This window comes from Rathayibacter sp. AY1D2 (assembly GCF_002932695.1).
Taxonomy (GTDB): Bacteria; Actinomycetota; Actinomycetes; order Actinomycetales; family Microbacteriaceae; genus Rathayibacter.
Map to the genome: position 1 here is coordinate 1 of NZ_PSVX01000033.1, position 44,691 is coordinate 44,691.

Sequence of the window (44,691 nt, forward strand, 5' to 3'; positions counted from 1 at the left end):
GGGAGCCGCCGAAGGCTTCACGGCAAAGAAGCGTGAGCCCAACGGGCGAACATCAGCGGCCGGCACCGCCGGCCGAACCTCTGGGCGGCGCTCCGTCGCTGCTGCGCGAGTGCAGCTCGCGCCCCGGAACGGGATACCGGGGAGCGTGAGGGGTTACCCCTCATGGGGCGGCAACGCCGACCCTCCCCCACCGTCGACCGCGACATGCTGACTTGTAAACATGCCTACAAGTCAGCACGTGCTGTGGGGACTCGAACGTCCGTCACCACAGTTGCCGAGCCGTGGGTTCGAACAGCGCCGCCGCCACCGCGCAGGTCCCCCGGAAGATAGCGGCGCCGACGCGCAGTAGCTCGTGGGTCATCCGATCCCGCGTCTGCCGGCTGCTCCCAATCACGGGGTCACCGCGGATGGCGAGTGACGGCCTGGGAGGGCCGGACGGCCCGGTAGGCATGTAGGGAAGTTGACTTGATTACATGCTTACTTGTCATCAGCTTTGTGTCCCTCGTACTGGGCGAGGAGGAGTTGAAAGGCTTCCGCAGCGAGCACCTGTACGGGGACGCCCTGCTCGGCCGCCAGGATCTTCACCGCTCGGATCGAGTCCTGGGGGAGTCGGACGGAGAACACGGCGAGCTGGGTCGGCGGCACGAAGGTGCCTTCGCCCGCCTGGGCTCTCTTCGGTCGAGCTGCGCGGCCCGCGGCCGCAAAGCGGTTCTCGCTCACTTGACGATTCCCTTCAACTCCGCGAGCACGTTTCGGTACTGGCCAGGATCGGTGATCGGCAGGCCGTACGCCATCGCGAGAGCCTGCGCCTGCGGGATCTCGCTCGTCAGGACGGGGACGCCGAACGGTTCGAGCGCGTCGCGGATCTGCCCAGCGGCGACCGTGCGCTTGACCACTCGGGTGAGGAGGGTGAAGGCCGGCGCGTCCGTGAGGGCTTGAACCTGCTCGATGAGGTTGACCGTCTCCGCGTACTGGGAGAAGTCGCCGCTGGTGGGTTGGATCGGGATCAGGATCAGGTCAGCGGCTCGAGCTGCTGACGTCGTGATACCCAGGTCGCCCGGGGGAGTGTCGATGAGCACGTTCTGGTGGCTGCTGCTCAACCAGGGCTGCTTGTGGATCGTGTTGCGAGGCAGCCCGGTCGCGTCCCAACCGAGGGTGTTGGCCCAGTCGAGCGCGCTGCCCTGCGGGTCGCCGTCGACAATGAGCACGCTCTCCCCGGTCTCGCGAAGCGCTGCTGCGAGATGGATGACGGTCGAGGTCTTGCCCGACCCGCCTTTCAGGTTCACTACCGCTGTAATCATGATGACAAGACTACCAGTCTGCATGCTGACATGTAAACATGCTGACGTGCTGACTTGGGGGATGCGCGGTTACTGGGGCCGTCGCTCGACGGCGGACGCCCAGACCCACAGTCGGCGGCTGGCGTCGCGGTCCTGCCACTCGACCATGACGGCTCGGGCGGTCCAGGCGATAGCGAAGCCCTCAACGCGAACGGGGGTGCCGGGGTAGCGGACCCAAGCCCAGACGGGCAGGGGAGTGGCGGCCCAGGTGGGCCGCTGCCGGGTCTTGTCTAGCTCGTCGTCGGTCAGGCCGATGGGGTGGCCGCGGCCGGCTGTCTCTTCGATGCGTCGATCGATCTGTGCGCCGACGTGGCGCTCGTAGCGTCGGTTCGTTCCCACGCCGCCAGTAGAACATATGTTCGAACGCGTGCGGTCGACGTCATGCGGCGGTCGAGGACCACCAGAGCGAGCCGGGGGCGAGCATGCCGGTGCGTCCCCAGTGCAGCGCCTCGCGGTGATCGCCGCGGCCGGCGGCGTCGCGGGGGTAGAGCGGCCAGACGCGCTCGCCAGCGGTGCTGTCCTCGAACAGGGGACGGCTCGACACGTGTCGGCGTCGCGGGCGTTGCCTGGGGGAGGAGGAGCGGTGCGCGAGCTCGGCTTGCCACCAGGCCCACACTTCGCGCTCGACGTCGTAGCGGTGCGCTCGATCCGTCAACGCTCCGTCGACCCCGATCGCACGAGCGGCGGCGGTTCGGCGGTCACGCTTGGCCTGGGTCCAGCCGTTGGTGTGCTTGACGATGAGCCGGTGTGTGCGCAGGCGGGAGAGGGCGGTGGCGGCGGTGCGGGTGGTCACTCCCAGCAGGGTGGCTGCGGCGTCGAGAGCGAGGGTCCCTTCTCGGCGCAAGAGCGCGTACGCCTTGCCTGCCAGGTGTCCGAGGCCGGCGCGAGTGAAGAGGTCGTGCCGAGTGTCCGTGAGGTCCGCCTCGAGCGTGGTGAGCAGCATGGCTCGTTCGGTGAAAAGCGGCCCGGGGGGGCGGGGGTTATTAGTGGTTGTGACCGGACTTTGCAGGGAGCCTGTGGAAAAGTGCTCGGACAGTCGCCATTCGCTGGCGTTGGATCCGTCCGCGCGGACGACGAGCTGCACGTAGCCGTCCTCGCGCAGCGTCCGCAGGGCGCTTGCCGCGGTGGTGCGGCCCAGGCCGGCCAGGAGGGCCAGGTCGCGGATGGACGCGGCCACGGTGCGCTTGCCGGTGTGCAAGGTGAGGTAGGCCAGGGCGGTGAGGATCGTCTTCTCCGACGTCGCCCGCTCGGTCCTGCCCCACCGGCCCGGGCTCACCCGGAACCGGTCGAGGAGGGCGCTGACGGCGCCGACGAGGCTGTCCAGCTCCGCTAGGTCGCCCGGTTCGCGCTCGGGCGGGAGAACGGCGTGCAGCGCCGCGTACTGGCGGGCCCTCTCCCACTGCCGCGCCAGGCGCTCCGCAGCCTCGTCGCGGGCGCGGGGCCGGCGGTGGCCGCGCCCGGTGTTCTTGGTCCGGTAGTGCTCCATCCCGGGAGCGGTCCGGGCGGCGTGCTCGACGTCGGTGTCAGACCAGCCGGCGTGCGCAGCGGAGAGCAGGCACATGAACGCGGTCCACGAGGGATTCGCGCCGCCGCCGGGCGTGGCCATGTGCGCGGCGCCGGCAGCGCTGAGCGTCCGGTGCGTTTGGTGTGCGGTGGCGGTGGGTACTGGGGGAGTGGCGTCGACGCGCAGCGGCGGCCGGGACTCTTCCAGCGCGACCGTGACGGCATCGATGGCGGCCGCGGTGACGTTCGTATCCAGCAGCTCCTCCGCGCGGCCTCGGAGGACGGTCGAGAAGCTGCCGTCGCGGTGCGGGGAGAGCGGCGGACGGGCGGCGCCGGTGCGCGGGTTGCGGAGCATCCCGTGATCGAGGGTGCGGAAGTTTGCTCGAGCGGCGATCGCCAATCGGGCCACCTGCTCGGCTGGGGCGGCTTCCGCGAGAGCGACCCACAGGTGGCGGCCTCCGGTGCCGGAGGACTGACAGACGATGTGAGCGACCTGGTGGGCGTCGAGGACAGCGGAAAGCGCGTCGCAGTCGTCCGCGGCCTGCTCCATGAGCTCGGCGTCGACGCCGTGGGAGTCTTTGCCGTCGAAGTCGAAGCACAGCAGCCGGAACGCTCCAGCGTCATCGGTGAGGTAGATCGCCCACGGCGCGGCCGGCGCGACGGGGGAGACGGGGAACGCGGCCGGATAGGCGTTCTCGTCCAGGCGCCCGTAGGCGTCCGGGCGCATCGTGCGCACCGCGGCACGGGGGCTCAGCCGGCGCGTCAGCGTCCACGGCGCCGAGAAGAGGTCAACTTCGGCGTTTTGGGCGTGCGCAGACACAGCAATGTGGCTTACGATGAGGTCACTTCTCCTCCCTCGGGTGGGGATGACGAAGGCCCGGCCTGAGAAACCGGTACTTCTGGAACTGCTTCACACCTGTTAGCCCTGGTAAGCGAGGGTGTGAAGCGAGAGCTTCTAGGCCCGTCGCGTGAGCGGCGGGCCTAATGCGTTAAGTCGTGGTGATCGGCAACTCCTCGTTCGGCTCGGTCTCGGAGGTCCACCACACCGGCAGCCCTCGAGAATCGACCTCGATGCTCTCTACCAGGCGTTCGAAGAACACAGCCGACGACACATTGGCGTGACGCGCGAGCTGATCGAAACGGTCCTTCGCCGCGCGCTCGACCTTCCAGCCGGTCGCTACGGCGTCATTGAGCGAGCCGCGAGGTCGCCTGGGAGTAGCCATGCCTGAAAACATACCGCTGTCGCTAGCGATCGCGAGACGCGCTGCCCGGTGTGTCGCCGTCACAGGTCGAGCGAGCGTCGCGCGGCGACCACGAACGACGCGATCGAGTTGGGGTCGACGCGGAGATCTTCGCCCAGATGGATCAGGAGCCCCAACCGGTCGAGCGCTTCGACTTTGAGGCGCACCGCGGACGGCCGCAGGCGAGTAGCGCGCGCCAGCAGCTCCGGCGATGCCGCCGTGTCCGCGAGGAAGCTCAGCACACGGGTCATGTCCGGCTCGACAAGCGTCTGAATAGCTCCAAGCGCATCAGTGCCGTTCCCGGGGCCAAAGGCTTTAGTGCTCATCATCGATGCGCCCCCAAATCTGTCAACGAATATCCGTGCGGGTACTGGGCCGACCCCGTTACGCCTTGAACAAATCGCGGACTTGCGGGACGAGGGGCGCGCGCCGTGAGGCGATTCCGCACGCTCATTGCAGCAGCGGAAAGCGCCGAGACAAAGGCGTTGGTTCGAGGAAGTCCCAGCGCCTGACTCACACGCTTATCGCCAATCCATGTGCTGAGGATCAGCCGCGCGAAGGGGCGGACAGGCGTCGGCATAGTTGAGCGGATGACTCCGACTGTCCAGTCGGTCAACTCTTGCCCCTCACGCGACCAGGCAATCCGATCCTCCTCATAGGAGCGATAGAAGGAGTTTGCGGCATCTACGTCCTCTGGAACATTACTGAGCCCCATTGCGCGGCCAAGATTCGCGTAGAAGTCGATTGTTGCAACTTGCTCCGCCGACGTCAGCTCACGCCACCCATGCTTCTCTATCCACCGCATCGGTACTATTGCAAGACTGAAGAGAACATAGAGGAAATCTTCGCTGGGCGCTTTCACGTGGCGATGAGCCGAGACAAGTAGGTCGATCATTTCGAGCGCGCGATCTGACTGAAGTTCTCCGTCGATGAGTTCGTAGAGAATGAGCGCAGTGTCTACTGAGCGTTTTCTGGGTTCCGACTTGATAGCACCTGAACGGTGAAGCGTCCGAGCGATCGACGGGACAGCGAAGGACCGGTAGTAACTGAGCATCAGACCGATCTGCGCGTCGCGAGGCAGATCGAACATCACGAGCTGACGGTAGGTGTCGGCCCATGCCTCCCGCGGCGCAGCCGCGAGCGCACGGAGCCGTGCGGCGTGCGACGCGTGCATGAAACCACCCCCCGTCTGGCCGCTAACGACCAGTGTTGTACGTGTTCAATGAACCATAATGTGTCCGTGTGGTCAAAACCGGTACGCGCCCTCGTGTCGAGGGTGATGCTCGCTGCGAAGCTTCCGCGACCCCTGACCGCGGAGAGCCTGCTCGCCTACATGGAGGACCTTTGCGGAAGAGACATCGTGTTTCGTGACACGCCTCCCGCTCTCCTGCACGGGGGAGTGGTGAGCTACTGGCAGCGGACAAGTAGCAATAAGAACGTCATGTACATTCCCCACGACACGACGCGTCTACACCGCAAGCACAACCTGCAACATGAATACGGACACGTGCTGATGTGGTTCTTCCTCGATCAACAGGGGGTAACGATTGGAGTCGATCGGGAGGATCTAGCGGAGGCCATCGCAGACGCCCTCGCGAAAATTCAAGCGGCTGACGCGCTGGACCAGTCGATGCAACGCAACATAGGTTTCGGCGGAACGCTATGGTGATGATTCTCGAGTGGGTCATCGTTGCAGCAAGCGCTCTTCCAGTCATCGCCCTAATTGCGACACGAAATGCCTTCAAATATCCTTTGTTGACGATAGGGTGCGTGGGCTTTGCGATACTCCTTGCCCTAAAGAACACGCTTCTCTACACAGTCATCGATCAGGCTGTAGGCGGCCACAACCGGGCCGTTCTGCTAATGCACATGGCTGGACTCGTCGCAACCATCATCTTCGATGACATAATTATTCGTTCCGCCACTTCAACAAAAATCCGGACGCGCTTGCGGTTCACCGTCTACTTGCTTGGTCTGACGGGCGCGTGCCTACAGGTGGCGGTCTTTATGGCCAGCAGCTGGCCTATTACCGATGTCGAGCTTATCTACTATGACCGCGAAACGTCGGCGCTCGCGTTCAAATCGGTGCTTTGGCTTTCTCTCATCACGACAGCAAGTATGGGGCTTGTTGCCTGCCGTAGGAACATCCGTGTTCACTTCGGTTTTCATCGACGGCTGCCTATCTACTTGATCGCCATCGGTTGTTTCGGAGTGCTGCTAGTGACTCTGCTCGTTGCTAGGGGCTGGGTAGATTCGGTCCACATCTCCAAAGGGATGGATCTGGCCCTGTCGCTGGCGGGCGGGGCTTTCCTCGCGGCCGGCTTCAGCTACGCACCGATTACTGACCGGTGGCGGGCTCGTCAGCAGCACCAGCGCGAGCGATACCATCTGGTCAGACTGAGGCCGATCTGGACGGACCTCATGACGCAAATTCCGGCGGCGCGACGCCGGAACGGTGGCCGTGATGATGATGATTACAGCGAGCTGTATGGCTACCTCTCCGAGTGCGAGGACGCCCTATTACTTCATGCGAATCTCTCTGGCGACCAGTACAGAGTGTTAGAAGAAGCCCGCGCCTACGTGCACGAACGACAGGGAGTACCTCATGACTGATTCCGAGTCAGGAGCGGGCACCCCAACGAGCCCCGGTGGGATCACCGTCTCGAAGGAGGAGCTGGCGCAGCGTCTGCGACTCGCAACCGACCGGTACGAAACCATGCACGGGCGTCAGCCGTCCTGGGCCGTGGTGGAGGAACACGTCAAGGCCGCGGGGGTCGACCTCTCTCGCACCAAATGGCACTACATGCTGTCCGGCTCTCACGTCCTCGCAAAGGACATTAGCGTGTTCGAGGCGCTGGGCGATCTGTTTGACGTCCCCTCCACCTTTTTCTATCGGGCCGAAGAAAATGTGCCGCCGCAGCTTCAAGAGGCTATGCCGGCCGTCCTCGACCTTCGGAGAAATCGAGTCCGAAGAGAAATGCGCTCTATCGGGGAGATTTCACCCGAAGCAGAGGCGGCAATGGAACGCATCCTTGCGGAGCTTGAAGCGGAATAAATGTGCTAGGGCGTGTGACTGCTTTTGATCCACGATGTGAAGCCGTCGAGTACTTCATCGAATCGCTCGGTGTCTATCGAGTACATGACCGATACCCCGCGACGTCCACCGGGTGGAAGATGAGTACTCACGCGGACGATACCGGCACTTTCGAGCGTTGAGAGACAGCGCGAGAGCGATGCGTCGGTCATATCGACGGAACGTTTTAAATCTCCGAAGTACATTCCGGTTTCGCCCCACAATGCGCGGATGACTTCGCCGTTTTTCTTCGCCAGAACGGCTTGAGTCAACAGAACCTCCGGTGGCAAGGCAGGCACATCGGGGGTGCCGGGCTCGGAGGTCATCACAACATCATGGCGTATGGGGTCCCCGCCGAGACATCTTCGGGTATCGATGCGCAAGTAAGACTGCACCGGCTGAGTTCCGGATGTCAACTCATGCAATCATGACCCCAAAAAGTGATATCTTCGAGGTGTGGGGGTGGCTGTCGCTCCTGCTCATCTCGCAGGGGGCACAACTTGAGTGCAGTTCACCAGCGGACCGTAAGCGAGCGGTGCGCACGCGCATGGCTGCTTGGGGTGTCCGTTTCGATCGCAGGACTCCTCTCGGCCTGCTCACCACCCGCTGCCCCTCCGACTGCTGAGAACTCGCAAGCTCAGACGCCGGCCGTCTCGACCAGTTCTGATGCCGCCGAGGGTTCGCCGGCGCCGGCCGCATCAGCGACCGAGGCGGCGCCGGTCGACGCCGAGCCGGCTCCGGCTCCGAGTGTCGAGGCCGACACTCTTGCGACCGCCACGGCCGCTGTCACGGCGTTCTGCCGGCCCTCCCTGGATTACGACACGTGGATCGCTGAGCTGTACCCGTTCCTCAGCCAGCAAGCGGCGGTCGCCTACGAAACGGTCGACCCTGCCAACGTGCCCTGCACGACCGTCATTGGTGCCGCGTCGGTCCGGGACGGGGACGGCGCCTTCACGATGCGGATCCGGGTTCCCACGGATGCGGGGGAGTACTCCGTGTACGTCCACCGCACCGTCGAGACCGGTCCGTGGGCTGTCGAGCAGATCACCCCCTTGGCGTCGGAGTAGCCCGGTGGCGAAGGGGGGAATGGGGGTTCTCGCGGCGGTCCTGGCACCGCTTCTCGCGATTGCACTGCTGTTGTGGCTGCTGTTCTTCGGCGCCGCTGAGGATGCGGCCGCAGCATGCCTGCCTGGCGGCGGACCGGTGAACGTGTCCGCGATCCCCGCGGACGCGAAGGTCGGGGCCTACGGGCACGACCAGCTCGTGAACGCTGCGCTGATCGTCAACGCGGGCGCCGCGAAGGGCCTCGGCGCCGATGGGCAGACGCTCGGCGTGCAGACGGCGATCGGGGAGTCCTCCCTGGTGAACATCAACTACGGGGACGGAGCGATCAACCCGGACGGTTCGGTCGCTGACTCGATCGGCCTGTTCCAGCAGCAGTCGAGCTGGGGCACCGTCGAGCAGCGCATGGACCCGACGACCTCGGCGGGCTTCTTCTACGACCGCCTCGTGGCTGTCGAGGGCTGGCAGGCGATGGAGCCGTCCATCGCGATCAACAGGGTGCAGCGCAACGCCGACCCGAACCACTACACGAAGTACCGCGCCGACGCCGTGGCGATCATGACCTACCTCATCGGCCTCGGCAGCAGCACGACCGCGACGACGACGGTGGCACCGGTGAGTGCCCCGTCGACGCCGATCGGCACCGCGCCCGCCTCACCGGCGCCGGTCGGTGGATGCGTCGCCGTGTCCGGCGATGCGCAGGCTCTCGCAGCGAACCTCGTCGTGGCCATGGACGCTGGCAACCTGACCCTTCTCGAGGACCGCTACGCGCAGCAGATCCGCGACATGGCTGCGGGCACCCCCAAGGAGAACTGCGCGATCGATGTCCGCATTCTCCAGATCATCACGATCGCCCTGAACACGTTCGGGAAGATCGGCGTCTCCGACCTCAACCGCCAGTGCACCGGGAGCCTGCTCGGCGCAGGCACCGGTTCCTCCCACTGGATGAACGGCGGCGGGAACGCCGTGGATTTTTACAGCTTCGCCGGCACCGCCACAACCGGCTGCGACCCCAACGCCCTCCAGCTCCTCGACGTCCTCGACCCTCAGGTGCCCCAGGGCTCTCGAGCCGGCCAGATCCAGTGCCGCTCGACCACGTATCAGCACATCACCCAGTTCGGTGACACCCCGAACCACCTGCACTTCGACGTCGCCTACGCCGACGGCCCGCTCACCACCGGATAACCGGACCCTTTCGACGTCGCACCCGCGGCGCCGATCACCCCGCACCACCCAACACAGAAAACGGAGCACACCATGTCTGCCCTGCTCGCAGCAACCACCGACATCCTCACCACCGCGGGCGCGCTCGGCGCGGTCGTGCCGGACCCGGGTCCCGGCGGCATGCCGCCCGGGTTCGAGGCCTTCACCACGGTCATGGGCTGGGCCAAGTGGGTCGGCCTCGGCGTCGCCGTCGTCGGCCTGATCATCCTCGGCGTCACCATGACCGTCTCCGCCCGCCGCGGCGAAGGCGGCGAAATCGGCGGCTGGCTCGGCCGCCTGCTCATCGGCGTGATCATCATCTCCGCCGCCTTCACCGTCGTCGGCTTCCTGATGGGCGCGTAGCGTCCCGGGAAACCACCACGACACCACCAACAGGAAGGCAAGGGACGTCATGAACGACTCCGAACCGCGCAACCCGTTCACCACGAAGGGCTTCATCATCGGAGCAACCGTCGTCGGAGTACTCGCCCTCTCAGGCATCGTGCTCGGCGTGACGTCCCTGGACGCCGGGGGAGGCGGAACCACTACCGCCGACCCCGGCGTCTCCACCCCCAACCCCAGCTCCACCCTCTCGGCGGAGGCCGAAAGCGTTTGTGGGCTCCCCGGCTACGAGGAGACCGGAACGCTTACCGCCGCCCCGACAACTGAGTGGACCATCGTCGGCACGATGGCCGCTCCTGAGTCAGCGGTCGTCGGTCCCGGAATTACCGGCACCGATGGGGTGCGCTCCTGTTACGCCCACACGCCTGAGGGAGCCCTGTTCGCGATTGCCAACGTCTGGGCAATGGGAACTGACGCCCGCCTGTCCTCGTTGGTGACCGCACAGCTCACGGTGCCAGGTGCCGGGCGAGACGCAGCATTGGCCAAAGACACAACCCAGAGCAACACGGGTTTGAGCGCGCAGATCGCCGGGTTCAAGCTGCTGTCCTATTCGGGTACAGATGCGACAGTCGACACTGCTTTCCAGGTAAGCAACGGCTCTCTCCTCAGCTTCGCCTACGCGTTGAAGTGGGTAGAAGGCGACTGGAAGATCGTCCTCACCGATGAAGGCGATCCCACCTTTCGCCCTGTCGCCCTGCAAAGCCTGGGCGGTTATGTGACGTGGAGTGGCGTCTCGTGACCCCCGCACCTACTGGCGAGCCTTGCAGCCCCGCGGACGTCTTCTGCTGGACCGGCGCAGCTATCGGCAACGTCGTCTCGAAGGCGTCGAACGACGCCCTGCAGCAGTTCGTCAACAACATACTGGAGGGCTACGGCAAGGCCATCGCCTCGCTCGGCACCGTCTGGATGAACGTGCCCTCCCCGGTCACGGTCGTGGACCAGGGCGGCGGCGTCAACGGCGGCGGCACACCGCCGCTACCGGAGGCGTTCGAGACGATCCTCGGCTACGTGACGTGGGTCTCCGCGGGCCTGGCCGTCATGTCCCTGATCGTCGCTGGCGTGATGATGGCGAGCCGTCGCCGGCACGGCGACGGCGAAGCTCACATGGGCCGCATCGGCGTCATCCTCCTGGCCGTACTGCTGCTGTCCTCGGCGTCGGCGCTCGTGACCGGGTTCCTGCCGCTGGCGATGCACCTGAACGAGTCCTCCTCGGTCGTCGGCTGGGTGCAGGGGCAGTTGCAGTGGTACACCGGGGGCCTCGCGATCCTCGCGATCCTCGTCGCGGCGGGCCGCATGGTGTGGACGCAGCGCGCTCTGCCGCTGCGCGAGCTGGCTGGGTCCGTCATCACGCTGATCGCTGTGGCCGGCGCGGGCCTGGTCGTCATCCGCCTGGCGACGCAAGCGGGGGATGAGTTCTCGATCTGGATTCTCAACAACTCGACCGACTGCGACGTGTCGCAGCAGGGCGAGAGCAACTGCTTCGGCACCAACGTCTTCGCGATGATCGCACTCACCGCGACCTCCGGAATCGGTCTGATCGGCCTGTTCTTGCTGGGGATGCTCGCGGTGTTCATGACCTACGTGCAGATCGCGCTGATGGTGTTCCGTGGCGCGATGCTCGTCGTCCTGGCCGGGATCTTCCCGCTCGCCGCCTCGTTCACGAACACCGAGATCGGTCGGCAGTGGTTCAAGAAGGCGATGGCCTGGACCCTCGCCTTCATCCTCTACAAGCCCGCCGCGGCGATCGTGTACGCGATCGCCTTCCGGATGACCGGCACCGACCTGTTCAAGTCAGACGGCACGGGGCTCTTCCAGATCGTGACGGGCCTGGCCCTGATGCTGATCGCGCTCGTGGCCCTGCCCGCGCTGATGCGCTTCCTCGTGCCGGCCGTTGCGTCGGTCGGCGGGGGCGGTGCCGCGGGCCTGCTGCTGGGAGCTGCGGCCCTTTCGGCCGCGGGTGACGTCGCGACGGGCGCGATCCGTGCCAGCAACAACGGCGGCGGGGGAGGCGGTGGCGGTGGCGGCAACAGCTCGTCTACGGACGGACCGACCGGCAGCACATCGTCACCGGGCTCTCCCGCGTCATCCCCGGGCGCTGACCCTTCCGGGTCGGCGGCAACGGCGGGTAGCGGCGCGGGTGCGGGTGCGGGAAGTGCCGCGACCAGTGGTGCAGGAGCCGGAGCGTCGAGCGGCGCCGGGGCAGGCGCAGCAGCGGGCGGGGCGGCGGCTGCCGCCGGTCCGATCGGCGCCGGGATTGCCGTCGCGACGAAGGCGGCGGAGGGCGCGAAGCATGCCGCGCAGGCGGTCAAGGCGGGCACCGAAGAGGCGACCGGTAGCAACGAGAACGGGAGCTAACCCATGAGCAACGCAACTGCCACCGATCCGGTGAAGGCCCGCACCTACGGCAACTGGCGAAAGCCGCAGACCGCCGGTCTCGGCGGGCTGGGGCAGCTCGCCACCCTCGTGATGTTCGTGGGCATCGTGTCCTCGATCATCGCGTCCATGTTCTCCGGCCTGGGGCCGGCTCTAGTCGTCGCCGGGATCTTCGGCGGCATCCTCCTGAGCGTCTCGGTCAAGGACAAGCACGGGCAGTCAGCCCTGGGAAGGACGGTGGTCCGCGTGAACTGGTGGCGCACCAAGAGCAAGGGAGCGAACATCTACCGCTCCGGACCCATCGGCCGCGCGAAGTGGGGAACGTTCCAGCTCCCCGGGCTCGCGGCGGCGTCGCAGCTCACGGAGCACGAGGACTCCCACGGCCGCCGGTTCGCGCTGATCAGCACGCCCGCCACGCGCCACTTCACGATCGTGCTCGCGACCGAGCCGGACGGCGCCGCGCTGGTGGATCAGGAGCAGATCAACAACCAGGTCGCGGAGTACGGCATCTGGCTCGCGAACCTCGGAGACGAACCGGGCATCGAGGCCGCGTCGGTCACGGTCGAGACGGCGCCCGACACGGGTACGCGCCTGCGCGGTGAGGTCGAGGGGTCGATGGACCCGGACGCCCCGCTATTTGCTCGAGCGATGCTCTCGGAGGTCGTGGAGACCTACCCGGTGGGCTCCGCAACGATCCGCGCGTACATCGCGCTCACCTTTACCGCGAATGCTCGGATTAATGGGAAGCGCCGCAACGCACAGGAAGTCGCCTCCGACCTCTCCGCCCGCATCCCCGGTTTGACGTCTTCCCTCGCCGCCACCGGGGCCGGCGCAGCCCGCCCGCTCGGCGCGCAGGAAATCTGCGAGGTCATTCGCACCGCCTACGATCCCGACGCGGCCGTGCTGATCGATCAGGCGCGCGCGGAAGGGGAGACGGCCGATCTGTCGTGGACGGATGTCGGCCCTGCCGCCGCAGAGGCGCACTGGGACTCGTACCGGCACGACGGTGCGGTGTCGACGTCGTGGACGATGACGGCGCCCCCGCGTGGCGTGGTTCAGGCGGGCATCCTCGCTCGTCTGCTGGCACCGCACCGGGATATTGCTCGCAAGCGCGTCACACTGCTCTACCGCCCCATCGACCCCGCCCGCGCCGCGGCGCTGGTGGAAGCGGACCTCAACGCGGCGCAGTTCAACTCCTCCGCGTCCACCAAGCCCACGGCGCGCTCCACCCTCTCGACGCGCTCTGCGCAGGCCACGGCCGCGGAAGAAGCCGCCGGAGCCGGACTGATGAACTTCGGCCTCATCGTCACGGCCACGACCATGCAGCGCACACAGGAGCCGGAGGCTCGCGCGGCAGTCGACTCGCTGACCTCGGCCGCCCGGCTGCGGATGCGGCCGGCGTTCGGGTCGCAGGACTCCGCGTTCGCCGCGGCGCTGCCGCTGGGGCTCGTTCTGCCGCGGCATCTGCGCATCCCGAACGAGGTCCGGGAAGCCCTGTGACGATCGCCACCGCATCCGGGACGGCACTGGACGAGTGTCCGGTGCCGTCCCCGGTTAAGCCCCTTTTTCCCGCCTCGATCACTGCCGGAGGTTCCCAGTGAGCATCACCACCAAGCTCTTCTCCCGCCACCGCGACGAGCCCGACCCCGTCGACGTCCCCGCTGCTGTCGACGGGGACGAGCTGCCCACCGGCGCCGTTGACGTCGACCAGGACGCGGAGGCTGTGGACGTCGACGCGATCGACACGGCCGTGCCCACGGGCGCGGTCGGTGCCCCGTCGACGGCGCAGGCCGCGGCGGCGTCGACGGACAGCCGCGCCGGGTCTCGCCGCGCGCGACGGGTGCAGGAAGAGGCCGCGGCCGCACGTGCGGCCGCGTCACCGCTGGCGCGCGAGAAGCCCTCGAAGCGGTCGCGGAAGAAGCGGGCGATTCCGCACCAGGGCGGGAAGCAGAAGATCGAGAAGGAGCCGACGCCTAAGCGCCCGCTGCGGCCGACGTCGACGGGATGGCTCGGCCGCGGGGGAGGGCAGGCCGTGTCGGTCCAGCCCGCCGATGAGTTCCGCGCGACCACCGTGCAGGTGTGCGGGCTGTACCCGTTCTCGGTCGGCACCGGAACACCCATGATCGGCGTCCCGCTCGGGAAGAACCTCGCCACCGGCGCGTCGGTGCTGTGTGACCCGATTTCGTGGTTTCAGCGGGCGCAGCTCATCTCCAACCCCTCGATGTTCGTCCTCGGCAAGCCGGGCCTGGGGAAATCTTCGCTGACCCGCCGCATGGCGACCGGCCTCGCCGGCTACGGGACTCTGCCGCTGGTCCTGGGGGATTTGAAGCCTGACTACGTGGACCTGATTCGCGCGATGGATGGGCAGGTCATTACCCTCGGCCGCGGCCGGGGGTATCTGAACATCCTCGATCCGGGAGAGGCGACGACGGCGGCGCAGCGTCTCCGCGAGGACGCTGACCGGGCGCTCGCGCGCGCGGCGGAGCTCGACGCCCGCGGGGAGGACTCGAAGGAGGAGCGCAAGCACGCGGTGAAGTCGCAGCGCCTCGCATCTCAGGTGCTCGCGGACGCGCACGGCCGCCGGCACACGATGATCGCAGCGCTACTGACGATCCTCCGCTCCGAGCCGCCCTCGGACCGCGAAGAAACGATCATCGACCGGGCGCTGAAGTACCTGGACGAGACGCACGAGGGCATCCCCGTCCTCGCGGACCTCCTGGCCGTGATCCAGGCGGCGCCGGAGGAGATTCGTCAGGTCGCGCTCGACCGCAACGACCTCAACCGGTACAAGGCGATCACGGAGAATCTCGAAGCCTCGCTGATCGGTCTGACGACCGGTGGCCGGCTGGGGGAGATCTTCTCCCGCCAGACCACTACCCCGATGCGGCGGGACCGGCCCGTGGTCTACGACGTGTCCTCGATCGATGACTCTGAGGGCGATCTGCAGGCCAGCATCCTCCTGGCGTGCTGGTCCGCCGGGTTCGGAACCGTCAACGTCGCGTCCGCTCTCGCAGAGGCGGGGTTGGAGCCGCGCCGGCACTACTTCGTCATCCTGGACGAGCTGTGGCGGGCGCTGCGCGCAGGCCGCGGCATGGTCGATCGCGTCGACGCGCTCACCCGCCTCAACCGTGCCCGCGGTGTCGGCCTGGCGATGATCAGCCACACCATGAGCGACCTCCTCGCCCTGGCCTCGCAGGAGGACCAGATGAAAGCCCGCGGGTTCGTGGAGCGCTCCGGCATGGTCATCTGCGGAGGCCTGCCCGGTGCGGAGATGCCGCTCCTGACCTCCGCCGTCCCTCTGTCGAACGCGGAACAGAACATGCTCACGTCCTGGCAGGACCCGCCCGCGTGGGACCCGGTATCCGGACACGAGTCGGAGCCTCCCGGCCGGGGCCGGTTCCTGATCAAGGTGGGCGGCCGGCCCGGCATCCCGATCCGGGTGCAGCTCACCGCCGCCGAGCTGGACGTCAACGACACCAACAAGCTCTGGCACACCACCTCCCGCGCGGGACGGGCGAACGAGCCTCTGGCGACCGATCCGGTGGTCGTGGAGATTCTGCCGTGAACATCCTCACTGAGTCTTTCGCGATCCCCGCGGCGATCGGGGGGACATGCATGTTCGTGGGCTCGGCCGGGAATGTGATCCTTGACGTGATCAACCTCCGCGAAGAGGTCACGAGGGAGCATCTGCTGCACGGGGCATCCGCGCTGCTGCTGGCCGCCGCGTCAGGCTGGATGGCTTTCGCCGCCTGGATGGTGATCACCGGATGACCTGTCCCTCAACGGTCGTCTACGACGGTTACCTCTGGGGCTGCTCGATGACGACGATGCGCCCGCACAGGGACCACATGACGGACCTTCCGTGCGAGTACGCCGACAACGGCCAGGCCGTCCTCACCTGGGGTACTAGCTGGCAGGCGGCACCCGCCGACACGACGCCCCGCTATGACGGGCCGATCTATGAATGCTGCGAGCCGCGCCGGTTTCTGCCTGCGCCCGTTCCGCTGGCGGAGCTGGTGACGTCGTGACCATGCCCCGCACCATCGCCGCTCTCCTGCGGGGGCCGCTCGGTCAGGTCGGCGCGATCGCCGGGCTCCTGGCCGTCGCGGTCCTCGTGGCCACCGCCGCCTCGTTCGCGTTCACCGCGGCCGTGGAGCACGCGATCCCCGCTCGCGCCCCTCTCACTACAGCACCGACCGAAGGAGTCACGCCATGAGCCCGTCGAACAATCGCAAGCGCGAGCCGGGGCGATCCGGCACCCCGTGGTGGACATACCCGGTGGCGGTGGTGTTCGTGGGAGCGATCGCTCTCTTCGTTGCCGTCCGGTACGGGTCCGAGAAGGACGGCGTGAATCCCGATATCGGGACGTTGGAGCCGCTGGGCGTCATCGTGGGCCTGTTTGACGGAACGGTGGTGTGGCCGCCCACCGCAATACTGATCTGCGCAGTGGTGGGCGCCGTGGTGGCCCTGTTCGGGACGCTGTTCCTGTGGGCACGCCTGTCGGGCCGGAAGGAGCGCCGGGCGCGAGCTGTCGCCAACCGTGCCGCTAGTCACATGGCCACGGAGGGCGACCTGGAGCACCTGCGGGTGAAGGAGGCGACCGCGAAATCTCGACGGTTGGGCGTGAAGAACAGCCCCGGCATCCCATTGGGGACGATCGCTCCGGCGAACAGGAAGCAGGTGTTCGCGTCGTTCGAGGACATGACCACCCTCATCGCGGGTCCTCGCGTGGGGAAGTCGACCAGCTTCGTCATCCCCGCGGTGATGGCAGCTCCTGGCGCGATGGTGACCACCTCGAACAAGCGCGACGTGCTCGATGCGACTCGCGACGTGCGGGCCGCGTTCGGTCAGGTGTGGGTGTTCGATCCTCAGCGCGTCGCGCGGGAGGAACCGACCTGGTGGTGGAATCCGCTCACCTACGTGACGGATGACACTCGGGCGGCGAAGCTCGCCGGCTACTTCGCGGCCGGCAGCCGCAAGGCCGGCTCGTCCGGTGGCGACAACGCGCACTTCGAGGCCAACGGGAAGCTGCTGCTGGCGAGCTTCCTGCTCGCCGCGGCCGTCTCGGGCCGGCCAATCCGGGACGTGTACACGTGGACCACGGAGCCCACCAACGAGGAGACGGTGCGCATTCTCCGCAAGGGCGGCTACCCGTTGCAGGCGGACGGGCTGCTGGGCCTGTTGCAGTCGGACCCCAAGCCGCGCAGCGGCTACTTCGTCACCGCGCAGGAGATGGCGTCGAGCTTGCAGAACACGTTCGTGTCCGACTGGATCAATCCTCGAGAAAATGAGACGCGACCGGAATTCAAGGCCGCCGATTTCGTGCGTGGCCGGAACACCCTCTACAGCCTCTCCAAGGAAGGAGCTGGCACCGCCGGCCCCCTGGTCACCGCGCTCACCGCGGCGACGCTGGAAGCGGCGACGGACCTCGCGGACGTGTCCGCGGGCGGGCGGATGCAGACTCCGTTGGTCGCGATCCTGGACGAGGCCGCGAACGTGTGCCGGTGGCCGGACCTGCCCGACCTGTACTCGCACTTCGGGTCCCGGGGCATTCCGATCATGTCGGTGTTCCAGTCCTACTCGCAGGGCGTGGCCGTGTTCGGGAAGGAAGGCATGGAGAAGCTGCGCAGCGCGTCGAACGTGTTCATCTATGCCGGCGGTGTCCGGGAGAACGACTTCTTGAAGAACCTCTCTGAGCTGGTCGGCACCTATGACCGGGAGGCGTCCACGGAGAGCTTCAACAAGGGCGTGCGGTCCACGTCGACGTCGTTGAAGCGTGAGCCAATCCTGGAAGTGGACGAGCTGGCGAACCTGCCTCGCGGCTACGCGGTCATGCTCTCTTCCGGCGCGCGCGCGGCGATGCTGCGCACGATCCCGTGGTTCAGGGGACCGAAGAAGCAAGTTGCCGCGATCAAGGCCTCTATCGCCGCGCACGACCCCTCCAAGCAGCCTGCCGTGGTCGAGGAAACCGCCCCGGCTGCGGCGGCCGGCCCCACGGCAACCGAGCCCACCGTGGAGGACACCGCAACCGCCGTGGTCGAGGACTCGACGGTCACGGCCGCGGGCGAGGACACGTCGGCCGCGGCCGACAGCGAGAACGTCGCTCCGGCAACCGCGGCGGCGGCGGGCGCTCCGGCCGCGGAGGGCGCAGCGCTGCGGGACCTTCTGCGGACGAAGGACGCGGACACGGCGAAGGACCGCGCTGATGCCCCTGCCTGACCCGTTCGATGAGGAAGACCCGTTCGCCGGAGGCGAGACGCCCTCGACCACCGAACCGGACCCGGCACCCACTGAACCGGCGCCGACCGTCGCCGCTCCGGTGCCGACGACGAGCGACGTGTCGGCACCGGCAGAGGAGCCGGGGGCGGAGCGGGTGTACGGATCGGTGGATGAGTGGCTGCGGAAGTACTGGCGGTTCTCCTACCGCCGCCGCGTGTCCGCGAAAGGTCCCGCTACCGGACGGTGGAAAGCCGAGTGGTGGAACAGTGACGAGGCCGTGCAGCGGTTGGAGACGTTGTGGCTGAGTTGGGAGGACGCACGCCGGGAACCCGGTCTGCCGTTGAGCGCCTGGTGGCTGAACCACGCTGGCCCGCACATGGCCGTGCTGCTGTCTCACGATGGGCCGTTCGCCGGGTCCACGGACGAGAACGAGCCTGGCGAAGCACTGCCGTACAGCCGGCCGCCGGATCACCTGTTCCCGCCGGACCGACAACCCGACTGACCCGGGGCAAAATGAGAGGGAGGGCAGCGCATGATGCGCTGCCCTCCCTCTCGTATGTGCAGCCGCCTATCGGGGCTGTGGACGCTGCTTCGCCGCCTACCGCCACCGGCTTACCGCTGTTCTCTCCGCACAACCGACGAGCTGGACAACTTGAACCGGAGTGAGGGTGCGCCCTACGCGTCGTCTTCTCCTGCTGGTCGCGCTCGGCGCTAGGCTCCGAGGCATGGAAGCAGCCCGTCATTTCCGAGTACTGGCCTCAGCGGTAGGAGTGGCAGTGGCGCTGTTCTTGTCTGGCTGCGCTACCGCCGAGGATCCCATTGCAAGCTCTGCTTCCGCGACCGCGAGTCCTACTCGGTCTGCGACTCTGACTCCGACACCAACACCAACGCCGACGCCGACGCATGTGCTGACCGAGTCGATGGTCGGCGGCTTTATCTATCAGTTCAAGTGCTCGGGTGCGTCGACGATCTTCAATTCGCTTGAGGAGGTTTGGGCCGCTGGGACAGAGTTTTCATACTGTGAGACTATTCGCGTGAGCGGCGTAGCGCCGTCCGAGGCACAAAAGAGCATCTTCACATATGACTTCGATAATGCGGCATACGACAAGCTTTTAAAGGATTACTACAAATACTGCACCTCTTCGACACTCGGATCGACTGATCCGGCCGCTTTGAGCAAAAGCGAGTACGCTAATCGGCTTATTGCAGTGAAACTTTGCCCCAATAATCCAGGAGCTGCTCCGTACGCGCAGATTGTTGCCGGCGAAGAGCAGGCCGAGAGAGACGCAGCCTCGGCGGCGGCTGATGATGCTCGCTTGCGAGCCGAAGGAAGGCGAGTCGGAGACGGCACGTACCGGGTGGGGGAACCTGTGCTTCCAGGGACTTATGTGAGCGAGGGAAGCATTAGCAACTGCTATTGGGAGCTCCTCGACAGCGCCGGAAATATCATTGACAACAACTTCGTGTCTTCAGCGCTTCGCCTGGAAGTGGTCGTAGTAAGTGACGCCTATTCCTTCAGCTCCAATGGATGCGGCACATGGGATTTACAAGAATAGTGAACTAAAAGCAGTTCAATAGAAGTAGGGCGCCGCCATGGTGCATGTGGCGTGCTCGAACAAGCAGAATTGCCTATGGACACTCACCAAAATCGCCACGGCGAGACATGGTATCCCGTCGAGATTTGACCCCCGAATGAGGATTTGATCCAGGATGCAGATGTGCCTACAGTGCGAGGAACTCATGACTGTGAGCACTCGAAATTAGGGGATTTCCATGCACGCACGACGTAAAGCCGCTTCACTACTCGGAGTGGCCCTCTTCCTGGCGACAAGCCTGATCGCATCAGGGCCTGCGCAAGCCGAGACAAGCGCCACCACTAGCACGCTCTCGCCCGAAGTACTACATGACACGAAGATCGGTGATTCTCTGATCTTTTCCGACCCGGCCGCGACACCTGCTCAAGCGACGCCCTCATCCTCGGGGCAAACGTCACTGCGCGCTGCGTCCTTCACCATCACCTGCACGGTCGACGCGCAGAACCCGCACATCTCCGAAGGCGCCCGCAAGAAGGGCCAAATCTATGTGATCTACAAGACCAACGTGAAGTGCACCGGCACCGGCTCCTACCCCCCTACGGCCTCAGTCAGAGTGAGAAGTGGCCTGATGTGGGACAGCGCTTCCTACAACGGAGACACCAGCAACGGTGTGAACTGGCAGCAGGTAAAATCGAACGACGAACCGCGCACCGTCAAGGTGAATGGCTCCGGAAACGTCTTCTACACGCCTGCAGCCGATAAAGCCGGCTCCACCTTGACGGGCCACTATCAGGGTTCATCGACCATCGAGATCATTACCCCCACAGGTCAGAAAACTGGATCCGACATATCGTCTCCTGTTTTTTGCAAGCCGACGACTCAGACGGCAGTCTGCTCTTAGCCGATCCGCTCCATAACAACTTCCGGGGGCGGCGTCAACCAGATCAACGTGACGCCGCCCCCATCCTCATCAAAGCGAGCCGCAACCGAAAATCCGCCGTCTGACGCATTTTTCTTTGCCCACTCTAAAGCCTCTGAAGCCGATCCTCCATCGAGATTGAAGGCGCTGATGCGCCGCCCCGGATTTACAATCATAATCCGGTAACCACTTGCTGTCATTTCCGTCGAAGAATCTCTTTCATCTACTGAATAAACATTCATTTTAGATAAACTGTTTCCAATCGCTAATAGCAAGATATTTGGGCGTGCGCTTCAAGATGCCTTGCGGCATATCGGTGTTAGTAGTATCAGCCCGAATGGTAGCAACCTCATCAGCTGGGACCACGCGGGTTTCGTTCATCAGACCGGCGAAGTATTAGAAGACCTTTCCTTCTGACGTGTCGGGCTGCGTACAGCTCCTAGAAACTCTGCTCCGGTGTCTGCCGGGAGCGGTTTGCCGTGCGACTCGGAGTGGTCTGCGGGACGTTCACCTTGTGCGCTCCGGGCGTCGCGGGAACCGCTTCGGACACGGGCTTGCCCTGTGCGATCGTCGCGCGCATGCGCACGTCGATGGCCTCTTGCGGGATGCCGTGGGCTTTGAGTTCAGCGGCCATTGCGGTGCGGTGCTCGGCGCTGTCGTACGCTGCGGCGCCGTGGTTGCGCTCAGCGCTCGCGCGTCCCTGATCGGACGCGGCGGACGTCTCAGCGGCGCTCCTAGCGGCCGGCGCGGCCATAGCCGGCTCTGCGGTCGGGGTGGGGGCTTCGTCGCGGTAGAGCTGCGCCTGGGAGCGGGCATCGGTAGCCAGCTCTCGCAGCTCGTCGGGCGTGTGAGCGCTGGTGCCGCCCTGCTCGGCGGTCACGTCGTACTCGCGCGCCTGCAACTCCAACGCCGCCGCCTGATCGATGCGGAACTGATCAGGCGTCGGAGCATCGGTGACGGTGGGTGCATCGTCGGCGCGGGCGAGCGAGTTGTCTGCTCGATCATCCAGCCGGTTTGCTTCGCGCACTGCGTCAACCGCGTCCACGAACTCCACCGCAGCGGAGCCCCGCTCGCTCGTGGACAGGTTCTCCGACGCCGCCTGCTCCCGGTTCAGCTCCGCACGCGCCAGAGCCGCACGAACGTCTTCCGGGGCGGCTCCGGGACTGTTCACGTCGACGCCGTACCGCTCCTGCACTTCTCGAGCGATCGTCTCCGACGCGGCCTCGGCGCGCGGGTCGAAGTCCTTCCACTGCTGAGCCGTCTCGTGCATGCGCGCGATCTGGTCGACGTTCGCGCGGTCCCAGAACTCGGGACGCTCGACCAGTGCGAGCCGGTTCGCGGCGACGTCCCGCTCCCCCTCGAACCGGAGCTGCAACCCGCGCTGCTCTTGCTCGCTGCGCCGCTGCGCTTCGCGGGCCATTTCCTCGCGGGCGCGGGCGAACTTGTCCGCCATCTGCGCGGCGACCGCGATCGCCACCCGGAGCGCCTGCCCGGTGTCGTTCATTACCTCGTCGTGTTCCTCGGCCATGAGAGCCCCTTCCCCTACCTCTCCAACTCGTCGCGCTGCTGCGCGGGAGTGTTCGACAATCCCGGACCTGTCGTCGTGGTCGGCACGACCACCGGCCCGCTCGTGCGCGGCGGCAACGTCGTCGGCACCGGCGACCCGACACCGGAGCGGCCCGCGGCCAGCGCGGCGCGCTCCGCGGTCGCACGCTGCTCCGGCGACAACGAGGCCAACACGTTCGTGTGCTCCTGCGCCGTGTAAGCGTCACGAACCTTCGTCAACCGCTCACGCAGCGCCGCGGACAACTCCGCTGCGCGTCGCGCGTCGCCGGCGGCCTGCGCGGCACGGCGAATCGAGTTCGTCGTCGTCGCGAGCTGCCGGAACAGCAGCGCCTCCGCGGTCGCGTTCTTCCCCTTGGACACCTGCGCGAGGATCAGCGCTGTGGTGTTGCTCATCGACGGCATCGCCACCGGACGCGGCCGGCTCTCGGACGGCCGCAACTGCGCCGACCGGGCGAGCGTGCGCGCAGCATCCGCGAGCGGCCCGGGCGTCGTCTCCAACCGCTTTGACCATGCCGCGTAGGCGCCGGCCGTCTCGCGGGCGACGTGCGCCCACGCCGCGTGATCTTCCGGCGGAATCGTCTTGATGTACTCGTGCAGCCGCGTCATATCGCGTGCGTACAGGTCGAAGAACTGCGGGTTCATCTCGGCCTCTTCCCGGCCCGGATTTACCGGCCGGTACTGCCACGGGTTCTTGCTCGACGCGCGCCACTCTGCGACCGCTTCGGTCGCGGATTCCGGGCGGTCCGGCCAGCCCTTCCGAAGCTCGGGGAGCGACAGGTCACGGGCGAGCCGGAGGCCGCCGTGCCACACCGGCTGCTCACCCTTCGCGGGGCGCAGCGCCACCGAGTAACCGGTCACCACATCGTCTCGCCCGGCGGCGAAGCGGGGACGGATGAGCACACCTTCTCGCTTCATCCGGCGCACGAACTCACCCTCATCCACCGACGCTGTAGCCGCGGCCCGCACCGCCCTCTCCAACCGCTTCGCATCGACCTCGACCGCACCGCGCCGCCGCGCCGCCTCGCGCGCCGGCCGGCGCTCTTCGCGCTGCAACAACTCCGGCTGCTGCGCCGCGATCATCGGCGCCAGCTTGTGCTCGTGTTCCAGCTCACGAACCACCTTCATGGCCCGGTGGAAGTCGTTATGCGTCGACGCTTTGGTTCCGTCCTCACGCACCAGAGACACCGCCAGGTGGATGTGATCGTTGCCGTTCGAGGACACGCCGTGACGCACCGCGACCCACCGGCACGCGGCCTTCCCGCTGGCCTCCGTGAAACCCATCCGGTCCACGAAATCCTGCGCGATCTGCCCCCACTTCTCGTCGGTGAGCTGACCCTCCTCCGCCGCAAGAGACAGGGAGCAATGCCACACGTTCGCCTCCTCGCGAACCTTCACCACCTCGCCCGTCTCCGGGTCACGCTTGGACACCTGGCGCAGCACGTCGACCTCGAAATGCTTGCGCGGCTCATCGATGCTCTCAGCGATCGCCAGAGCGGTCGCGCGGTCCAACTCGTCGTACCCGTACAGCGCCATGATCGCCGCATCCCCCGCGACCAGGTGCGGCTCCGTGTGCTCGTTCGCAAACCCGCGTCCCGCGAGGTACGACATCAGCCCACTCATCTGCGCGCCACGGGTCACCTTCGCGATCACGTGCGGTTCACCACCGACAGCGCCTCGGACACCAGACCCGCCACCCGCCGGTACTCCGCCGTGACCTCCACGGCCTCCGCAACGTAGCGGCCCTCCGCGTTCGCGAACCGGGCAATCTGGTTGACGTTGTTCGACGCGTTGGCCATCTCGCGCTGCAACTTGAACAGCATCGCGACAGCCTCTTTCCGCTCCTTCGCAGTTACCACCTTCGCGTCCATCGCGGACTCGAACAACAGCCGCGCCACCGTCACATCTCGGACCTCCGCCCGGGCACGCAACTGTGCATCCTCCTCGGCCGTGACCTTCACCACGTATCGCTTCTCCCGCCGGCCCTCCGGCACGTTCGGACGGCGCTTACGCCCGAAGATCGGCCGCTTCTCCTCCGACTCGGACACGAGAACCACCATCCCTTCAAGGCCCAGCGCAGCGAACCCGCCAACCGGCGGGGACCATACGACCAGTATGCCCCGGTCCTCCACGCAGCGGAAGGGACGCGTGCGACATGGGGCACCCATGTCTATTGCTTGCTGACTCTGAAACTTCACGAACCGGACCGCGAAGCGGTAGGCCGGGTCCCGATCCGCGAAGCAGGATCGAGGACTGGCAGACGACGGCGGCGCCCGTTAATCTGACGGTATGCCTGAGAAGACGATCGATCCCGAATCCGCCGCCACATCAGCCCGAGCCCTCCTCGAGAGATCCGTCGAGGATCGTGTAGCTGCCGTGCGGACTCTCGTCGCCGCGATCAACGACGTCGATACCGCTGATGCCGCCGCCCGAGACGCACGCGACGCTCACTCGAAAGCATGGGACGCCGCCCTCGCTTCGGGATGGAGCGACAAAGACCTCCGCGCCACAGGAGCCCGCGCACCCGGCCCCGCTCGCGTCCGCAAGTCCCGACCGCGAGCGACGACACCGCGCCAGGAATCTCCCCAGACAGAGCAGCCGAACACGGGATCCTCCGGGGACTCCCACCACGAGCCGCAGGAGTGACCCTGCCCCGCCACGCCGCATCCTTTCGGGAGAGGATCGCGCCCGAAGCGCTGGTCCTCCTAGAGGAGCTGAACCTCTACTACCCACCTCGCTTCCGCGAGGGCATCCCCTTCACCGGAACTGCAAACCGTCGACGTCAAGACGCGGTGTTCGTCGACCGCATGCACGATCCGCAGCTCGACCTCCACCCGGACACCGCCGACCGCGCAGCGAACAGCAGCGCCGGGTATCGCGGCGACCGTCGACCCGCCTGGCTTATCGACGCAATAGTCGCCTCCTCCTACGACCCCGAGCGACGCGAAAGAGTGTGGGCCGACGTGCGTAACATGCGCGCCTACACCGATGACTTCGGACCGGTTCTCCGAGATGAACAACGACGACAGATCGACGCCACCTACCGCAAGCAACACCGCATCGATGATCTGGCCTGGACGCCCGTTCGACTCCTCGCCCTCAGCAGCGCCGCCGTCATCCTCACAGTCCTCGCGTGGACCGTCTTCTCTACCTTCACGATCTTTCCGCCACACCCATACGCCGTCAGAATCCTGACGCTCTTTGCAGTAGCCGTGTTCGTGATCGCAGCGCCCGTCTACTTCTACCTCGCCGGGCGACGCCGTGACTACCGCAAGTGGTACTACAGCAGTGACAGTCGCTACGAAACGTCCACCGATGACGAGGACGAGCACGACGGTTCGAGCGCCGCAGCGTGACAACGCACGTCACGTCCGGCCGTCCCTCCGACCGCTCCACTCTGGCCTTCGTGACGAGGGCGTCAAGAGCGCTCCGCGTCCCCTTCGGGGATGCCCCAGAGGGGCACTCCTGACACCCTCCTCCCTCCGGCCGACGCTCTGCTTATCGGAGGGAAGGCCTCACCCTGGGGCACCACTAGCACCCCGGCGAACGGCGCAGCGGGGAGCCGGCCTCGGTCGGCATGCCGACGCATGACGGCCGCCGTATGCGGAAGTAGTCTCTGTCGCATGAGCGCCGCGCAACCGCTGTCAACATCCACCGTCACCCTCGCGATGGACTACGGACAATTCACCATCACCAGTGGCATGCCTGACTCCGACGAACTCGCGCTCCTGGAAGATGCACTGACCACACCGCCCTCGGCCGGCGACGGCCAAACCGTGCTCGTCACATCCCCGCACCAGAACAACTTCCAGACGGCGATCGCCATCGAGCGGTGGGCCACTCGACCCCAGTCCGACACCGACGACTGGGAACAGATATCCGTCGAAACGATCACCCTCACCGCACCAACCGTGCGACTCGACAGTCCCACGATGACCGGTACAACTTTCGAGCTGGCGAAAGGAAGCTACTGGGTCGAAATCAGCGGACGCGGCTTCGTCAACTACGGCTGGCCAGGCTCCACCACACCAGGAGACATATGGCGTCTACGATTCTGGCCCAACACCGGCCCCACCGACCGCACACGCAAACTCTGGGACATGCCCGGCTTCGGTATCCCAACCTCTTCACTGCCGAAGAAATGGGCGGCCATTACGGCCGCAGCGAACGACCCGACAACCTATCCCCCGACTCCCGCGACCGCGCAGCCACTCGATACACCGCCGACCGGCGGACAGTGACGTCACGCCTGAACACTCGGTGCGTGCTCAGCCCCGAGAGCGCAGCTCCGCGGCACGTACGGCCAGCTCCTCGCGGGGCTGATGGGCAGCTCACAGATCACGGCGTGTCGCTGCTCGGGCTCGCTACGGTCAACCCATGACGACTCTTGGCCAGTACTCGCTCCTCAACCTTCTCACCCTGCAACTAGCAGCCAACCCTGCCGCGGCAGTGACTCCAGACGAAGTGCTCGGTGCGATGGAGGAGCGCCGACTCTTCTCGCTGCTGCGGGACACCGCCGAGAGGGTGGGCGCCGATCCGTCCCTCATCGCGTCGCTCGCCACTGCTGAGGAGGACGTGGCCGACTACCTCTCCTCGTGGGCGAACGTCGCTGACCTCCTGCGGAAGTACTCGGGCGACCTGACCGACGACAGCTCGCAGGGGTGGCTCGTTTTGGGGTTCGCTATCAACGACATCGTGCAAGATCGTGGCCGCGACGTCGACGCGACTTGGGACCGTTCGTAGCAGTCCTGCCGCGAGGCCTGGTGCTCGTGCCGCTCACCTTCAACCAGCGACGGAGCTAGTAGTCGTATCCCGCATGGGTGGCGATGCCCAGTCCCGGCGGCGCCGCCACCCTGCCCGCCAACCTGAGGTACACCCCAACCGGACGTCAGGCACCATCGCCGAAGCGCGTCCGAATAGGGCCATGTCGGGCCTTGTCTGACACTTGCACCTGCGGCTCTTAGACTTCAACTGGACAAGTAGCGGTCGGAGGCGGCATGTCGGGTCAGAGGGTCGGGTACGTGCGGGTGAGCACGTTGGATCAGAGCACGGTGCGCCAGCTCGACGGCGTGACGCTGGATCGAGTCTTCGAGGACAAGGCCTCCGGCAAGGACGTGAACCGTCCGCAGCTCGAAGAGATGATCGGGTTCGTCCGCGACGGAGACACGGTGCTCGTGCACTCGATGGATCGGCTCGCAAGAAACCTCGAAGATCTTCGCCGGCTCGTGCGCAGACTGACGGACAAGCGGGTCCGGGTCGAGTTCGTGAAGGAGCAGCTCACCTTCACCGGTGAGGACAGTGCGATGGCGAACCTGCTGCTGAACATGATGGGCGCGTTCGCAGAGTTCGAACGCGAACTCATCCGGGAGCGTCAACGCGAGGGCATCGCCCTCGCCAAGCAACGCGGCGCCTACCGCGGGCGCCGCCGGTCGCTCTCCCCGACCCAGATCGCCGAGCTACACGAACGTGCTGCCGCTGGCGTGCCGAAGACGACGCTGGCGAAGGAATACGGCATCAGCCGAGAGACCGTCTACGCCTACTTGCGTACCAGTGAAACGCCCTCCGCCTAGGCTGGCGCGGTGCTGGCTACCCTGGCCGGGTGGACTTCATTGGGTTGACGCCCCAGCACTTTGACACCGCGCTCGGCGAGGTACTGACCACAGCCATGCAGGCGCAGGGCTGGAGCGCACAGAAGGTAGCCGTGTTCGCACGGCTCCGACCGCGCACCGTCCGACGCATCCTGACCGGTAAAACCTCGGCCGGCACCGTACAACTGCATCGCCTCCTGCGAGTCCTGCAACTCGACCATGACGCCACGATGCGCACCGTCTACATCGAAGCGCGAGTCGCGCAGCTCGCCGCGGACACCGAAGCGGCCGAGGACCGCGACCGCACCCGGGACATGCTCGGATGATGACCGGCAACGACCTCGCCGTTCTCCTCAACCCGTTCGTCATCCTCGGCGCCGTCGTCATCGTTGCGGCAATCCTCGGCGGGCCGTGGCTGCGCGACCGATACATCTTCCGAGAACTCAACCGCGACACCGGCGTCACCCGACACCAGCCCACCGCCCTCTTCACCCCGGGACGCACCGGCAACCCGCCGCTGGTGTACTTCCTGGAACTGCACTACGCCGAACGCCTCGCCACGGTACTGATGCTGCACCGCATCGGCGCCATCGCGAGCCTCCACGACGGCTCCATGACCATGCACGACCGCGCCGGACGCCTCCTCACCCACCTCAGCGCACTCGACGTCGCCTACTATCGCCGCCTCAACGACACAGCCCCACAACCACCCGACCCGGAGTAGACAACCTGGGCCCCGCGCCTCGTTTCACGCCCCCTCAGCGGAACTGCTAACGGCCGGGTCAAACGAGACGACACCCCCAGCGCCACTGCGCGGCCCCACAGCCGACTTGCGCGCGACCGGTCAACGACCCCCTAATGGGACACCGCCAGACGTCAGTGCTCATGGGCCCAACCGGACGGGATCGCTAATGGCCGGTCCGCCCCCTCCCCTACAGGACGGGTCCAGCTACGGTCTCCCCACCAGACGGGTCATCTGCCGGCGAGAAACCGGAGCACGGGCGCTGCAACCGAGGCCGTGAAGCGCGGCGTGGCTAACCAGACCATGCTCGAAGACCCGCGCTTGCCGTCAGGCAGGAGCCCCTGGGCAGACTACGCTCCGGTGGCCAGATCACCCGTCCGTACTTTCAGACCGACGAGTTACCCGACCGCCCTCGATCCACGTCTCGATCACTCTCTGCAGGCGCTGAGATTCCATCCGCACGCAGTTGCTCGCCAGGAGCCCAACCGAACGCACTCGACTGGACCGCACCGGCGTCGGCGAACGGTCGCGCGACGTTCCGCAGTCGGTCACCTCTCTTGAGGACCAAAATTCGTACAGCGCGTACGGCGACACCGATAGCAAACAAGACCCAAAACCCAATCTGAACGACGTTGAGCACTGACGACACCGAAAAAAGACTTGACGCGCTGGCCTCAATCATGGTCTCCTGCTCCTACGGGGTTGGGGGCGAACCTCGCCGACGAGTGAATCTATTCTAGATCACTAAGGTTGTAGTAGTCCATATGTTCAATGGGGAACGAATGCGCACTCGATTCGCGATGACCGCAGCTACATGTCTAGCCGCGGCGCTCATCGCAACGTCATCGCCGGTCAACGCGGCCGAAACGATAAGCACAGGAAACACAGACTCTGTTTCGCAATATCTCGAAGAGCATCCCGATATCGTCATCGCGGATGATGCAGTTCTCAGCTCCGATTCAGTCATCGTCTTCGGCTCGAAGGGTGAAACCGTCGAGGTCATCGGAGATGACGCTCCAAGTGAGGCTCGAACTTCCGGTACGGCCGGAAACGAGTCCGCTCAGGTCGCCGCAGCGTGCAGCTACCGAAACGCCTCATTCGTCAACGTGTCGGGATGGGTGGAATCCACTGACGGATGCGGCATCATCGGCTATGACTCAACTGCTCGGTGGAGCTATTCCTGGACACAGGACAAGTTCGCCTTCAACAGCGGCCCCTCTTGTGTGCAGGGCCGTGGATACTCGGTAACGCCGAGCGTCTCGACGCCGGTGTGGTACACGGCCGGTTGCGGTGGCTCCGGCTCAGCAAACGCCCTCATCGGGAACCGCGCGACCGTGGCCAAGATCCGTGGGTATTCGAGCGCCCCGGGAACAATCGGGTACGTCCGCTGGAAGTGACTCACTCCATCGCGACGAGGCTGCTGGCCGCTTCGGTCAGCAGCCTCGTTGTGGCGTGCGCCCTAGTCGGATGCGCCGAATCTTCAAGTACAACTAAGAGCCTGACGACGAGCGACATTGGCGAAATTGCCAGCAATAACGCATGTTCGAACCCTCACTTGATGGGCGGAGACCCTGACTATTGGGGATCGGCAGCGGGGTTGTACTGCCTACCCGAATCCGGGACTGGCGTTGTTCTAAGAATTTATGATGAACCGGACGCCACCCTCAAGCTTATTGACGATTGGTCTGCCCTCATTACTGAGGATAACCAATTAGTCTACGGCGATTACTGGTTTGCGACAGGTCCCGCAACGACGCTCGAAACTCTCTTCGGTGAATTTAACCCTCGCGGGCCTCAGACATTTGCGCCGGCCGGTACAAAGCCAACCTCCGCTGAAGCAAATTTGGCCTTGTGTTCTTCTATCAGTTACGGCGTCACAACACAGTATCTACACACTGGCGACACTGTCGACCTCCAGCAATATTACGCCAGCTACCCGGGTCTACATGACCTCGTTTCGTCTGTGGCATCTAAGGCCACTCGCGACGGGGCGGAAGCCGCCATACAGGATGACCTACTTCTCACAGCCGCACTGACGAAGTATGATTCCGACATCAAGTCATTTTGTGCAGAATCTTTTGGCGCTAAGCGGAATACTGCTAGCACGGCGCATAATCCTTAATCTTCATCTTTCCGGGCTGCGCGTCCGACGAAGTGAACGGATCGACGAGCATCTGTAGCTTGCCAATTTTCGAAATGACGTACTACAAAAGCTCCCGCAATGAAAGAGTACCCAATTCCCTCAGCTATGCGAGTAAGAACTGGGACCGTTGAAAGAATTTGGCTGATTGTAGGGGACCCGTCAGCTTGATAGGGAGCGATCCAGATCGGCACTATCAATCCGAAAAATAAACCTAACGATATGCCGCCGATGCCAATCCAAAACATTGCGGTTGATGAAAGTGCTTTAATCATGAGGCTCCTTCGCCTATAGCTTAAAGTGTCGTTGGAATCATCGCACTCGGTTGTGGGCGTTGGTATCACCCGGCAGCCGATCAGGCCGCCTGCGTTCCACTCAGCGCGCTCGCCTTCGCGCGGCAGAACCAGCGCTGACCTCCCGATCAGGCGTGGACGTTCCCTTGGCGCCTGCTACACCATTCCCACACCGCTCTGAGCATGTCGGAGGTCGGAGCTACCATCTGCGACATGTCTCAGTGCACAGCGCCCGTACGGGGCCACATTCGCGGCGGCGGCGCCGATTGCCCAGTTCACGGTCGCGGCGGCGGCTACAGCTACTACGAGCAGCCGCGGCCCTACCGGCCGCACACGCCTCCTGCGGCTCCGGCGCCCGTGCGCCGGAGCGGGAGCGTGTCTGGCGGCGGCGGGCGCAGTGCTCGTCCGTCGTGGCAGCCGAGGACGTCGACCGTCTCGTACACGCCGCAGCAGGTCCGCGACCTGGAGCCCGTTCGTCAGGCAACAGTCGTGCGCACGGTTCAGCAGAACGATGTGTTCCTCTGCCACGCGTGGCCGGATCGTCAGGCCGACGCACAAGACGTCTACGAGCAGCTGCTCGCGAACGACGTGACGGTCTGGTTCAGCGAGGTCAGCCTCCGGCCTGGTACAGACATGCGCGTCGCGATCGATCGTGGTCTGGTCAGTTCTCGGATGGGCATCGTACTGGTCACGCCCGCGATGCTCGAGAAGCTGCGCACCGATCGGAGCATCGCGAGCAACGAACTCAGCGCCCTCCTCCGGCGGAGCCTTCTGGTGCCAGTGATGCACGGCGTGACGTTCGAAGAGCTGGACCAGGTGACGCCGACTCTCGCGTCGCGAGGCGGGTTCAGCACGGCGGAGGAGCCGATGGAGAGCATCATCGTCAAGATCGCCGAGCTCGTCGGAGTCCTCACAGAGGAAGAGGCTGACGAACTCAGCATGACGTCCCGCCGCTGGTAGCTCTCGCCCCTAGTCGAACGACAGCAGCACTCGACCAGCCCCGCTACGTTCATCCCATGGCAGAGACGATCACCTTGACCCTGAATCTCGGCCCGAACGCGTCCATCGCCGCGCTTGGGGCGGCGGTCGATGATGTGAGGCGTGTCCTCGAGTTCGCGAGCGCCCTGCAGCGCCGAACAGATCGAGGCGCGCTCATCGCTGCGCGAATGCGTTCGCGACGGCGCGGACTCGGCCGCGCTGGTGACCTTGCCTGGAGCGATGGCTCGCTCTTCTTCGCGGCCCTGGAACCCGTAGACCTTCCTCAGCCGATCGACGAGTTCGAGCGCATCGCTGGCCGCGAAGCGGACGCAAACGCTCAGATCACCGTCCAGAGCCTCCGGTACGAGAACCCGCTCGAACTGGTGATCCTCGCCGGCGGAACCGTCGTCTACGCGCTGCTCCGCCTACTCCGTGACTGGCCTGACCGTCAACAGCTCAACCGAGCGGCAGTCCGCGAGTACGAAAACGGCATCATCTTCCGCGAGCGTGTCCGCGCCCGCGTCCTCGAGCAGATCGATTCCGGGGATCTCCCACTGGCCCCGGAACTGATCGACTCCCTGCTCACCAATGATGTTGCAGACGCCCTCGGTGCCCTCGGCGATGGACCGCTGAAAGTGCTCGGCCTTTCGTCGGGCTCAGCCGCTTCGAAGCCGACCACCGAGAGCTGAGTCGAGCACCGTCCCGTCTACCCATCCCTCATCGGACGGTCGCGCGTTGAGCTGCGCAACGTCAGCACGGGAAGATGGAGGCATGTCGAAGAAGATCGAATCCGCCTACCGCAAGCTGGCCGACGCGCTGGAGAAGCACGCTGAACTTGTGGAGCTGCTGGCTGGCACATCGTGGGCAGCGGTTTGGGACCTTGATGCGCTGAAGACTCAGATCGCAGCCGAGTACAGCTACCCGCAATCATCGCCGCGAACGACGACGGACCGGTAGGCGAGACCTTCAGGCGGGGGTACCTTCGCCGTATGACGGGTGACCCTGGTGCTGTTCTGGCGAGCTTCCGCGAAGCAGCGGTTGCTCAACTCTCTGCGAGCTGACGATCTGAAGTGCTCCCGCAGCGATCGCCGCAAAGGCGATCGTCAAACCTGTGAACGGCAGGGTGTCGGCCACGTCCCAGGGGACAAAGAAGAGTCCATGGTCGGTCAGCGGATTGATCAGCATGAGGAGCACTACCCCGATCAGCGTGATGGGCTGCTTCGGGGAGAAGAGGAACGCGCCGACGATGGCGAGAGGGAAGGTGATCACCCAGAGAACGGACATCGCGACCCAAGGGAAGTCGGACTGGGTGGCGGCGTAGCAGCCGTCCGTCAGGCCACCGAAGCACTGCCCCCAGTGCAGCAAGAAGGCGGCAGCGCCGACGACTCCCGCCGAAATGAGGAGCGTTCCGACGGCCCGTGAGTAGCTCCTGAGTCGCGTCATGGCCCCACCTTACGTTCAGGCCGTGAACTGTCGGTGAACTTTTTCAGGCAAGCTTCCTCTGAGCGTCCTTGCCCTCCACTCTGATGTCTCAGACGGCAATGCCGCCGTCGAGACTCAAAGTTGGGGGACTTCCAGATGTCAATTTCACTCGCTCGTCACGCCGAAACGACACGCAGCAAGCGGTTCATGGGACGCGCTGCGATCGCCGGTGTAGTGCTCGCACTCCTCGCGACCGTGGCACCGGCCGGGGCCCAGGCCGCTCCGGCTCCGGCGCCTGAGGGCTCATCCGCGGTCGGCTACCTCACCACCGACGAGGGATTCACGACCGAAGTTCCGGCCGCGTACCTTCAAGAGGGCGCACCCGAGTGGATCGAATACGACGAGGGCATGTCGGCCGCAGCGGTGGGCGGAACCTGCACGAAGCCGCTGTGCGGCCGGATCGTGAACAAGGGGTCCATCTCCTTCCGAGTCTCCACCGACTACACGACCAACGGGCAGGTCGCCGCGGGTGCGGTGCAGAAGACGATCGCACCCAATGTGGAGGCCGGCGCTCCGTACGACTGGGATGCGGTGCTCATCCCCGCGGGTTACTGCGGCACCTTCTACACCGGAGCCGGGTACTACTTCCGCAGCACCGAAAGCCGCGTCGGACAGGCATCCAGCCGGTGGCACAAGATCGATGACGCGGGCGCCCACGCGATCGTGAAGCAGGGAAGCTGCGCCTAGACGTCTGGCAAGACGGCAAAGAAGGGGGGAGGGGAAGCGCGAGCGCTTCCCCTCCCCCCTTCTTTGCCGTTCCGCAGCTAGACACTCAATCAACCATTCCCATACGAGACGGTTCCGATCTGTTGTTGCGCTCGAGAAGAGACTGCAATGCGTGGCCCGTTGGGGCCGATGGACGATGATGATGTCGCGATGCTAGAGGCCACTGCAACAGATTAGTTCCAATCAAGAAAATTTGTTGCAATGGGTTGGGGTCGCTTCTTGCCAGAAGCGGCCTCGACTATGCGGCCGCTCGGAAAGAATAAAAGACAGCTACGTTATCAATTTGTGACCGGCCGTTCGCGTCGCGTTTGATGATTTTGGGATATTGTCTACATCAGGGCTCATAGGAGATACCTATCACAGCCTTGGGGGGACAAACCATGCGACTCGTCACAACTCGAAAGATGACCATGGCAGCGGCGGCCGGTCTTCTGGCCGGCGCCGCTCTCTTCGCGACGGCGACGCCGGCCAGCGCCGTGCAGTACAGCGGAGGGTACTTCCCTACATACTCCGCCTGCCGTGCCGAGGTTCAGGCCTATCGTGCGGACGGGTGGACGATTCTCAAGAACTGCCCCTACGTTCCGGGGTACGGCTACCTCGTGGACGCATCGAAGGGTTAGGCCATGCGGAAGGCCCGGGTCGCTCGCCTCGGCGATCGGCTCGGGCCTTCCGCATGACAGGATCAGGCCGGGTCGCTCGCCTCGGCGATCGGCCCGGGCCTTCCGCATGGCAGGATCAGAGTGTGGATTCCCGAAGAACGACACTCTGCACCATCGCCACAATTGCAGCGACGATTGCGATCCTCTCTGGCTGCACACCCAGAGACGTCACGTCCGACTCGGCATCGGCATCCGCCCCGGCCTTGTCATCGGCAGCTCCCGAGGCGACTGCGACTGCTTACGATCCCAGTCAGAGCACCGATCAAAATCTGGCCGTCTTCAACTCGGTCAACGAGCGAACGGTCGCGTCAGTCGGCGATCCGAACGGGACGGACTTAGCACAGGCTCTGATCAACAGCGGGTTCGACCAGACGCAAATGGAGACGACTGTCGAAACGACGACCGCGGGCGAAACAGCTGACGCGATTTTTATCGCGGTTAAGTCTAATGGTTCCTGCTTCGTCGGTCAGTATCGTCACAAAGCTTCCGGGGAAGACGGCGACAATAAATATGTCGGGGCGCTGTTCCAACCCATCTCGACGGGTAAATGCCTCATTGGCAACTCGCTGCCAGTCGAGTGATCATCTGGACCGCGTTGCCGTCCGCGGAGTTTTAAGTTGACCAAGTAACGCCCCTATCGGACGCGAGACGACCCGCTACCTAGACCGTCGGCCGGCGGCGGTGTTCGCGTCGAGCTGGCGATCAATGTCAGCGACGATCGCGCGAGCACGCTCGGCCTGCCCGCGGGGGTCGCGACCGCGGACCGATCGGCTGACCGTTGTAGCGTGCGCTCTCCTCCTCGTTCTTGGCTTGGTTGTCCACCTCGCTGGCGAACTCTTGTAGTGCTGCGGCTGTCGACGGCGATCGTCACCCGCGACTCGCATTTGGCGCCGGGTGAGGTCCAAAACCGGATGCCGGCGTGCACCACGCCGGACGGGTACGACGACTGGCTCGGTGGGCACCTGGACGTCGACGCTTTGAAGGAGCTGCTCGAGTAGAAGTCGAGCGCGGTCGCGTTCGACCTCGAGCACTACGAGGTTTCTCGAGATGTGAACAGCGTCCGCGACAACGGACCCCACCTGCTCGACCCGCTCCCCTGGGCGTCGTCGTGTTGGCACGTCGTGTCTAATGGTGCGGTGCGGTCGAGAAGTGGGGACTTCGTTGACGCCGCGACGGCCATACCGGTGCAAGGGGCTCCGGTGCCGCCCTGCTCTCGGCCGCGTGCATGGCGCGGCCGAGAGCAGCACCCGCGACGCAGCTTTCCGAAACCTGGGTTGCCGAGAATGAGGCCATGTCTAGAGGCGGTCCGACCAACCCGATGCCGGGCCAGCACATGCGCTTCGTGCGGTACGTGAGCACTCGTGACGGGTGGACGCCCGAGATCGTGCGCGGCGAAATCGAGGACCGCACGGACGCCGGCTGGCGGGTGCGGGTCATCGATGACGTGCGCGAGCTCCCGGAGACGGAGTGGTCGATCTACTACCCCTGACCGGGGCCTCTCGGCGGGGTGAGCGCGGACGCCAGACACTCGCTCATGGTGCGCCGCCTGTAAGCGGCTGGCTGGTAGAAACAGAGCGATCACTGATTCCCTCTGCTTGGAGATACCCGATGGCACAGAAGCTCTCTCTGATCGATGACCTGGACGGCTCTGCAATTGAGGGTGACGGTGGAACCGTCACCTTCTCGATTGACGGCGCGAACTATGAAATCGATCTATCGGCGAAGAACACGGCCGAGCTGCGCTCCGTGTTCGAGAAGTACGTGGACGCCGGCCGTCGTGTGCGTCGAGACGGTAACGCCGGCTCCTCGGCTCCCGCTCGGGCGAAGAGCGACCCGGAGCGGTTGAAGGCGGTCCGGGAGTGGGCGGCGAAGAACGGGCACAACGTGTCGGATCGCGGCCGCATCTCTGCTGAGGTTCAGAAGGCGTACGACGACGCCCACTAGGGCGGCGTCACCGTTGACGCTCGGTGGAGCGGCGCCGCGGGTAGCCCCCGGCGGGCCGCGAAACGGAGTGCGCGCCGGGGGCTACTGGCGGTCCCTCGGCCAACCGGGGCGAATGGCGGGGTCCGCGGCAGCGGAGCCGGGACGTGCGGTCCCGCTCGACGCCGCCTCGTCAGCGTAGAACGCTGCCCGCTTTGGGGGCAGTCCCAGTCGCCGGTGTCACAGTGACGCCATGGCCACTCCCCGGAATCCCCTGGCGCGTGCGGCGCTGATCAGCAACGGCATGGTCTGGTTCGGGTTGTCGCTGATGTTCGCGAGCATCGCCGGGGGGCAGACGTATGCGGCATTCACCGGGCAGTGGTTCAACGTCCTCGGCTGGGTGCTCCTCGTTGCGGTGGCGATCGGCCTGGCCGTCGTCGGCGTCATCGAGAACCGGAACATTCGCGCGGGAAAGACGCGCAAACCGCGGCCCCGCCGCTGACCACCGCTCGAGCGCGAATGGCCGGTCCACGCGTGTGATCGGGGGGGTCGAGGGGGGTCTCCCCCTCGTGCGGGCCGGCCCGTTTCGGGTCGACCCGCAGGCGCGTGCTCAGAGCATGTAGAGGTGGTATCCGACCGCCACGCCCTCGCGGAGCGGGCCGAAGGTGTCGGCGTAGTCCTGCGTCTCGTGGCTATTCGTGATGAGGTCGAGCGCGACGCGCTCCTCGTCGCTCTCGTCGCTCATCTCGTCGGGCTCGTCCTCCCACTCGCGGAGGACCCGATGCCCCGCGTCGGTGACGCGGCAGAGCGCCCAGTATCCGGAAAACGTGCCGACGCTCTCGCGCTTGAACACGAGAGCCGTGGCGGTCGGCCAGGCGTGCCGGGCGGCAGCGGTGAAGAGCACGCGCACCGCGGCGTGCAGGGCGCGGATCTCGCCAGTCTGGGCGGCAGCGTTCACGGCGTCTTGCGCGGCGCGCAGCTCGGCGGTGTGTCCCCACTCGTCGACGTCGGGGGCGGGGGTCGTGGTGGTGGTCATGGTGGGCCTTTCTGCAGAGTCGGAGGAAGGGGGGCGGGGACCGGCGGCTGCCGGTCCCCGCGGAGCGGGCTAGCTCAGGTCCGCCGCGTCGGCGGCGGTGGTGTCGCCGGTGACGACCTGCTCGACCGGGGAGAGCGCGTATCCCCAGGCGGCGAGCTGGCGGAAGTGAGCGGCGGCGCGGGCGTCGCCGCGGCGCCAGGACTCTTTGCTCGTGTTCGCCTCCTGCCCTGCGAGGACGACGGCCAGCGCGACCAGGCGGGCCTTCGCGGGGTTCGCCTCGACCAGCGGGGCCAGCGCGTCGGCGTGGTAGCCGGAGGGCTGGGTGACGCCGAGGAGGGTGTGCGCGAGCGCGTTGCCGTTGCCCATCCCGCCCGACACCGACGAGCGGTGCGCGGTCAGTCCCAGGGCGATGACGCGCTCGGCGTCCTTCGGGAGGGTCTTCCGGGACAGGAGCGTCGTGATCCAGTCGCGGCGTACCGTCTCGGCGGCGATCCATGCGCGGTTGTTCGCGAGGAGGATGCGGCGCTCGGCGGACTTCGCTGCCTTCTCTTCCTCCGTCTCGGGTGCGGCGGGCGCGTTGTAGGCGTAGCTGAATCCGTGGGCGGCGGGGTCCTGGATCGCGTAGGAGACGTGGGTGTTGCCGTCGTAGATGGTGCTCACGAGGACGCCCCGCGGCTCGATGGTCGCGATGTGCTCGACGGTGACGCGCTTGCCGTCTTCGGTGCGCAGCGGGTCGATGACGACCCACGCGCTGCCCTCGCCGTCGACCTGATCGCGGGTGAGGACGGTGAAGCCTGCGGCCTCCTGGTTCGCCTCCTCCACGAGGACGGCGACGCGGCGGGCGCGCGCCTTGCGGTGGCGCTCTGCGGTGTGGGTGAACTGGCTCGGGTTGGTGGTGGCGACGGTGATGAGGTCGGCGCGGGCTTCCTCGTCGTCCTCAAATTCGAGGATGATCGCGGCCTGGTCCAGGGTCAGCTCGTGCTCGTGCAGCGCGGTCCGCGCGACTGCGGACTCCTCGACCGCCAGTCCCGCTTTCACGGTCGCGGCCTTGGTGCCGGTGCGCTTGGCGATGCTCGCGGCCGACAGGCCCTCGAACGACAGCTGCGCCCACGCGGCGGTGCGGTCGGCGGTGGTGAGTTCGGCGCGCTGGTCGTTCTCGATGATCTGCTGCACGATCCGCTCGGCGGTCTTGTCGTCGCCCTCCACGACGTAGACAGGGATCGTCGCGAGGCCGATTTCACGGCTCGCGAGGGTCCGGCGCTGCCCCGCGCGGACGATCACGTTGCCGTGCTCGTCGCGGCGTCCGAGCACGGGCGACAGGATGCCGCTCTGACGGATGGAGTCGATGAACTCCTTCGTCAGCGGGGCGCTGGTGCGGACGTTCTGCTCGATCACGAGGGCGGTCGGGTCGATGTGCTCGATGGTCCCGGTTGCGGTGGTGTTCACGATGGTTTCTCCTTGATCAATGTGCGATCATTGAGGCGACGGGTCCCGTGGTTCTAGTGAAACTACGGGGCTTTTGTCGTCTTCCTGATCGTTTTTCTTTGCCTCTCCGGCGGGATGAAACCAATTGAGTGGAGACGCCGTAGTGACGGGCTTTCCGGGCGAAATAAGGGCGCTTGCGCCCGCGTCCGGAAAGGTCGGCACGGAGGCGTCGGAGCGAGATAGGTTGAAACCGCGGAGAGGTGAAGAAAACAGAAAAACAGGCCGCGTAGCGGCTTCCCCTCGGCGGTGCTCCGTCACCGCTGCGCGAGTGCAGCTCGCGCCCCCCGGAACGGGGATGCCGGGGAGTGTGAGGGGGTCGCCCCTCACGGGCCGGCCCGCAGGCCGGCCCGCACCGCGCGGCTACCGGTCGGCGGGCTCGTAGCAGTTGGCGCAGTCGCACGGCCCGCCGGGGTTCTCCACCCGCTCGACGGCCGCGATCTGCGCGGCCTGCTCCGCCGGGGAGAGCGCCTGCCACCCCTCATCCGCCCGCCGGTTCAGCTCGACGCGCGCCGCACGCTCGTCCACCGTCTCCGGGGTCGGGGTGAGGAAAGCGGCCAAAGCCGCGCCGGTGTCCTGCTTCTCGGCGGCGGTGAGGAACGCGATCAGCGCGGCCGCGTAGTCGCTTCCGTCGTTGGTGACGGGGAACCCGCCCGGGCACCCCTCCCCGGGCAGGGTCAGGGTGTTGCGGACGTGCGCGAGGATCTCGGCGTCCGTGGCGGCGGCGTCCTCGTCGGACTCCGCGCGGCGGGTGGTGAGGATGAGGGCGAGCTGTTCGGCGCTCGCGCGGCCGGTGTCGGTGGTGGTCATGGTGTGGTCCTCTCAGCGGCTCATGAACGGGGCGACGCGGCGGATCGCTGCGCGGCGGGCGTGGGTGACGCAGTGGCGGAACGAGCCGCTGGTGATGCCGTGCAGCTCGTCGGAGTGCCACGCCTCCCAGACGCCGGACTTGCGGCGGGTGACGAGCACGGAGGGCGTCGTCTTGGGGTCGGTGCCCACGACGCGGATGCTCACCGCGCGGGTGTTTGCGAGCGTGAGATAGGTCTTAGCCGTGGTCTGCAAGTCGGTGGCGGTCTGCATGGTGTGGGTGCTCCCTCTGGCTGATCGTTTTTCTTTGCCTCTCCGGCGGGAAGAACCGTTTGAGTGGAGGCGGCGCAGTGACGCCTATTCCGAACGAAATAAGGGAGCGCAGCGACCGCGTTCGGAATAGGTGGCACGTAGCCGGTGGAGCGAAATAGGTTTGAACCGCGGAGAGGTGAAGAAAACGGGGAATCGGGCCGCGTAGCGGCTTCCCCTCGGCGGTGCTCCGTCACCGCTGCGCGGGCGGAGCTCGCGCCCCCGGAACGGGGATGCCGGGGAGTGTGAGGGGGGTCGCCCCTCACGGGCCGGCCCGGAGGCCGGCCCTCGCCCGCTCAGCTCGCCGCGGCCGTCTCCGCGACCGCCTCGCGGGCCGCGTCGAGTTCCGCGGCGGTGCGGTGTCCTTGCACGTCGGCGTAGGCGACGGAGTAGGGGCGCGTCCCGGCGTTCCAGTCCAGCGCGACGGTCACGGTCTTGGGGTTCACGCGGGTCACGACGCTCCACCCGTGCTTGTGCTTGATCGCGTCGCCCTTGGCGATCGTCTCGCGGCTGTAGATCGTGACCTGTCCCGCGGCGGCCTGCGCCTCGCGGACCTCCGACCAGTAGTCGCGCTGATCTTCGAGCTGCGCGCGCTCGGCGTGCAGCCGGTCGAGTCGGTCGCCGGTCGCGGGCGCGGTGGTCTCGACGTAGCCGCCGCCGAAGTTGTGCGAGCTGCCCTCGATCTTCCGCGTGTATCCGCGAATGTCGGTGTCGAGCCGGTCGATGCGGCGGGCGACCATCGCGGGCGCGTAGCGGGATTCGGTGGTCCTCGCGGCGACGTCGGCGCGAGCGCGGGCGCGGGTGGCCTCGCGGTCGGCCTCGACGCTGCGACCCATCGCGGCGTCGGCCTTGGCAATCGCGTTCCGATGCCGCGTCTCCGAGTGGTGGCCGATCTTGATCGGCTCCCCGCCCTCGGGCAGGCGGCGGAGGGCGCGGCGGGCGGCCTCGTCGGCGTCGTCCGCCTGCTCGGCGCGACGGTCAGCCTTCGCGTCGAGCGCGTCGACGCGGGCCGCCTGGCGCTCGAGGGTCGCCGCCTCCGCCTCGGCGGTCGGGCGGAACGTCTCTTCGGCCTCGATGGTGACCTCGTGTCCCGCGTCGCGCAGGGCGGTCGCGGCGCGGTTGATGGTCCACCACTTCGGCAGGCGGTCCCGGGACTGCGGGACGTACCAGGCGCCGATGGAGCGGCCCCAGCGCCAGCCGGACGCCTTCAGGATCTCGGCGGTGCCGTCGCCGCGGCTGGTGCCCTCGATGAGGGTTCCGGCTTCGGGGGTGTGGGTGATGGTGAGCATGCTCTGTCTCCTTCTCGTCTCGGCGGGGGTCAGTCGTTGTCGCGGAAGTCGACGGTCGTCTCGCTGCGGTCGTGCAGCGCGTACGCGGCCGGGTACAGGTCGAGCGCTCGCGCGACGTCGACCGGCACGACGACGTAGGCGTCGGAAGCCATGTAGCCGATCCGGCCCTCCCCCACGGGCTCGACGGGCTCGAAGTGCTGCAGCGTCACCCCGGCGACCGCTCCGCTGCGGGTGACCAGGTGCACGGCAGGGGTCTGCTCGGTCACCGGGTCGCGGCCACCGGCGCCGACGATGACCACCTGACGGGCGGTCCGGCTGATGCCCTCCGTCCCGGGTCCGTGGTACTCGCTCTTGATGACCTCGGTACGGGTGCCGCGCTGCTGAGTCATGGTGTGTCTCCCTCTGGCTGATCGTTTTTCTTTGCCTCTCCGGCGGGAAGAACCGTTTGAGTGGAGGCGGCGCAGTGACGCCGCTATCGGGCGAAATAAGCCCGCAGGGCGCGTCCGATAGCGGTGGCACGTAGCCGGTGGAGCGAAATAGGTTGAGACCGCGGAGAGGTGAAGAAAAAGAGGAAACGGGCCGCGTAGCGGCCTCCTACCGGCGGTGCTCCGTCACCGCTGCGCGAGTGCAGCTCGCGCTCCCCGGAACGGGGAATGTCGGGGAGTGTGAGGGGGTCGCCCCTCACACTGCCGGCCCGAAGGCCGGCCCGCCGCCTCTCAGCTCTCGTCGTCGCTCTCGTCGTCGTCGGCGTCGAGGATCGCGGCGATGCGGTGCGCGGTGGTGAGCACCCGCGCGGCCGTCTCGCGGATCGTGTCGGCCTTGCAGTCGCTCCACGTCGCGACGTAGCCGACGCTGTAGGCGCTGGTGTCGAATCCGACGAGCCCGGCGACGACGAACGCGACGGACTCGGCTTCCGTCTCCATCAGCCCTCGGTGCTGCGCGTACTCCTCCAGGTCATCAACGTGACCCATCAGCACGTGCGCGGCCTCGTGGATCAAGGTCTTTGCGGCCTGCTCCGGCGACAGGCTGGAATCCACGACGACCGTGCGCTCCTCGGGGGCGGCGTAGCCGTTCGTTCCCTGCGGCAGCGGGCGGCGCTCGACCGTCCACCCCTCGGCCTCGAGAGCGGCCGTCAGCGGCGCAATGACGCCGTGATCGTGCTCCCCGGTGAGTAACTGCGCGATGTCGCGGGGATCCTCGGCGCCCTCCATCAGGTCGGTCTGCTCGATCGCGAACACGGACACGAGCGGGTAGTACGTCTGGACTTTCTGCCCCTTCTCGTCGGTGCTGGTCGTGGTGCCCTCCTCGGCCTCCTCGTCGGCGGCGATCTTTCGCTGAGCGAAGCCGAAAATCTTGATCGCCTTCTCGCCCTTGCGCACCTGGCGGCCCTTGGCCTGCCACGCGCGGAACCCGGCGACGGCGGAGGCGTCGGGGCGCTGAGCGAGGATCAGCAGCAGGTTGCCCAGGCTGTAGCGGTGGAACGAGGACGCGAACGAGAGGAACCGTCGCCACTGGTCGGAGTCGCGCAGCGCCTCGACCTGCTCGGTGATGCTCTCGTGCAGCGCGGCGGCCTGCTCGCGGCGCTCCTCCGGTGTGGTCCGCGGGGCGCGCTTCTTGGCGGTGGTCTTGCGGGCGGTGGTCGTGCTGGTCATGGCGATTCTCCCTGTGCGAGGATCGACGCGACGGGTCCCGTGGTTCTAGATCAACTACGGGGCTTTCGTCTTGTCTGATCGTTTTTTTGTGCCTCTCCGGCGGGAAGAACCGTTTGAGTGGAAGCGGCGGAGTGACGCCTATTCCGAACGAAATAAGGGAGCACAGCGACCGCGTTCGGAATAGGTGGCACGTAGCCGCTGGAGCGAAATAGGTTTGTACCGCGGAGAGGAACAAAAAACCTCGAAGCAGCGCCGCGCAGCGGCTCCCCGTCGCCGCAGGCGATGTGCGCGAAGCGCACCCCGCGCCTCGAGCGGAACACCGGGGAGGGTGAGGGGCCGGCCCCTCACGGGACGGCACCGCCGGCCCTCTCCCACCTCCCGACCGCGACATGCTGACTTGTAAACATGCCTACAAGTCAGCACGCGCGGCCGGTGTGGGTCACAGGCACCAGTCCTCGGACCAACCGGAGGGCGGGACGACAGCGTGCGCCTCGCCGGTCCAGTGGAGGTAGTAGAGCGTGCTGCCATAGTCGTGATCCCCCGCGGTGACGTCCATCTGGCGGTTCTCCACGTCCGGCTCCGCGCTGCTCCACCGGGTAGAGACGTCCACCGCGCGGAGTTCCCCGGAGTCGGTCACGAGCGTCTGGCAGACGGGGCACCGGAGCGCTTCGTACGTCTCGCCGTCATCGGTCACCGTCTCGATCAGAAGCTCGGGGGCCGCTGCCCACACCTGCTGGTGCAGCTCCTCGATCGTCGCGAGCAGCGCTTCCGCGCGGCTCCCCGGCGTCTCCTGCGTGGTGGTGGTGTCGAGTTCGGTATCGGCGGTCATCGGCGTGGACTGCATGATGTGGCGCTCCCTTGTCTGATCGTTTTTTTGTGCCTCTCCGGCGGGAAGAACCGTTTGAGTAGAGGCGGCGGAGTGACGCCTATTCCGGGCGAAATAAGGGAGCTTGCGACCGCGCCCGGAATAGGTGACACGGAGACGACGGAGCGAAATAGGTTTGCACCGCGGAGAGGAACAAAAAACCTCGAAGCAGCGCCGCGCAGCGGCTCCCGGTCGCCGCAGGCGATGTGCGCGAAGCGCACCCCGCGCCTCGAGCGGAACACCGGGGAGGGTGAGGGGCCGGCCCCTCACGGGACGGCACCGCCGGCCCT

Annotated in this window: 53 protein-coding genes; 31 read left to right on the top strand and 22 right to left on the bottom strand. The window is 66.1% G+C overall.

Going from position 1 to position 44,691, the window contains the following annotated elements:
* Positions 1–477: 477 nt before the first annotated feature.
* The 7 genes from C5D04_RS10040 to C5D04_RS17905 all read right to left on the bottom strand — a co-directional run bounded on the left by C5D04_RS10040 (position 478) and on the right by C5D04_RS17905 (position 5,177).
* Complete coding sequence (locus tag C5D04_RS10040) at positions 478–720, bottom strand: ribbon-helix-helix domain-containing protein (RefSeq protein WP_104256212.1); 243 nt, start codon at positions 718–720, stop codon at positions 478–480.
* Entirely contained in the window at positions 717–1,286 is a 570-nt protein-coding gene (locus C5D04_RS10045) for an AAA family ATPase (protein WP_181133838.1), read from the bottom strand. Before C5D04_RS10045 ends, C5D04_RS10040 begins: the two co-directional genes overlap by 4 nt.
* Before the next feature lie 84 nt (positions 1,287–1,370).
* On the bottom strand, positions 1,371–1,679 hold the full coding sequence (locus C5D04_RS10050; protein WP_104256214.1) for a hypothetical protein: 309 nt from the start codon (positions 1,677–1,679) through the stop codon (positions 1,371–1,373).
* 40 nt (positions 1,680–1,719) lie between these two features.
* On the bottom strand, positions 1,720–3,663 hold the full coding sequence (locus C5D04_RS10055) for a hypothetical protein (RefSeq protein ID WP_104256215.1): 1,944 nt from the start codon (positions 3,661–3,663) through the stop codon (positions 1,720–1,722).
* A gap of 169 nt (positions 3,664–3,832) precedes the next feature.
* Positions 3,833–4,066, bottom strand: a complete 234-nt coding sequence (locus C5D04_RS17900; RefSeq protein WP_146076972.1) for a hypothetical protein — start codon at positions 4,064–4,066, stop codon at positions 3,833–3,835.
* Positions 4,067–4,125: 59 nt separating this feature from the next.
* Entirely contained in the window at positions 4,126–4,335 is a 210-nt protein-coding gene (locus C5D04_RS10060; RefSeq protein WP_146085237.1) for a hypothetical protein, read from the bottom strand.
* Positions 4,336–4,409: 74 nt separating this feature from the next.
* On the bottom strand, positions 4,410–5,177 hold the full coding sequence (locus tag C5D04_RS17905) for an oxygenase MpaB family protein (RefSeq protein WP_146083194.1): 768 nt from the start codon (positions 5,175–5,177) through the stop codon (positions 4,410–4,412).
* Positions 5,178–5,525: 348 nt separating this feature from the next.
* On the opposite strand from C5D04_RS17905, the gene C5D04_RS17910 reads away from it, so the two are divergent.
* The 3 genes from C5D04_RS17910 to C5D04_RS10075 are packed head-to-tail and all read left to right on the top strand — an operon-like array spanning position 5,526 to position 7,139.
* A complete protein-coding gene (locus tag C5D04_RS17910) occupies positions 5,526–5,753 on the top strand; it encodes a hypothetical protein (RefSeq protein ID WP_146083195.1) in 228 nt (75 codons plus the stop codon).
* Positions 5,753–6,697 carry a hypothetical protein gene (locus C5D04_RS10070; RefSeq protein ID WP_146083196.1) on the top strand — a complete coding sequence of 315 codons (945 nt, stop codon included), beginning with the start codon at positions 5,753–5,755 and terminating at the stop codon, positions 6,695–6,697. Before C5D04_RS17910 ends, C5D04_RS10070 begins: the two co-directional genes overlap by 1 nt.
* Positions 6,690–7,139 carry a hypothetical protein gene (locus C5D04_RS10075; RefSeq protein WP_104256219.1) on the top strand — a complete coding sequence of 150 codons (450 nt, stop codon included), beginning with the start codon at positions 6,690–6,692 and terminating at the stop codon, positions 7,137–7,139. Before C5D04_RS10070 ends, C5D04_RS10075 begins: the two co-directional genes overlap by 8 nt.
* 5 nt (positions 7,140–7,144) lie before the next feature.
* Here C5D04_RS10075 and C5D04_RS17915 read toward each other — a convergent pair whose 3' ends face one another.
* Positions 7,145–7,483 carry a helix-turn-helix transcriptional regulator gene (locus C5D04_RS17915; RefSeq protein WP_146083197.1) on the bottom strand — a complete coding sequence of 113 codons (339 nt, stop codon included), beginning with the start codon at positions 7,481–7,483 and terminating at the stop codon, positions 7,145–7,147.
* Between the two features lie 570 nt (positions 7,484–8,053).
* On the opposite strand from C5D04_RS17915, the gene C5D04_RS18220 reads away from it, so the two are divergent.
* The 13 genes from C5D04_RS18220 to C5D04_RS17930 all read left to right on the top strand — a co-directional run bounded on the left by C5D04_RS18220 (position 8,054) and on the right by C5D04_RS17930 (position 20,852).
* Positions 8,054–8,224, top strand: a complete 171-nt coding sequence (locus C5D04_RS18220) for a hypothetical protein (RefSeq protein WP_181137695.1) — start codon at positions 8,054–8,056, stop codon at positions 8,222–8,224.
* A gap of 19 nt (positions 8,225–8,243) precedes the next feature.
* Positions 8,244–9,404, top strand: a complete 1,161-nt coding sequence (locus tag C5D04_RS10085) for a hypothetical protein (RefSeq protein ID WP_146083198.1) — start codon at positions 8,244–8,246, stop codon at positions 9,402–9,404.
* A 72-nt stretch (positions 9,405–9,476) separates the two neighbouring features.
* Positions 9,477–9,785, top strand: a complete 309-nt coding sequence (locus C5D04_RS10090) for a hypothetical protein (protein WP_104256222.1) — start codon at positions 9,477–9,479, stop codon at positions 9,783–9,785.
* Positions 9,786–9,834: 49 nt separating this feature from the next.
* Positions 9,835–10,563 carry a hypothetical protein gene (locus tag C5D04_RS10095; RefSeq protein WP_104256223.1) on the top strand — a complete coding sequence of 243 codons (729 nt, stop codon included), beginning with the start codon at positions 9,835–9,837 and terminating at the stop codon, positions 10,561–10,563.
* Complete coding sequence (locus C5D04_RS10100) at positions 10,560–12,179, top strand: hypothetical protein (RefSeq protein ID WP_104256224.1); 1,620 nt, start codon at positions 10,560–10,562, stop codon at positions 12,177–12,179. Before C5D04_RS10095 ends, C5D04_RS10100 begins: the two co-directional genes overlap by 4 nt.
* 30 nt (positions 12,180–12,209) lie before the next feature.
* Positions 12,210–13,697 carry an SCO6880 family protein gene (locus C5D04_RS10105; protein ID WP_258068886.1) on the top strand — a complete coding sequence of 496 codons (1,488 nt, stop codon included), beginning with the start codon at positions 12,210–12,212 and terminating at the stop codon, positions 13,695–13,697.
* 382 nt (positions 13,698–14,079) lie between these two features.
* A complete protein-coding gene (locus C5D04_RS10110) occupies positions 14,080–15,762 on the top strand; it encodes an ATP/GTP-binding protein (RefSeq protein WP_374953325.1) in 1,683 nt (560 codons plus the stop codon).
* Positions 15,759–15,968, top strand: coding sequence for a hypothetical protein (locus tag C5D04_RS10115; RefSeq protein WP_104256225.1), 210 nt, complete (start codon positions 15,759–15,761; stop codon positions 15,966–15,968). The genes C5D04_RS10110 and C5D04_RS10115 overlap by 4 nt, the downstream gene beginning before the upstream one ends.
* Before the next feature lie 259 nt (positions 15,969–16,227).
* On the top strand, positions 16,228–16,413 hold the full coding sequence (locus C5D04_RS10125; protein WP_104256227.1) for a hypothetical protein: 186 nt from the start codon (positions 16,228–16,230) through the stop codon (positions 16,411–16,413).
* On the top strand, positions 16,410–18,416 hold the full coding sequence (locus C5D04_RS10130) for a type IV secretory system conjugative DNA transfer family protein (protein ID WP_181074616.1): 2,007 nt from the start codon (positions 16,410–16,412) through the stop codon (positions 18,414–18,416). Before C5D04_RS10125 ends, C5D04_RS10130 begins: the two co-directional genes overlap by 4 nt.
* Entirely contained in the window at positions 18,403–18,918 is a 516-nt protein-coding gene (locus C5D04_RS10135) for a DUF4913 domain-containing protein (RefSeq protein WP_104256228.1), read from the top strand. The genes C5D04_RS10130 and C5D04_RS10135 overlap by 14 nt, the downstream gene beginning before the upstream one ends.
* 274 nt (positions 18,919–19,192) lie before the next feature.
* Entirely contained in the window at positions 19,193–19,972 is a 780-nt protein-coding gene (locus C5D04_RS17925) for a hypothetical protein (protein WP_146083199.1), read from the top strand.
* A gap of 253 nt (positions 19,973–20,225) precedes the next feature.
* Positions 20,226–20,852 (top strand): hypothetical protein, encoded by a 627-nt coding sequence (locus C5D04_RS17930; protein ID WP_146083200.1) that lies wholly within the window; start codon positions 20,226–20,228, stop codon positions 20,850–20,852.
* Here C5D04_RS17930 and C5D04_RS10140 read toward each other — a convergent pair.
* From C5D04_RS10140 to C5D04_RS18665, 5 genes are all read right to left on the bottom strand, one after another.
* Positions 20,849–21,145, bottom strand: a complete 297-nt coding sequence (locus C5D04_RS10140; protein WP_258068887.1) for a hypothetical protein — start codon at positions 21,143–21,145, stop codon at positions 20,849–20,851. The two genes, C5D04_RS17930 and C5D04_RS10140, sit on opposite strands and share 4 nt — an antisense overlap.
* 164 nt (positions 21,146–21,309) lie before the next feature.
* Positions 21,310–22,398 (bottom strand): hypothetical protein, encoded by a 1,089-nt coding sequence (locus C5D04_RS10145; protein ID WP_104256230.1) that lies wholly within the window; start codon positions 22,396–22,398, stop codon positions 21,310–21,312.
* Between the two features lie 14 nt (positions 22,399–22,412).
* The gene (locus tag C5D04_RS10150) at positions 22,413–24,086 is read right to left on the bottom strand and encodes a relaxase/mobilization nuclease domain-containing protein (RefSeq protein ID WP_104256231.1); all 1,674 of its coding nucleotides are present in this window, start codon (positions 24,084–24,086) and stop codon (positions 22,413–22,415) included.
* Positions 24,083–24,493 (bottom strand): plasmid mobilization relaxosome protein MobC, encoded by a 411-nt coding sequence (mobC, locus tag C5D04_RS10155; RefSeq protein WP_104256232.1) that lies wholly within the window; start codon positions 24,491–24,493, stop codon positions 24,083–24,085. The genes C5D04_RS10150 and mobC overlap by 4 nt, the downstream gene beginning before the upstream one ends.
* A 268-nt stretch (positions 24,494–24,761) precedes the next feature.
* Complete coding sequence (locus tag C5D04_RS18665) at positions 24,762–24,884, bottom strand: hypothetical protein (protein ID WP_258063701.1); 123 nt, start codon at positions 24,882–24,884, stop codon at positions 24,762–24,764.
* Between the two features lie 191 nt (positions 24,885–25,075).
* Between C5D04_RS18665 and C5D04_RS10160 the strand changes: the two genes are divergently transcribed.
* From C5D04_RS10160 to C5D04_RS10205, 10 genes are all read left to right on the top strand, one after another.
* Entirely contained in the window at positions 25,076–25,789 is a 714-nt protein-coding gene (locus C5D04_RS10160) for a hypothetical protein (protein WP_104256233.1), read from the top strand.
* A 267-nt stretch (positions 25,790–26,056) separates the two neighbouring features.
* Positions 26,057–26,674, top strand: a complete 618-nt coding sequence (locus C5D04_RS10165; protein WP_181074614.1) for a hypothetical protein — start codon at positions 26,057–26,059, stop codon at positions 26,672–26,674.
* A 136-nt stretch (positions 26,675–26,810) separates the two neighbouring features.
* Positions 26,811–27,176, top strand: coding sequence for a hypothetical protein (locus C5D04_RS10170; protein ID WP_146083202.1), 366 nt, complete (start codon positions 26,811–26,813; stop codon positions 27,174–27,176).
* 254 nt (positions 27,177–27,430) lie between these two features.
* Positions 27,431–28,003 carry a recombinase family protein gene (locus tag C5D04_RS10175; protein ID WP_104256235.1) on the top strand — a complete coding sequence of 191 codons (573 nt, stop codon included), beginning with the start codon at positions 27,431–27,433 and terminating at the stop codon, positions 28,001–28,003.
* 29 nt (positions 28,004–28,032) lie between these two features.
* Complete coding sequence (locus C5D04_RS10180) at positions 28,033–28,347, top strand: helix-turn-helix transcriptional regulator (RefSeq protein WP_104256236.1); 315 nt, start codon at positions 28,033–28,035, stop codon at positions 28,345–28,347.
* Entirely contained in the window at positions 28,347–28,745 is a 399-nt protein-coding gene (locus C5D04_RS10185; protein WP_104256237.1) for a hypothetical protein, read from the top strand. The genes C5D04_RS10180 and C5D04_RS10185 overlap by 1 nt, the downstream gene beginning before the upstream one ends.
* Before the next feature lie 818 nt (positions 28,746–29,563).
* Positions 29,564–30,160, top strand: a complete 597-nt coding sequence (locus C5D04_RS17935; RefSeq protein ID WP_146083203.1) for a hypothetical protein — start codon at positions 29,564–29,566, stop codon at positions 30,158–30,160.
* Positions 30,161–31,409: 1,249 nt separating this feature from the next.
* Complete coding sequence (locus C5D04_RS10195) at positions 31,410–32,156, top strand: toll/interleukin-1 receptor domain-containing protein (RefSeq protein ID WP_104256238.1); 747 nt, start codon at positions 31,410–31,412, stop codon at positions 32,154–32,156.
* A gap of 56 nt (positions 32,157–32,212) precedes the next feature.
* Complete coding sequence (locus C5D04_RS10200) at positions 32,213–32,863, top strand: hypothetical protein (protein ID WP_104256239.1); 651 nt, start codon at positions 32,213–32,215, stop codon at positions 32,861–32,863.
* A gap of 82 nt (positions 32,864–32,945) precedes the next feature.
* Positions 32,946–33,131, top strand: a complete 186-nt coding sequence (locus C5D04_RS10205; RefSeq protein WP_104256240.1) for a hypothetical protein — start codon at positions 32,946–32,948, stop codon at positions 33,129–33,131.
* A 9-nt stretch (positions 33,132–33,140) separates the two neighbouring features.
* Here C5D04_RS10205 and C5D04_RS10210 read toward each other — a convergent pair whose 3' ends face one another.
* Positions 33,141–33,617 carry a hypothetical protein gene (locus C5D04_RS10210; protein WP_104256241.1) on the bottom strand — a complete coding sequence of 159 codons (477 nt, stop codon included), beginning with the start codon at positions 33,615–33,617 and terminating at the stop codon, positions 33,141–33,143.
* Positions 33,618–33,830: 213 nt separating this feature from the next.
* Between C5D04_RS10210 and C5D04_RS10215 the strand changes: the two genes are divergently transcribed.
* From C5D04_RS10215 to C5D04_RS10230, 5 genes are all read left to right on the top strand, one after another.
* Complete coding sequence (locus tag C5D04_RS10215) at positions 33,831–34,343, top strand: hypothetical protein (RefSeq protein ID WP_104256242.1); 513 nt, start codon at positions 33,831–33,833, stop codon at positions 34,341–34,343.
* Between the two features lie 781 nt (positions 34,344–35,124).
* Complete coding sequence (locus C5D04_RS17940; RefSeq protein ID WP_146083204.1) at positions 35,125–35,622, top strand: DUF6993 domain-containing protein; 498 nt, start codon at positions 35,125–35,127, stop codon at positions 35,620–35,622.
* Positions 35,623–36,332: 710 nt separating this feature from the next.
* Complete coding sequence (locus C5D04_RS17945) at positions 36,333–36,530, top strand: hypothetical protein (protein ID WP_146083205.1); 198 nt, start codon at positions 36,333–36,335, stop codon at positions 36,528–36,530.
* Between the two features lie 119 nt (positions 36,531–36,649).
* Positions 36,650–36,985, top strand: a complete 336-nt coding sequence (locus tag C5D04_RS10225; protein WP_104256244.1) for an Lsr2 family protein — start codon at positions 36,650–36,652, stop codon at positions 36,983–36,985.
* A 229-nt stretch (positions 36,986–37,214) separates the two neighbouring features.
* On the top strand, positions 37,215–37,463 hold the full coding sequence (locus C5D04_RS10230; RefSeq protein WP_146083206.1) for a hypothetical protein: 249 nt from the start codon (positions 37,215–37,217) through the stop codon (positions 37,461–37,463).
* A 108-nt stretch (positions 37,464–37,571) separates the two neighbouring features.
* On the opposite strand, the gene C5D04_RS10235 is transcribed toward C5D04_RS10230, so the two are convergent.
* The 8 genes from C5D04_RS10235 to C5D04_RS10270 all read right to left on the bottom strand — a co-directional run bounded on the left by C5D04_RS10235 (position 37,572) and on the right by C5D04_RS10270 (position 44,380).
* The gene (locus C5D04_RS10235) at positions 37,572–37,997 is read right to left on the bottom strand and encodes a hypothetical protein (RefSeq protein WP_104256246.1); all 426 of its coding nucleotides are present in this window, start codon (positions 37,995–37,997) and stop codon (positions 37,572–37,574) included.
* A gap of 69 nt (positions 37,998–38,066) precedes the next feature.
* A complete protein-coding gene (locus tag C5D04_RS10240) occupies positions 38,067–39,443 on the bottom strand; it encodes a ParB/RepB/Spo0J family partition protein (RefSeq protein WP_104256247.1) in 1,377 nt (458 codons plus the stop codon).
* 399 nt (positions 39,444–39,842) lie between these two features.
* Positions 39,843–40,289, bottom strand: a complete 447-nt coding sequence (locus C5D04_RS10245; protein WP_104256248.1) for a hypothetical protein — start codon at positions 40,287–40,289, stop codon at positions 39,843–39,845.
* Between the two features lie 12 nt (positions 40,290–40,301).
* Positions 40,302–40,559 (bottom strand): hypothetical protein, encoded by a 258-nt coding sequence (locus C5D04_RS10250; RefSeq protein WP_104256249.1) that lies wholly within the window; start codon positions 40,557–40,559, stop codon positions 40,302–40,304.
* Between the two features lie 332 nt (positions 40,560–40,891).
* Complete coding sequence (locus C5D04_RS10255) at positions 40,892–41,884, bottom strand: DUF3560 domain-containing protein (RefSeq protein WP_104256250.1); 993 nt, start codon at positions 41,882–41,884, stop codon at positions 40,892–40,894.
* A gap of 29 nt (positions 41,885–41,913) precedes the next feature.
* Complete coding sequence (locus C5D04_RS10260) at positions 41,914–42,273, bottom strand: hypothetical protein (protein ID WP_104256251.1); 360 nt, start codon at positions 42,271–42,273, stop codon at positions 41,914–41,916.
* A gap of 327 nt (positions 42,274–42,600) precedes the next feature.
* Positions 42,601–43,536: an ArdC-like ssDNA-binding domain-containing protein gene (locus C5D04_RS10265; protein WP_104256252.1), complete on the bottom strand. Its 936-nt coding sequence runs from the start codon at positions 43,534–43,536 to the stop codon at positions 42,601–42,603.
* A gap of 439 nt (positions 43,537–43,975) precedes the next feature.
* Entirely contained in the window at positions 43,976–44,380 is a 405-nt protein-coding gene (locus C5D04_RS10270) for a hypothetical protein (protein ID WP_104256253.1), read from the bottom strand.
* Between the last annotated feature and the right edge of the window lie 311 nt (positions 44,381–44,691).

Coding starts and splice junctions, on each gene's coding strand:
- C5D04_RS17900 (WP_146076972.1), bottom strand. CDS start 4,066: ATGGCTACTCCCAGGCGACCTCGCGGCTCGCTCAATGACGCCGTAGCG.
- C5D04_RS10060 (WP_146085237.1), bottom strand. CDS start 4,335: ATGACCCGTGTGCTGAGCTTCCTCGCGGACACGGCGGCATCGCCGGAG.
- C5D04_RS17910 (WP_146083195.1), top strand. CDS start 5,526: ATGTACATTCCCCACGACACGACGCGTCTACACCGCAAGCACAACCTG.
- C5D04_RS10070 (WP_146083196.1), top strand. CDS start 5,753: ATGATTCTCGAGTGGGTCATCGTTGCAGCAAGCGCTCTTCCAGTCATC.
- C5D04_RS10075 (WP_104256219.1), top strand. CDS start 6,690: ATGACTGATTCCGAGTCAGGAGCGGGCACCCCAACGAGCCCCGGTGGG.
- C5D04_RS17915 (WP_146083197.1), bottom strand. CDS start 7,483: ATGACCTCCGAGCCCGGCACCCCCGATGTGCCTGCCTTGCCACCGGAG.
- C5D04_RS10085 (WP_146083198.1), top strand. CDS start 8,244: ATGGGGGTTCTCGCGGCGGTCCTGGCACCGCTTCTCGCGATTGCACTG.
- C5D04_RS10090 (WP_104256222.1), top strand. CDS start 9,477: ATGTCTGCCCTGCTCGCAGCAACCACCGACATCCTCACCACCGCGGGC.
- C5D04_RS10095 (WP_104256223.1), top strand. CDS start 9,835: ATGAACGACTCCGAACCGCGCAACCCGTTCACCACGAAGGGCTTCATC.
- C5D04_RS10125 (WP_104256227.1), top strand. CDS start 16,228: ATGCCCCGCACCATCGCCGCTCTCCTGCGGGGGCCGCTCGGTCAGGTC.
- C5D04_RS10130 (WP_181074616.1), top strand. CDS start 16,410: ATGAGCCCGTCGAACAATCGCAAGCGCGAGCCGGGGCGATCCGGCACC.
- C5D04_RS10135 (WP_104256228.1), top strand. CDS start 18,403: ATGCCCCTGCCTGACCCGTTCGATGAGGAAGACCCGTTCGCCGGAGGC.
- C5D04_RS10145 (WP_104256230.1), bottom strand. CDS start 22,398: ATGGCCGAGGAACACGACGAGGTAATGAACGACACCGGGCAGGCGCTC.
- mobC (WP_104256232.1), bottom strand. CDS start 24,493: ATGGTGGTTCTCGTGTCCGAGTCGGAGGAGAAGCGGCCGATCTTCGGG.
- C5D04_RS10165 (WP_181074614.1), top strand. CDS start 26,057: ATGAGCGCCGCGCAACCGCTGTCAACATCCACCGTCACCCTCGCGATG.
- C5D04_RS10170 (WP_146083202.1), top strand. CDS start 26,811: ATGACGACTCTTGGCCAGTACTCGCTCCTCAACCTTCTCACCCTGCAA.
- C5D04_RS10175 (WP_104256235.1), top strand. CDS start 27,431: ATGTCGGGTCAGAGGGTCGGGTACGTGCGGGTGAGCACGTTGGATCAG.
- C5D04_RS10185 (WP_104256237.1), top strand. CDS start 28,347: ATGACCGGCAACGACCTCGCCGTTCTCCTCAACCCGTTCGTCATCCTC.
- C5D04_RS17935 (WP_146083203.1), top strand. CDS start 29,564: ATGACCGCAGCTACATGTCTAGCCGCGGCGCTCATCGCAACGTCATCG.
- C5D04_RS10195 (WP_104256238.1), top strand. CDS start 31,410: ATGTCTCAGTGCACAGCGCCCGTACGGGGCCACATTCGCGGCGGCGGC.
- C5D04_RS10200 (WP_104256239.1), top strand. CDS start 32,213: ATGGCAGAGACGATCACCTTGACCCTGAATCTCGGCCCGAACGCGTCC.
- C5D04_RS10205 (WP_104256240.1), top strand. CDS start 32,946: ATGTCGAAGAAGATCGAATCCGCCTACCGCAAGCTGGCCGACGCGCTG.
- C5D04_RS10210 (WP_104256241.1), bottom strand. CDS start 33,617: ATGACGCGACTCAGGAGCTACTCACGGGCCGTCGGAACGCTCCTCATT.
- C5D04_RS17945 (WP_146083205.1), top strand. CDS start 36,333: ATGTCTAGAGGCGGTCCGACCAACCCGATGCCGGGCCAGCACATGCGC.
- C5D04_RS10225 (WP_104256244.1), top strand. CDS start 36,650: ATGGCACAGAAGCTCTCTCTGATCGATGACCTGGACGGCTCTGCAATT.
- C5D04_RS10230 (WP_146083206.1), top strand. CDS start 37,215: ATGGCCACTCCCCGGAATCCCCTGGCGCGTGCGGCGCTGATCAGCAAC.
- C5D04_RS10235 (WP_104256246.1), bottom strand. CDS start 37,997: ATGACCACCACCACGACCCCCGCCCCCGACGTCGACGAGTGGGGACAC.
- C5D04_RS10245 (WP_104256248.1), bottom strand. CDS start 40,289: ATGACCACCACCGACACCGGCCGCGCGAGCGCCGAACAGCTCGCCCTC.
- C5D04_RS10250 (WP_104256249.1), bottom strand. CDS start 40,559: ATGCAGACCGCCACCGACTTGCAGACCACGGCTAAGACCTATCTCACG.
- C5D04_RS10255 (WP_104256250.1), bottom strand. CDS start 41,884: ATGCTCACCATCACCCACACCCCCGAAGCCGGAACCCTCATCGAGGGC.
- C5D04_RS10260 (WP_104256251.1), bottom strand. CDS start 42,273: ATGACTCAGCAGCGCGGCACCCGTACCGAGGTCATCAAGAGCGAGTAC.
- C5D04_RS10265 (WP_104256252.1), bottom strand. CDS start 43,536: ATGACCAGCACGACCACCGCCCGCAAGACCACCGCCAAGAAGCGCGCC.
- C5D04_RS10270 (WP_104256253.1), bottom strand. CDS start 44,380: ATGCAGTCCACGCCGATGACCGCCGATACCGAACTCGACACCACCACC.